45 protein-coding genes (1 of these 45 cut by a window edge) are annotated in these 57671 nt (G+C 61.8%); 27 read left to right on the forward strand and 18 right to left on the reverse strand.

Features of this window, described 5'->3' with window-relative positions:
- The first annotated feature begins 302 nt into the window (after positions 1–302).
- Both CCR96_RS15875 and CCR96_RS15880 read left to right on the forward strand, forming a co-directional pair.
- Positions 303–1016 carry a hypothetical protein gene (locus tag CCR96_RS15875; protein ID WP_201221098.1) on the forward strand — a complete coding sequence of 238 codons (714 nt, stop codon included), beginning with the start codon at positions 303–305 and terminating at the stop codon, positions 1014–1016.
- Positions 1017–1860: 844 nt separating this feature from the next.
- Entirely contained in the window at positions 1861–3408 is a 1548-nt protein-coding gene (locus CCR96_RS15880) for an ATP-binding protein (RefSeq protein WP_201221099.1), read from the forward strand.
- A 28-nt stretch (positions 3409–3436) separates the two neighbouring features.
- Here CCR96_RS15880 and CCR96_RS15885 read toward each other — a convergent pair whose 3' ends face one another.
- The 3 genes from CCR96_RS15885 to CCR96_RS15895 are packed head-to-tail and all read right to left on the reverse strand — an operon-like array spanning position 3437 to position 8257.
- Positions 3437–6568, reverse strand: coding sequence for a CusA/CzcA family heavy metal efflux RND transporter (locus CCR96_RS15885; protein ID WP_201221100.1), 3132 nt, complete (start codon positions 6566–6568; stop codon positions 3437–3439).
- Positions 6565–6888, reverse strand: coding sequence for a hypothetical protein (locus tag CCR96_RS15890; protein WP_201221101.1), 324 nt, complete (start codon positions 6886–6888; stop codon positions 6565–6567). The genes CCR96_RS15885 and CCR96_RS15890 overlap by 4 nt, the downstream gene beginning before the upstream one ends.
- On the reverse strand, positions 6875–8257 hold the full coding sequence (locus tag CCR96_RS15895) for an efflux RND transporter periplasmic adaptor subunit (protein ID WP_242519131.1): 1383 nt from the start codon (positions 8255–8257) through the stop codon (positions 6875–6877). Before CCR96_RS15895 ends, CCR96_RS15890 begins: the two co-directional genes overlap by 14 nt.
- 163 nt (positions 8258–8420) lie before the next feature.
- On the opposite strand from CCR96_RS15895, the gene CCR96_RS15900 reads away from it, so the two are divergent.
- Positions 8421–8843, forward strand: coding sequence for a c-type cytochrome (locus CCR96_RS15900; protein WP_201221102.1), 423 nt, complete (start codon positions 8421–8423; stop codon positions 8841–8843).
- A gap of 238 nt (positions 8844–9081) precedes the next feature.
- On the opposite strand, the gene CCR96_RS15905 is transcribed toward CCR96_RS15900, so the two are convergent.
- Positions 9082–9330: a hypothetical protein gene (locus CCR96_RS15905; RefSeq protein WP_201221103.1), complete on the reverse strand. Its 249-nt coding sequence runs from the start codon at positions 9328–9330 to the stop codon at positions 9082–9084.
- A gap of 100 nt (positions 9331–9430) precedes the next feature.
- Between CCR96_RS15905 and CCR96_RS15910 the strand changes: the two genes are divergently transcribed.
- A complete protein-coding gene (locus tag CCR96_RS15910; protein ID WP_201221104.1) occupies positions 9431–10228 on the forward strand; it encodes an NF038132 family protein in 798 nt (265 codons plus the stop codon).
- Positions 10229–10560: 332 nt separating this feature from the next.
- Here CCR96_RS15910 and CCR96_RS15915 read toward each other — a convergent pair whose 3' ends face one another.
- The 3 genes from CCR96_RS15915 to CCR96_RS15925 all read right to left on the reverse strand — a co-directional run bounded on the left by CCR96_RS15915 (position 10561) and on the right by CCR96_RS15925 (position 13952).
- Positions 10561–11244, reverse strand: a complete 684-nt coding sequence (locus CCR96_RS15915) for a 3'-5' exonuclease (RefSeq protein WP_201221105.1) — start codon at positions 11242–11244, stop codon at positions 10561–10563.
- Between the two features lie 29 nt (positions 11245–11273).
- Positions 11274–13211 (reverse strand): DUF294 nucleotidyltransferase-like domain-containing protein, encoded by a 1938-nt coding sequence (locus CCR96_RS15920; RefSeq protein ID WP_201221106.1) that lies wholly within the window; start codon positions 13209–13211, stop codon positions 11274–11276.
- Between the two features lie 189 nt (positions 13212–13400).
- Positions 13401–13952 (reverse strand): MarR family winged helix-turn-helix transcriptional regulator, encoded by a 552-nt coding sequence (locus CCR96_RS15925; protein ID WP_201221107.1) that lies wholly within the window; start codon positions 13950–13952, stop codon positions 13401–13403.
- Positions 13953–14279: 327 nt separating this feature from the next.
- On the opposite strand from CCR96_RS15925, the gene CCR96_RS15930 reads away from it, so the two are divergent.
- Positions 14280–15092, forward strand: coding sequence for a glycine/sarcosine N-methyltransferase (locus CCR96_RS15930; RefSeq protein ID WP_201221108.1), 813 nt, complete (start codon positions 14280–14282; stop codon positions 15090–15092).
- The gene (locus CCR96_RS15935; protein ID WP_201221109.1) at positions 15089–15934 is read left to right on the forward strand and encodes an SAM-dependent methyltransferase; all 846 of its coding nucleotides are present in this window, start codon (positions 15089–15091) and stop codon (positions 15932–15934) included. The genes CCR96_RS15930 and CCR96_RS15935 overlap by 4 nt, the downstream gene beginning before the upstream one ends.
- 136 nt (positions 15935–16070) lie before the next feature.
- On the opposite strand, the gene adk is transcribed toward CCR96_RS15935, so the two are convergent.
- The 4 genes from adk to CCR96_RS15955 all read right to left on the reverse strand — a co-directional run bounded on the left by adk (position 16071) and on the right by CCR96_RS15955 (position 20261).
- Positions 16071–16736 carry an adenylate kinase gene (gene adk / locus CCR96_RS15940; protein ID WP_201221110.1) on the reverse strand — a complete coding sequence of 222 codons (666 nt, stop codon included), beginning with the start codon at positions 16734–16736 and terminating at the stop codon, positions 16071–16073.
- A 104-nt stretch (positions 16737–16840) separates the two neighbouring features.
- Positions 16841–17785: an alpha-E domain-containing protein gene (locus tag CCR96_RS15945; RefSeq protein ID WP_201221111.1), complete on the reverse strand. Its 945-nt coding sequence runs from the start codon at positions 17783–17785 to the stop codon at positions 16841–16843.
- Between the two features lie 106 nt (positions 17786–17891).
- Positions 17892–19409, reverse strand: a complete 1518-nt coding sequence (locus CCR96_RS15950) for a circularly permuted type 2 ATP-grasp protein (protein WP_201221112.1) — start codon at positions 19407–19409, stop codon at positions 17892–17894.
- A 303-nt stretch (positions 19410–19712) separates the two neighbouring features.
- On the reverse strand, positions 19713–20261 hold the full coding sequence (locus CCR96_RS15955; RefSeq protein WP_201221113.1) for a cytochrome b: 549 nt from the start codon (positions 20259–20261) through the stop codon (positions 19713–19715).
- Between the two features lie 272 nt (positions 20262–20533).
- Here CCR96_RS15955 and CCR96_RS15960 point away from each other — a divergent pair, with 272 nt between their 5' ends.
- The 8 genes from CCR96_RS15960 (at position 20534) to CCR96_RS15995 (ending at position 30587) form a co-directional block, all read left to right on the forward strand.
- A complete protein-coding gene (locus CCR96_RS15960) occupies positions 20534–21457 on the forward strand; it encodes a class I SAM-dependent methyltransferase (protein WP_201221114.1) in 924 nt (307 codons plus the stop codon).
- Positions 21458–21989: 532 nt separating this feature from the next.
- A complete protein-coding gene (locus CCR96_RS15965) occupies positions 21990–22946 on the forward strand; it encodes an AAA family ATPase (protein ID WP_201221115.1) in 957 nt (318 codons plus the stop codon).
- 124 nt (positions 22947–23070) lie between these two features.
- Positions 23071–23988 carry a DUF58 domain-containing protein gene (locus CCR96_RS15970; RefSeq protein WP_201221116.1) on the forward strand — a complete coding sequence of 306 codons (918 nt, stop codon included), beginning with the start codon at positions 23071–23073 and terminating at the stop codon, positions 23986–23988.
- 55 nt (positions 23989–24043) lie between these two features.
- Complete coding sequence (locus CCR96_RS15975; RefSeq protein WP_201221117.1) at positions 24044–24796, forward strand: DUF4381 domain-containing protein; 753 nt, start codon at positions 24044–24046, stop codon at positions 24794–24796.
- Positions 24793–25860, forward strand: coding sequence for a VWA domain-containing protein (locus CCR96_RS15980; RefSeq protein WP_201221118.1), 1068 nt, complete (start codon positions 24793–24795; stop codon positions 25858–25860). Before CCR96_RS15975 ends, CCR96_RS15980 begins: the two co-directional genes overlap by 4 nt.
- Positions 25853–26917: a vWA domain-containing protein gene (locus tag CCR96_RS15985; protein ID WP_201221119.1), complete on the forward strand. Its 1065-nt coding sequence runs from the start codon at positions 25853–25855 to the stop codon at positions 26915–26917. The genes CCR96_RS15980 and CCR96_RS15985 overlap by 8 nt, the downstream gene beginning before the upstream one ends.
- Positions 26917–28602: a tetratricopeptide repeat protein gene (locus tag CCR96_RS15990; RefSeq protein ID WP_201221120.1), complete on the forward strand. Its 1686-nt coding sequence runs from the start codon at positions 26917–26919 to the stop codon at positions 28600–28602. The genes CCR96_RS15985 and CCR96_RS15990 overlap by 1 nt, the downstream gene beginning before the upstream one ends.
- Positions 28596–30587: a BatD family protein gene (locus CCR96_RS15995; RefSeq protein ID WP_201221121.1), complete on the forward strand. Its 1992-nt coding sequence runs from the start codon at positions 28596–28598 to the stop codon at positions 30585–30587. Before CCR96_RS15990 ends, CCR96_RS15995 begins: the two co-directional genes overlap by 7 nt.
- Here CCR96_RS15995 and CCR96_RS16000 read toward each other — a convergent pair.
- Entirely contained in the window at positions 30584–31003 is a 420-nt protein-coding gene (locus CCR96_RS16000) for a DUF2384 domain-containing protein (RefSeq protein WP_201221122.1), read from the reverse strand. The genes CCR96_RS15995 and CCR96_RS16000 overlap by 4 nt on opposite strands.
- Before the next feature lie 328 nt (positions 31004–31331).
- Here CCR96_RS16000 and CCR96_RS24680 point away from each other — a divergent pair, with 328 nt between their 5' ends.
- The 3 genes from CCR96_RS24680 (at position 31332) to CCR96_RS16020 (ending at position 35943) form a co-directional block, all read left to right on the forward strand.
- Complete coding sequence (locus CCR96_RS24680; protein ID WP_242519132.1) at positions 31332–35246, forward strand: hydantoinase B/oxoprolinase family protein; 3915 nt, start codon at positions 31332–31334, stop codon at positions 35244–35246.
- A complete protein-coding gene (locus tag CCR96_RS16015; protein ID WP_201221123.1) occupies positions 35233–35376 on the forward strand; it encodes a hypothetical protein in 144 nt (47 codons plus the stop codon). The genes CCR96_RS24680 and CCR96_RS16015 overlap by 14 nt, the downstream gene beginning before the upstream one ends.
- Positions 35377–35457: 81 nt before the next feature.
- Positions 35458–35943, forward strand: a complete 486-nt coding sequence (locus CCR96_RS16020; RefSeq protein WP_207191989.1) for a hypothetical protein — start codon at positions 35458–35460, stop codon at positions 35941–35943.
- Between the two features lie 54 nt (positions 35944–35997).
- Here CCR96_RS16020 and CCR96_RS16025 read toward each other — a convergent pair whose 3' ends face one another.
- Positions 35998–37833, reverse strand: coding sequence for a SufS family cysteine desulfurase (locus CCR96_RS16025; RefSeq protein WP_201221124.1), 1836 nt, complete (start codon positions 37831–37833; stop codon positions 35998–36000).
- A 136-nt stretch (positions 37834–37969) separates the two neighbouring features.
- Positions 37970–39796: a diguanylate cyclase domain-containing protein gene (locus CCR96_RS16030; protein WP_201221125.1), complete on the reverse strand. Its 1827-nt coding sequence runs from the start codon at positions 39794–39796 to the stop codon at positions 37970–37972.
- A 414-nt stretch (positions 39797–40210) separates the two neighbouring features.
- Between CCR96_RS16030 and CCR96_RS16035 the strand changes: the two genes are divergently transcribed.
- Complete coding sequence (locus tag CCR96_RS16035) at positions 40211–41806, forward strand: HAD family hydrolase (RefSeq protein ID WP_201221126.1); 1596 nt, start codon at positions 40211–40213, stop codon at positions 41804–41806.
- Between the two features lie 35 nt (positions 41807–41841).
- Here the strand turns inward: CCR96_RS16035 and CCR96_RS16040 are convergent, their stop codons facing one another.
- The 4 genes from CCR96_RS16040 to CCR96_RS16055 form a co-directional block, all read right to left on the reverse strand.
- On the reverse strand, positions 41842–42747 hold the full coding sequence (locus CCR96_RS16040; RefSeq protein ID WP_201221127.1) for a GGDEF domain-containing protein: 906 nt from the start codon (positions 42745–42747) through the stop codon (positions 41842–41844).
- Positions 42748–42897: 150 nt separating this feature from the next.
- Positions 42898–43782 (reverse strand): carbohydrate deacetylase, encoded by an 885-nt coding sequence (locus CCR96_RS16045; RefSeq protein WP_201221128.1) that lies wholly within the window; start codon positions 43780–43782, stop codon positions 42898–42900.
- On the reverse strand, positions 43769–44263 hold the full coding sequence (locus CCR96_RS16050) for a GtrA family protein (RefSeq protein ID WP_201221129.1): 495 nt from the start codon (positions 44261–44263) through the stop codon (positions 43769–43771). The genes CCR96_RS16045 and CCR96_RS16050 overlap by 14 nt, the downstream gene beginning before the upstream one ends.
- A complete protein-coding gene (locus CCR96_RS16055; protein WP_201221130.1) occupies positions 44260–45303 on the reverse strand; it encodes a glycosyltransferase family 2 protein in 1044 nt (347 codons plus the stop codon). Before CCR96_RS16055 ends, CCR96_RS16050 begins: the two co-directional genes overlap by 4 nt.
- Positions 45304–45729: 426 nt before the next feature.
- On the opposite strand from CCR96_RS16055, the gene CCR96_RS16060 reads away from it, so the two are divergent.
- The 9 genes from CCR96_RS16060 to CCR96_RS16100 all read left to right on the forward strand — a co-directional run.
- Positions 45730–45996, forward strand: a complete 267-nt coding sequence (locus CCR96_RS16060; RefSeq protein WP_201221131.1) for a DUF2934 domain-containing protein — start codon at positions 45730–45732, stop codon at positions 45994–45996.
- 897 nt (positions 45997–46893) lie between these two features.
- Entirely contained in the window at positions 46894–48846 is a 1953-nt protein-coding gene (locus tag CCR96_RS16065) for a PKD domain-containing protein (protein ID WP_201221132.1), read from the forward strand.
- A gap of 682 nt (positions 48847–49528) precedes the next feature.
- Complete coding sequence (locus CCR96_RS16070; RefSeq protein ID WP_201221133.1) at positions 49529–50761, forward strand: sugar transferase; 1233 nt, start codon at positions 49529–49531, stop codon at positions 50759–50761.
- 10 nt (positions 50762–50771) lie between these two features.
- The gene (locus CCR96_RS16075) at positions 50772–51803 is read left to right on the forward strand and encodes a Gfo/Idh/MocA family protein (protein ID WP_201221134.1); all 1032 of its coding nucleotides are present in this window, start codon (positions 50772–50774) and stop codon (positions 51801–51803) included.
- Positions 51800–52351, forward strand: a complete 552-nt coding sequence (locus tag CCR96_RS16080; protein WP_201221135.1) for an acyltransferase — start codon at positions 51800–51802, stop codon at positions 52349–52351. The genes CCR96_RS16075 and CCR96_RS16080 overlap by 4 nt, the downstream gene beginning before the upstream one ends.
- 18 nt (positions 52352–52369) lie before the next feature.
- Entirely contained in the window at positions 52370–53575 is a 1206-nt protein-coding gene (locus CCR96_RS16085) for a DegT/DnrJ/EryC1/StrS family aminotransferase (protein ID WP_201221136.1), read from the forward strand.
- Complete coding sequence (locus CCR96_RS16090; protein WP_201221137.1) at positions 53568–55745, forward strand: Wzz/FepE/Etk N-terminal domain-containing protein; 2178 nt, start codon at positions 53568–53570, stop codon at positions 55743–55745. The genes CCR96_RS16085 and CCR96_RS16090 overlap by 8 nt, the downstream gene beginning before the upstream one ends.
- Before the next feature lie 15 nt (positions 55746–55760).
- A complete protein-coding gene (locus CCR96_RS16095) occupies positions 55761–57434 on the forward strand; it encodes an O-antigen ligase family protein (RefSeq protein WP_201221138.1) in 1674 nt (557 codons plus the stop codon).
- An 8-nt stretch (positions 57435–57442) separates the two neighbouring features.
- On the forward strand, positions 57443–57671 hold the 5' end (the start) of the coding sequence (locus CCR96_RS16100) for a lipopolysaccharide biosynthesis protein (RefSeq protein ID WP_201221139.1). Its footprint extends 1274 nt past the window's final position; only the first 229 of its 1503 coding nucleotides appear in the window; the start codon lies at positions 57443–57445; its stop codon lies off the right edge, out of view.

Consider the following 57671-nt stretch of genomic DNA (forward strand, 5'->3'; position numbering starts at 1 on the left):
AACTCATTGAATCAAATAACCAAAAAATTGACTAAAATCGTAGACATTAGCCCGCAGTAAGTCACGGAAGCGAATTTACGCCAAGAAAACAGTCGAAAAATTTTTACACTTTCAACCTGCCGTGCGATGGCACTATTTCTATAAGTGCTATTTTTAAGACATAAATAAAAGTGGCTCGGTTTTTGCTTGAGCCACCGTGCGACCAGGGAAGCTGTCGGCTGACAGGAACCAAGGTTTCCTCTTTTTCTCTGAAGTTCGCGTTCAGTTCCAACATTCATCGATATGTGCAAAGGAGATTCCCTATGAACTCGAAGGCAGTACGTCGTTTGGCAACATCCACCGCCGCCGCCATGGCGCTCATTGTCGGGGGGGGGGCGCAAGCCACGCTGATCAACTTTTACCTCGAATCAACCACGACGGTGACGGTCGAATATGTCACTGTTAACCCTTTCGAATCGTATTTTTCTTTTAATTTAGATGGTAGCGACGTGATAGGGAATGCTGGTTATGCCACAGGAACAGGAAGTGATCCTGCATTAGTGTTTGTCGCTCCGGCAGATCAAACATTTGTAAACTCTCAATCGATTATTTTGCCGATTTCTATTACTGATTTGGATAACAGTCAAACAATTACTCAGAACGTGGAATTCTCCGTAATGAATCAGGTCCAGCAGTTTCCCAACGGCAATTGGTTAAAACAAGGTACTTTAAATATTGTTAATACCCCACAAAGTTTGTTTTCCTTCAATGCAGGAGATTTAAAAATATCTCTCCTGAGTGGCCGGGCAAGTGCATGGCTCCAACCTGAAGGATTCGTGGCAAGCGACAATTCACTTACCACTGGGGCTCGCTCCCCTCAACCCAGCGCGCCCCCACCCACGAGTGTCCCCGTGCCAGCCTCAATCTTCCTGCTGGGAGCAGGACTGCTCGCGCTGGTGGGAGGGCGCTTGTTAACAGGACAGCGGCCCCCGAAACTCCGTCGAGGCACCCAATCTCCGCTAACATCCGCCGCTTGAGCCGACATGACCGCCCCGGTGATACCCTGCCGCAGCCGGGGCGGTTCATGGCTTATGGCGCCGAGAGCGAATTCTTTGGCTGCATCACGGTGCCCTGTTCCTTTGTATTGAAAACGCAATCTAAGGAAATTCGCCTATGACTCGATTCATTGGTCTTGCGCTCATTGTTCTGCTGCCGTTAAGCGCCACATCAGCTATCGCAGCTTAGCTTCCTGCGCCCGTTAAGGCGCAAATCTCGGAATTGAAATCCTCGTGTCGCGGGGTCGATGGTAAACTTGTCAATCCGAAACAGGCCATCCTAAGCGCGGATCTCAACGGGGATGACCAACCAGATTATGCGATCGATCAGTCGGCCCTCAACTGCGACGGTGCCGCCTCAGCGTTCTCTGGCTCGGGTGGCTCTCAAGTCGATGTCTTCGTTTCGACGCCAAGCGGATATATCAACGCTTGGTCCGGTGGGACGTTCGGCGCGAAAGTCGAGCAACAAAGGCTGTGGCTGGCACTTGGAGGCCGTTACTGCGGCCAACAGAAGCCCTCAAGCCGGGCCGCAGCGCAAGGATGCTACCGCGCGTTATCCTGGAACCCCAACAAACGCAAGATGGTCATCGACCCCAAGATCAAGCCGCGTCCGGTCGGGCCTTAACTCACCCTGTCGGCGCCTTTGCAAGCCTTACTCTTGCTGCCTTCTAGCCCCCAACCCAGCATCTTTCGCGCCTGCGGGCGGGGTGTCTTGTCAGACCGACGGATCGCCGAGCCCCGTTTGCTCCCTCGGGAACAGGGTCGACTTTATCGCGCTGTTGTTCGATGATCGCAGCCCATCACCAGCATCCCCATGGCCGCGATCATGCCCCGCCGCAAACTGCCCATTGGCATACAGACCTTCGCCAAGATGCGCGAGGAGGACTACTACTATGTCGATAAGACCGGCTTCATCGCCCGGTTGATCGACGAGGGCAGCTTTTACTTTCTCTCCCGTCCGCGCCGCTTCGGCAAATCTCTGCTGATCGACACCATCGGCGAGCTGTTCGCAGGCAATGAGCCGCTGTTTCGCGGGCTGGCGATTCATCCCGACTGGGATTGGTCGGTGCGTTACCCGGTTATCCGCCTGAGCTTCGGTGGCGGGGTGGTGCGCTCTCGCGCGCGGCTCGATACCAAGATTGGCGAGCAGTTGCGTCTGAACATCGCCGAGCTGGATGTCGAATGCACCGAGCCAGAGCCGGAAGCCTGTCTCGCCGAACTGATTGGCCTTGCCCGTCAAATGAGCGGCCAGCGCGCCGTGGTGCTGGTGGACGAATACGATAAGCCCATCCTCGACAACCTGACCCGTCCGGAACTGGCGCGCGAGTTGCGCGACGGGTTGCGCAATCTCTACTCCGTGATCAAGGATCGCGAGGGCGATGTGCGCTTTGTCCTCATCACCGGAGTGAGCAAGTTCAGCCGGGTAAGCCTGTTCTCCGGACTGAATAATTTAAACGACATCACTGTCGATGCGCCTTACTCGGCGTTGTGCGGCTATACCGAGACTGATCTGGACACCGTCTTTGCGCCTGAGCTGCACGATTTGGATCGCACCGAGATTCGCCAGTGGTACAACGGCTACAACTGGCTGGGCGATGCAGTCTACAACCCCTTCGACCTGCTGCTGCTGTTCCAGAAACGCGAGCTGCGTTCGTTCTGGTTCGAGACCGGCTCACCCACCGGGCTGATTGACCTGCTGATGCAGCGCGGAATTTTCACCCCCGATCTATCCCAGACCATCGCCGACGACGAGCTGCTGTCAAGCTTCGATGTCGATCATATCGCCACCGAAGCCCTGTTATGGCAGACCGGTTATCTCACCTTCGCCAAAGTGCAACGTATCGGCGCCCGCGCGCGCTACCGCCTGACCTATCCCAACCTGGAAGTGCAGAGCGCCCTCAATGACGTGCTGGCCAAGGCATTGATGGGCAACGCCAGCCAGGCCAGCCGACTGTCCGGGCAGCTCTACGATATCCTCCAGGCTGGCGACCCCGAACCGCTGCGTGAGCACCTGCACAGCCTGTTCGCCGCCATCCCGCATCATTGGCACGACAACACGCCGATTGCTCACTACGAAGGCTACTGGGCCAGCGTCTTCTACAGCCATCTGGCCGCGCTTGGCCTGGAGCTGATCGCCGAAGACATCACCCACCACGGGCACATCGACCTGACGCTCAAGTTCAACCACCAGATTTGGCTATTCGAGTTCAAGGTTGCCGAACGCTCGCCTGCAGGCAGCGCCTTGCAGCAGATCAAAGACAAAGGCTATGCCGACAAATACCGCGCGCTCGGGCAGCCGGTTTTTCTGATTGGCATCGCCTTCAGCGAACAGCAGCGGCAGCTGGTGGGCTTCGATGTCGAACGGATCGGCTGACGCCGGCTGGGTGCTTTTTAAAGCATAGCTACTCTCCTCGCCGCAACCCCCGCTGCCGCCACAACAGATAGATCGCCGGGATCACGAACAGGCTCAGCAGCGGCGCGGTGATCATGCCGCCAACCATCGGCGCGGCAATGCGGCGCATGACCTCGGAGCCAATGCCGCCGATCAGCATGATCGGCAGCAGCCCGGCGAAGATGGTTGCTACCGTCATCGCCTTGGGCCGGATGCGCAGCACCGCGCCCTCCTCGATCGCACCCTTGAGCTCCTCGACACTGGTCAGCCGGCCCTCCTTGCGCCACTGCTTCAGCGCATTGTCGAGATACACCAACATCACCACGCCGAACTCAGCGGCAACCCCGGCCAGCGCGATGAAGCCCACAGCGACCGCCACCGAGAGGTTGTAGCCGAGCAGATCGATCAGCCAGAAGCCACCGACCAATGAGAACGGCAACGACAACATCACCAGCAACGCCTCGCCACTGCTGCGGAAGGCGAGATAGAGCAGCAGGAAGATGATCGCCAAGGTGACTGGCACGACCTGGGTCAGCCGCTCTCGCGCGCGCTCCATGTACTCATACTGACCGGACCAAGCGAGCGAATAGCCAGGCGGCAGCTCGACCTCGGCGCTCACTACCTGCTTGGCCTCCTCGATCCAACTGCCGAGATCGCGCCCACGGATATCGACGAAGGTCCAGCCGTTCAGCCGCGCGTTCTCGCTCTTGAGCATCGGTGCACCGTCGGCGATCACCACCTCGGCGACCTGCGCCAGCGGGATCTGCGCGCCGGTTGGAGTCACGATCGGCAGCTCGCGCAATTCCTGCACGCTGTCACGCTGCTCGCGTGGGAAGCGCAGGTTGACCGGATAGCGCTCCAAGCCCTCGACGGTCTGCGTCAGGTTGATACCACCGATCGCGGCAGCGACGACCCGGTTGATGTCGTCGACATTGAGCCCGACCCGCGCCGCCGCCAATCGATCCGGCCGAATCTCGACATAACGACCACCGGCGACCCGCTCCGAGAACGCCGAGCTGGTGCCCTCGACCTGCAGCACCGCGCGCTCCACTGCCTGCCCAATGCGCTCGATCTCGGCCAGATCGGGCCCGGCAATCTTGACCCCAACCGGGGTCTTGATGCCGGTGGCGAGCATGTCGATGCGGGTCTTGATCGGCATCACCCAGGCATTGGTCAGACCCGGCAGATCAACGGTCGCATCCAGCTCCTCGATCAGCTTGTCGACCGTCATCCCCTCGCGCCACTCGGACTCCGGCTTGAGCTGGATCAGGGTCTCGATCATGGTCAGCGGCGCCGGGTCGGTCGCGGTGTCGGCGCGACCGATCTTGCCGAACACCCGCTCGACCTCGGGCAGCGTCGCGATCAGCCGATCGGTCTGCTGCAACAACTCCTGCGCCTTGCCGATCGACAGCCCCGGCAGCGTCGTCGGCATGTACATCAGATCGCCTTCGTAGAGATCGGGCATGAACTCGGAGCCCAGCCGCGACAGCGGGATCAGGGTGCTGACCAGCACCAGCAAAGCCGCCAGCAGGGTCGTGTAGGGCCAGCGCAGCACCGCACGCAGCAGCGGCCGATACAGCCAAATGAGCACCCGGTTGAGCGGATTGCGCATCTCATTCGGGATGCGTCCGCGCACCAGATAGCCCATCAGCACCGGCACCAGGGTCACCGCCAGCCCGGCCGCCGCCGCCATCGCATAGGTCTTGGTAAAGGCCAGCGGTGCAAACAGCCTGCCCTCCTGCGCCTGCAGCGTAAACACCGGCAGAAAGCTCAGCGTGATGATCAGCAGCGAGAAGAACAGCGCCGGACCGACCTCGCCCGCCGCCTCGCCGATCACCTGCCAATGTTGCTCACCGCGCGGACGCTCGCCATGCTCGGCCTCGTAGCGCTCCAGATGCTTGTGCGCGTTCTCGATCATCACGATGGCCGCATCCACCATGGCGCCAATCGCGATCGCGATGCCACCGAGCGACATGATGTTGGCGTTAATGCCCTGCAGTTGCATGATGATGAACGCGACCAAGATGCCAAGCGGCAGGCTGATGATCACCACCAGCGATGAACGCAGATGCAGCAAGAAGGCCATACAAACCAGCGCAACGACGATCAGTTCCTCGATCAGCTTGGTCTGCAGATTGTCGACCGCCCCCAGAATCAGCTCCGAGCGATCATAGGTCTCGACGATCTCGACCCCCTTGGGCAGCCCCGCGCGCAACTCATCCAACCGCGCCTTCACCGCCTCGATCGTCGCCAGCGCGTTCTCGCCCGAGCGCATCACGATGATGCCGCCGGTGATCTCGCCCTCGCCGTCCAGATCTGCCACCACTCGGCGCATCTCCGGGCCGATCTGCACCCGCGCGATATCGCGCAGTAGCACCGGCGTGCCCTCCGGTGTGGACTGCACGGCGATCAGCTCGATATCCTCGAGCGAGGTCAGATAGCCGCGCGTGCGCACCATATACTCGGCCTCGGCCAACTCCAGCACCGAGCCGCCGACCTCGCGATTCGCGCCCTGCACCGCCGCCATCACCCGCTGCAGCGGAATGCCATAGGCACGCAGCTTCGAAGGATCAACGACGATCTGATACTGGCGCACCATGCCACCGACCGTCGCCACCTCCGAGACACCCGGCACCGACTGCAGCTCGAACTTCAAGAACCAATTCTGCAGACTGGTCAGCTCGGCCAGGTCATGCTGCCCGGTGCGATCCACCAGCGCATAGCTATAGACCCAGCCAACCCCGGTCGCATCCGGCCCAATCCGCGGCTCGACCCCCTCCGGCAAGGCCGCCGCCGCCTGATTCAGATACTCCAGCACCCGCGCCCGCGCCCAATACAGATCCGTGCCATCCTCGAAGATCACATAGACGAAGGAATCACCAAAGAAGCTGAAGCCGCGCACCACCTTCGCACCCGGCACCGACAGCATCGTCGTCGTGATCGGATAGGTCACCTGCTCCTCGACCACCCGCGGCGCCTGCCCCGGAAAGCGGGTCTTGATAATCACCTGCACATCGGAGAGGTCCGGAATCGCATCCAGCGGCGTCTGCTTCACCGCCAGGATGCCCCAACCGGTCAGCATCACCGCTACCAGCAGCACCAGAAAACGATTGCGAATCGACCAAAGGATGACGGACTTCACAGCACAGCCTCCAGGGCCTGAAATGACCGCTTAAGCCGAATGCCAGCGCCACCATCGAGCACAACGCCGCCCAGCGCCAAACCAGCACCAACGCCGACAAGGGGCGGCCGGGTAGCGCCCGGCGGGGGTGTGCGCAGCAAGGATGCTGCGCTCAAGCCTCCAAGGACGGATTCACGGCGTCCCCCGCCGGGCGCTACCCGGCCGCCCAGACCGCCAAGATCAAGGCCCTGCTCCCCCTGCATTGACAGCAACGCCAGTGCTAAACGGAAACCAAAGCGTCCAGAAACAACACCCGTCTCAACAGCATCAATGGTGCGCATGCGACCCTCCCTCGGCCATTCCGCCACCCGTATTGCTAGCACCGTCCTCGTCACTTGCCCCAGATCCACCGACACCCGACATCCGCTGAAAGCTCGCCTGCAGGTTCGACTCCGAATCGATCAAGAACTGTCCAGAAAGGACGATCTCATCGCCCTCCTCCAGCCCCGACAGGATCTCGACCTCCCCAGCCCGCTGCATCCCAGTGACCACATCCACCGGCTGAAAACGCCCATCCCCGAGCACCCTGACCACCGCCTCCCGCTCCCCGGTCACGATCAGCGCCTCGGCCGGGATCTTCAGCACCTCGCGCTTCGGTCCGCCATAGATCACCACATTGGCAAACATGTTCGGCTTCAGCGCCAGATCCGGATTCTCAAACACCAGCCGCACACGCAGCGTTCGCGACACCGAGTCCAGCTCCGGATAGAGATAATCGACCTCACCCTCCCAGGTCCGCCCAGGTCGCGCCGGCACCTTCATCTCGGCCGTGAGTCCTTCCTCAAGCCAATCGATCTGAGATTCATAGATATCGACCATCACCCAGACCTGGCTTAGATCCGCGATGGTGAACATCTCGCTCGACTCGGTCACATACATCCCATCGCGAGCCATCATCTGGGTGACAATGCCATCGATCGGCGCCCGGATCGGCACCCGATTGCGCGCCTCGCCATCGCGCTGGATCGCCGTGATCACATCATCCGGCACATCCAACAGCCGCAAGATATTGCGCGCCTTGTCCTCACTGACCCGGCGCCGATCCGCGGCATTACGATCCTGCGCCAGCAAGAAATCCACCTGCGCGTTCAGGATCGCCGGTGCATAGAGCTCAGCAAGCTCCTGCCCCGCCCGCACCGGCTCACCCTCCGCACGCAGGCTCAGCGACTCGATCCAGCCCGGCGCACGCGGATGCACATGCGCCAGCCGCGTCTCGTCGTAGGCAATGCGACCCAGCGTCTCGATGTACTTCCAGAGCGTGCCACGCTCGACCGCTGCGGTGCGAACCCCCAGCGTCTGCACCACCGCCGGCGTCAAGGCCACCTCCGGATACTTACCGGTCATCGGGTCCATCATCTTCTTGACCAGATCCATGCCGCAGATCGGGCAGCTGCCCTCCTCATCGCGGATGATCCGCGGATGCATCGGGCAGACATATTTCGGGTCGAGGTGTTTCGCCGCATGTTCCATCGGCGAATCAGCGGCCGCTTCCGCGACCGACTCACTCGGGGTCTCGGTTTCAGCGCCAAGCTCGGCGCCACAGGCAACAAGGCCCATCGACAGCACGAGGGCTAACCAAACTCGAGCTAGGGACAGGGATGGCACTAAAGGACTGTCGTCATGCGGACGACGCGCACGGATGGTCGGCATCAGGTATCTCCGGTCAGGCTGGATGGACGACGTCGACTTGACGTTACCCCCAGTGATACCCCTTGTGGCATCCTAGCCGTCATAGATCAACCGACCAGCCTGCCGCCTGCCGCAAGTCTTGCACGCGACGCGGCGCGCCTGCATTGCCCAGAGCCAGCACTGAATGACCACTGCGAGCCCGATGCGACTGACCCTTTCCGTTCTCCTCATCCTGACAGCTGCCTTCGCTCAAGGCTGTGGTCCTGGCTCTACTGAGCCCGCCGCCGGCTTCGAGATGCCTCGTTTTGCCGACCCGGTGTTGGCTGAAGGCCGCTCAGTGTGGATGGGCACCTGCCGCGCCTGCCATCTGATGGGCGCTGCTGGCGCCCCGGCCGTGACCGATTATCCGAACTGGGAGCCGCGCATCGCCAAGGGCGTGCAGACCCTTTTCAAGAGCCCGATCCACGGCATCAAGGGCGAGGATGGCAACTATAAGATGCCACCGCGAGGCGGCAATGAACGCCTGACCGACCGGCAAATCGAGGCTGCGGTCGAATATATGGTCAACTCGGTCAGATACCTGGAACAACAGCGCCAAACGCGATGACTCTTTGTAGGTTGAAAGCGGCTCCATTTCACAGATACCGCCAAGTCTTACCCCGACTGCTCTCGTTTTCATCATGCTCCAAGCTACTCAAACTGTCAGTTTTTTACACAAAAATCAATTCTGAAGATATACCTTTAAAAACAATAGCTTAAAACCCTGAAAGGAATCAGTCCCACTGATAACTTCAAGTTTTACCCCGTCTGCTCTTGTTTCCAACATCCTCCCAGCCCCCAACCTGTCAGTTTTTTTTACACGAAATCTCTTCTGAAGATAAATCTTTAAAATCAATAAGTTGTAAATTCTGAAACGGATCAGTTTCACTGATATCGCCAAGTTTCCCGCGGCTGCTCTTGTTTTCCTGATCTTCCAAGCTGCCCAATCTGTCAATTTTTTTTACACAAAAATTTCTTTTGGAACTAAAAACAAGATAAAACAATAAGTTAAATATTGGCATAAACAATGCTTTAGTACTCTTGTCGGGATACACGGTGACGCCCGCTCGATTTATTAGGTTGCAGCTTTCGGCGCAAACCTTTGTGTGTGGGCTCAACATCAACTGAATTTCCAAACCTCACGAGGATGACTCTATGTTTTCGAAACGCGTTTCTAGCCTTGCTTTGCTTGCGGCGATCGGCGGCCTAACGTTCGCAACCAACAGTAACGCCCTTGATATTACCGGTTGGACAGGAACCGGCGCCTTCGGCGTCTTGGGTGCGGATGGCGATGTGACGCTGTCGCCTACTGGCAACACCCAATATGGCTACGTCACAACCAACGGAGGGCTCACTGGCGTAGGTAACCTACCCGGTGTTGGCGGAGACGGAGATCCAGAAAACGGCTCCTCCATCATTTCGCCACTCTTCAGTGCCGATGCGGGCGATGCATTGGAGTTTTACTTCAACTACGTGACATCCGACGGCGCGGGCTTTGCAGATTACGCTTGGGCTCAGCTACTCGACGACCTCATGGACCCAGTGTCATTGCTCTTTACAGCTCGCACAACTACTGGTGGAAATACGGTACCTGGAATCAGCATGCCGACTCCAACTGCGACCCTGAACCCGACGAGTACGCCCATCGTAGGCGGTGCACCGACCTGGTCACCGCTTGGAGACCACTCCGATACTTGCTGGAGCACAGGATGCGGCTATACAGGCTGGATTCAGGCCACATACACCATTCCAACTGCCGGCGACTACTACCTCAACTTTGGCGTCACCAATTGGAATGATGCTGACTACGATTCGGGAATGGCCTTTGATGGCGCTACGATCGCCGGCGTCTCGATCGACAACCCTGTGCCGGAACCTTCAGTCCTGGCGCTATTCGGGCTCGGCCTAGCAGGTCTTGGGCTTGCCAAACGACGCAATAGTGCTAAGCGCTAGCTGACGATATCGGACTTGTGCGGCCAATCCTTTTGCTTGAACGAACGTCTGATCTACAGACTCAATGGCTCGCACAAGTCCCACACTCGAACAAGCCATCACATTGACAGCACGACCGTCGTGAGCATCCAGACCCCGTGATTCTGTTTTCGCTCATTAACCGACATTAGATACTGATTATCGATTCTTGTTGTCAATTTTTTACGACGTTCCGCAACTCCTAAGTTCTGTATAACCTCGGCCCTACGGCCGAAGTATGCACATGTTCTATATATTTCACTCAAGTTGCGGCAATCAACCATTGGCCGTTTTCGAAAGTATGCAAGCACTGGCTAACAATTTGATGCTGGCTGACGCAACAGTTCTGCGAGGGTTTCTCGCCCACTGCGCGCAGCCACCCGCAGCAACCTGAGCAAGACCAACGCGGTGAGGAAGGCATCACCGGGCGCCGTATGGCGGTCGTGCGGTACGATCCCGAAGAATCGGCAGAGTCCGTCGAGCGAGAGATCATCGAGCCCCGGCTCAGCGCCAAAGGCCCCATCGTCCAGCAAGGCCAACATCAGCTGGCCCGTATCCAGGTGCCGATTCAGCAGTCGGTCATCGCTATGGCGCGCCAGCGCAGCTTCGATCATGGCCAGATCATGGTTGATGTGATGGCCAACAATGACCCCATCACCGAGATAGCCCAACAGGGCTGAGAGCGCATCGGATTCCTCCAGTGCATGCTCTGTCTCGGCGCGCGTAATGCCATGCACCAAGGTCGCCGCGGTGTTGAAACGCACCCGCAACAAGATCTCGAGGCGATCGCTGAGATCCACCTCCCCCTCGGTGATCGCGATCGCGCCAATGCTGACAATCCGATGCCGCCTCGGATCAAGCCCAGTCGTCTCGCAGTCAAGCACGCAGAAGCGCACCTGCTCGAGTCGGTCAGTGTCGCTCCAGGTCGGCGCGAAGGCAGCCCGATAGTCGGCGAGCGCGCGGTCGAGCGGCGTCTGATCGCTCCTCTGATCGCTCATCTGTCGCTGATCGCTCATCAAAGGCCCGTTCATCGGCGTCGCGTGGCGCCATAACGCTTGCCCATGTACTCCATTAACTGCAACACGGTTCGAAAGCCGGATTTGAGCAGATTCTGCTCGAGTCGCGTCAAGGTTGAAGGCTCGACCTGACTGCCATCACAATGCCCAGCGAGGCCCGCGCGGGTGCGATAAAACAGCGCATTGCGGAAGGCAGCGATGGTCTCGTTGACCAATAGGACGGCATCGTTATCATCTGGCGTCAACGCCTGCAAGCGTTCAAGCGTACCGACCGGATGATCGATCCCGGCATCAAGCGCCAGGGCACGCGCAAGATCAACCACCGGCTGCAAGGTAGCCCGCTGGAGATCCAGGGTTTCGGTATAGCGGCCATTGTCGTCGATGACCAAGCCGCGGAAGAAGGTCAAGGGTGGCAAGTTGGCCATGGAATCCGCCACCAGCAGGGACACGAACCCCGTGCTGTGGTCCTTTTCGCGATGAATGTGTTGCTGCAGACGGTTCACGAGGCTGCAATCGCCATGCACTGGGCGCAGATCAAAGAACGAGGTCGCCCGATAGACACAGCTCTCGATCGGATCCTGAATCCAGTGGCTGAAGCCGATCTCCCACTCGTTGATCGAACGGCAAGCGCTTGGATGGCCGGAGACGATGCCTTTAGCGGTGCTGACGAAGCCACAGGCGGCCAAGGCCGAGCTGACCCGGCGTCCAAGCTCGAGGAAATAGCTGCGTGCCGCGCGGCGCTGGTTGGGCTCGGGCTCGTCGTAGATGAGTCCGTGATCGAGGTCGTAGAGGGTCGTCAGCTCGCCGCGGCCGGCCGAGCCAAAGAACACCCAACAGTGTTTGAGATCGGGTATCGCATGACCCTCGGCGAGCAAGGCTCCCTCTACTAGCACCACCACCCGACGCAGTACCGCGGCATAGAGCGCGGTCGCCATCGGCGCAAGCCAGCGCAGGGACTCAGCGTCGGTCAGACCACCAGCGATAAAGGTCTGTCCCTGAACCAGCAGGCGAGACAGCTCGTAGATGCCACCCGCGCGCGCCATGTCCTCGACAATGGCGAGGGGTGCCGCGGCCTCGATCCGCGTCAGATCACGCCTGGCCAGCACTGAGCACACCTTGCCCTGCGGCGAGCCATCATCGGTCAGCACCAGATGCTCGACCTGAAGCTCGAGCATCCGTGTTAGATAGTCGCCGGCGGGCAAGCCGATGCGCAAGGTGTCGGCAACGGGGGCCATCAACTGCATCGCGGGGGCGTCGAGCGGCAACTCACCGCTCGCCACCCGGTCACTGAGTACACGTGTCGAGACCAGCCCCCGCGCCATGCCTTCGGCATCAATCACCACTGCCGCCGCTCCAGGCGGCTGATCCGCCAAGCTCGCGGCGACGGCACGCACTGGCGTCTCGAGTCCGCAGGTTACCGCGGAGGGCGGTTCATGGACGCGTTTCGCCATCCAGTCGACGGGTCGTCGGCCCAGACGAAGCTCATCGGAGCGGGTCGAATCGCCCTCGAGCCCCGGCGGCGCGATCGCGACCGTGAAATAGGCAGCCAGGTAATGGCTGGCGCGCGGATGCCGCTTGATCTGCTCCCAGAGCGGCGCCGCCGGCAAGGCATAGAGGATGACCTCAGTCTCAGTGCGCGCGGTGTAGGTATGCTCGACGATGCCGAGATAGCGACCAACGCCGAGCAGGTCGCCCTCACCGCGCACGTCGCGTAAGACCTCTTTGGCACCACTCTCGTCGTAGTCGACCAAGCGCACCACGCCCTGCTGGATCACATAGACGTAGGGCCGGCGCTTCTGGCCGCGCTCGAACACCAGCTCGCCATCCTCATGGAAGAGCACGCGGCCGCCCGCAACCAGCTCGAGCAGTTCCGACTCATCGAGATACTGAAACGGCGGATGGCGGCGCAAGAAATCGGCAACGCGGTAGGCAATGCTAGCGGTCTTCACGGGCTCGCAGTGATAAAGATTAGCGCGATCCAGACGACCGCGAGCGGCATACTAGCCCAAGTCGGCACGCAAGGGGCATTCATGCCGCGCGCGGGTGCTCTGCCGGCCGCTTTAAATAACATGACACAGGGCCGACTCAAGCCGATCTCGACTCCCTGGCTGCAAGTCTCTGGCCTCCACTGTCTGACTTCAAATGCCTGGCGGGTCAAGCATCGGCGCGATCCCATGAGCGTCGCTCGCGGCCGGCATCGGGTCATCGCCTGAGGCAACCGGCTCAGCAGCCAGCACCGGCGATGCATCGAGCTGCTCTACCCCCATCAGGGTCGTGATCCGCTGCAGCGACGAGATCAGCAGGCTTTGCTCCCACTCTTCGAGTGCCTGAAAGCGCTGCACAAAGGCCTCCTGCAGCAACGGCGGCGAGCGCGACATGATCGCAACCGCCTTGTCGGTCGCGCTGACCATGACCCGCCGCCGGTCCTCGCTGCTGCGCACCCGCGCCACCAGCTCCCGACTCTCCAACCGATTGAGAATATCGGTCACTGTGGCTTGGCTCAGGCTGACACGCTTGGCGACCGTACCAACTGAAGCGCCACCCAAATCGATGATGGCCTTTAACACCAGAGCCTGCGGCGCGGTCAGTCCATGGCTGCGCTCCAACTGCCGTGAGTGGAGGCCAACCGCACGAATGACCCGTCTCAGGGCCACCAACACGTCGTCACAGCGACTATCTAACGTCGTCATCGTCATCAATCCGCCAACATTCGGTCACAAAATAAATCTTAGAGGCTTTCACTGACTGATGGCCTCGAAGAACCAAAATAAAATCAGCAAAATACGGTTTCCCCAGGAACGCCCTCGCACAGAAAACCCTAGCAACAGCGTTCCAAAAGCTTTGGGTACGATGTACTATACCGCCCTCTTCGCCGTTCTTTCGCACATCCTCGATGCTGCACAGAACGGCTCACTCGCTCGCGAGCCACCGTATCGCCTAGCGCTGCCAAACGCCCTTGCGCCTTGGCTCGGGGTTTCGCGCAGCCCATCCGCAGCCCATCTCTAGGGAGCCAGACCATGCAGCAACCATCAACTCGACAAGATTACGGTTCTGATCCGCTTGCTGTCCGCGACAGCGAAAAGTATCAAGAAGAATACATCGAGGGCTTCGTTGACAAGTGGGACGAGCTCATCGATTGGGACGCACGCGCAAAGGCCGAAGGCCAGTTCTTCATCGAACAATTACGCGAGCGCGGCGCAAAGAAGGTGCTCGATGTCGCCGCCGGCACCGGTTTTCACTCGGTTCAGTTGCTCGAGGCCGGATTCGAGGTCACCACGGCAGACGGCAGCCCTGTCATGCTGGCCAAGGCGTTCGAGAACGCACGCCGCCGTGGCCACATCCTGCGCACCATCCATGCCGACTGGCGCTGGCTGAACCAGAGCGTCCACGACCTCTACGATGCCGTCATCTGCCTCGGAAACTCTTTTACTCACCTGCATGAAGAACTCGACCGCCGCAAGGCCTTGGCCGAATTCTATGCCACGCTGCGCCACGACGGCGTGCTGATCCTAGACCAGCGCAACTATGACGCCCTGCTCGACCATCAGGTCCAGCCGACCCACAACTACTACTACTGCGGCGACAACGTGCGCGCCGAGCCCGAGCATGTTGACGACTCGCTCGCTCGATTCAAATACAGCTTCAGCGACGGCTCTGCATACCACCTGAACATGTTTCCGCTGCGCAAGGCCTATGTGCAACGGCTGATGCGCGAGGTTGGTTTCCAGCGTGTCGACACCTACGGTGACTTCCAAGAGACCTACCGCGACACTGAGCCCGATTTCTTTATCCATTGCGCCGAGAAGGCTTACCTAGGAGGCAACGGATGAGTCAACCGTATTCAGAGGCTGTCGAGACCGCTCGCGGTTATTACAACAGCGAAGACGCCGACAACTTCTATTTCCACATCTGGGGCGGCGAAGATATCCACATCGGACTCTACGAGCACGCCGATGAGCCCATCGCAACAGCCTCGGCCAGGACGGTCGAGCGCATCGCCGACCGCATTGCCGCACCGCTGTCGCAGCCTGACGCACGCGTGATCGACCTCGGCTCCGGCTATGGCGGTGCCGCACGCCATCTCGCTAAACGCTTCGGCTGCCAGGTTCTGGCACTGAATCTCAGCGAGGCGGAGAACCAACGTAGCCGGCAGATGAATCAGGCCGCGGGCCTCGACCACCTCATCGAGGTCGTCGATGCGAGCTTCGAGGAGATTCCTGCGCCCGATGCGAGATTCGACATCGCCTGGTCGCAGGATGCCATCCTCCACTCAGGCCATCGCGATCAGGTCATGTCGGAGGTCGATCGGGTCTTGAAGCCCGGCGGCGAGTTGATCTTCACCGACCCGATGCAGGCCGACGACTGCCCCGCGGGCGTGCTGCAGCCGATCTTCGACCGCATTCATCTGTCTAGCCTCGGCTCGTTCGCGTTCTATCGCGAGCAGGCGAGACGCTTGGGCTGGGAAGAGATCGAGGTCGTCGATCTCACCGAGAATCTCATCACCCACTATGCGCGGGTGGCCGATACCCTGCGCGAGCAGCGCGATCACCTCAAGGGCAAGGTCTCGGAAGACTACATCGAGCGCATGCTCACCGGACTCGGCCATTGGGTCGAGGGCGGCCGCAATGGCTACCTGAGCTGGGGCATCATGCACTTCCGCAAGCCTGCCTGAAACCCTTCGGAGCGCCGTCTGCAGACCTCGTCATGAGCGGCTGAACGAGCACAGCCGCACCGTCGCGGCTCCGCTTGGCCAGGGATGGGCCAGCAACAGCGGGCCGGTAGCATGCCGACCCGCTGCCTAACTCGCTCTAGCTCGCGTTCGCCTCCAGCCCGGCGATGATCTTGTCACGAATCGCCTCAACGCCGCCGACACCTTCAACACGAAGATAGCGTGGCGCACCCTCACCGCCCTTATCAGCCCAGGCCGAGTAGTAGGAGATCAACGGTTCGGTCTGATCGTGATAGACCTTCAGCCGCGCGCGCACCGTCTCTTCCTTATCGTCGTCGCGCTGCACCAGCGGCTCGCCGGTCTCGTCGTCCTTGCCCTCCTCCTTCGGTGGGTTGTACTCGATGTGGTAGGTTCGCCCGGAGGCTGGATGCACGCGGCGCCCAGACATGCGCTTGATGATCTCTTCATCAGGGACGTCGATCTCGACGACCGCGTCGATCGGCACCCCCACCTCCTTCAAGGCATCCGCCTGCGCCAAGGTCCGCGGGAAACCATCGAACAGGAAGCCATTCTCGCAGTCGGGCTCGGTGATCCGCTCCTTGACCATCCCCATGATGATCTCGTCGGAGACCAGCCCTCCCTCATCCATGATCTTCTTCGCCGCCAGCCCAAGCTCAGTACCCGCATTGACGTGAGAGCGCAGCATGTCCCCGGTCGAGATCTGCGGGATGTTGAACTGTTTCTTGATATAGCCCGCCTGAGTGCCTTTTCCAGCACCCGGTCCGCCAAGCAGGATGACGCGCATGAACTCTTGCCTCCAGTGGTGTTAAGTCGACAAGATAGGCTGCCACAGTGGCCCCGCCACGGCAATTACAAAGCGAAGTCCCAATGCGCCAGCGCTTGCTGTTCTTAGGCAGCTCCGGCTGAAACCAGCGGCGGAAACCAGGTCTGCACGATCTCTTGGTGGAGATCACCGATACCGAGCTGAAGCTCATCGACAAACTCATGCAGATCCTTTTGGCTGAAACGCTCGGGCTCGGCCGCATCCAGCGCACGCGACAGACGCCCGTTGACGCGCAGACAGGCCTCGTTACGCGGCAGACGCTCGAGACAGATGCGGCTGTGGTCGATACACCAGCGCAGCGAACGCGGAAACCGAGCACTCTTGAAGATGAAACCCAGCACCGGACCGCGTTGGACCCGAATCTGGGTGCTGCGCCGATACATCTGATAAGCGGTCAGCGATTTCAGCACACTGACCCACTGAATGTTGTCGTAGGGGCGCACCTCGTCGGCATCTGGCAGCAGCGCGGCCGAGTGCACATCAGCGATCCTTGTGGTCATATCGGCACGCTCGATGTAGCGCCCGAGGCTCAAGAACTCGAAGCCCTGATCGTGCAGCATGGTGCCATCGAGCAAACCATTGATCAGCTGACTGCTGGTGATCAGCCCACGCAGATAGGGGTGACGGCCGTTCTTGGTCAGCCCCTTCTGCAACCCCTCACGCGCATAGAGGGTCAGGCCGTTGATCTGTTCCCAGGCCTCGCGCGGAACGAAATCACGGATGGTGCGGCAATTCTCGCGCGCCGCCTCGAGGGCCGAGAGGATCGAGCCCGGGTGGCGCTCATCGCCGAGCAGGAAACGCATCACCTGGCGCTCGCCGTAGTCTTTGTAATGCTCCTCGAAGAGCTCGTGCGCGCCGGTAATATCGACCAGGGGCTTCCAGCCGGGCGCGATGCCCTTGGGCAGATCTAGCAACAGATTGGCGTTGACGTTGACGATGCGGGCGGTGTTCTCGGCGCGCTCGATATAGCGAGCGAGCCAGTAGAGGTTCTCAGCGACGCGGGAGAGCATGGCGAATCTAGATCTCGCTAACGGAGGGATACTCTGGACTCAGGGACGAACGAGCGTGTTTTCGGGGCCTGCTTTCGGGGCCTGCTTTCGGGGCCTATTTTCCGGATCAGCCTGAAGCCGTTTGTGACTGGCGTTGACTGGTCTCGCCCTGGGCCTGCTCGTAGGTCTCGCTGGCGACGTCCTGCGGCAAGATCCAGGTATCCTTGCTGCCGCCGCCCTGCGATGAATTGACCACCAACGAGCCCTTGCGCAACGCGACGCGGGTCAGCCCGCCCATGGTCACCTGCTGGCGATCAGAAGACAGGATGAAGGGGCGCAAGTCGACATGGCGCGGTTCGAGACGATCCTTGATCACGGTCGGCACCGTCGAGAGCTTGAGGGTCGGCTGGGCGATATAATTGCGCGGGTCTTTCTTGATCGCAGCCGCCATCCGGTCGCGCTCGGCCTGGGTCGAGGCCGGTCCGACCAACATGCCATAACCGCCGGACTCGTTGGCTGGCTTCACCACCAGCTCCGCCATGTGCTCGAGCACATATTGCAGCGCATCCGGCTCCATGCAGCGATAGGTCGGCACGTTCGGCACGATCGGCGCTTGGTCGAGATAGTATTTGATGATCTCAGGCACAAAGGCGTAGACGACCTTATCATCAGCAACGCCAGCACCGGGCGCATTGGCGAGCGCGACATTGCCCGCCTTCCAGGCGCGCATCAGGCCGGCAACACCCAATGCCGAGTCCTCGCGAAAAGACTCGGGATCAAGAAACAGATCATCGACGCGCCGATAGATCACATCCACCCGCGCTGGCCCATCGACCGTGCGCATGTAGCAGCAATCGTCATCATCGACAAACAGATCGCGGCCTTCGACCAGTTCCGCGCCCATCTGCTGCGCCAGATAGGCATGCTCGAAGTAGGCCGAGTTGTAGATGCCGGGTGTCAGCACGACGACCTCTGGGTACTCGGCCGGCCGCGGCGAGAGCGAGGCAAGGGTGTCGAACAATTGCGATGGATAGTCATCCACCGGCAATGGCGCATAGTGCTCGAATAGCTCGGGGAAGACGCGCTTGGTCACCAGTCGATTCTCGAGCATGTAAGAGACGCCCGAGGGCACTCGCAGATTGTCCTCCAGCACATAGAGCGTGCCATCGGCATCGCGCACCAGGTCAGAGCCACAGATATGCGCCCAGATGCCGAAAGGCGGGTCGATGCCCACGCATTGCGGCCGGAAGTTGACCGATTTTGCCAGCACATCCTTAGGAAACACTTTGTCCTTGACGATGCGCTGGTCATGATAGAGGTCGTCGATGAACAGGTTCAGCGCCTGCACGCGCTGCTTCAGCCCAAGCTCGACTTGGCGCCACTCCCGCTCCGGGATCACCCGCGGAATCACATCAAAGGGCCAGGCGCGGTCAATCGCCCCGCCCTCCTCCGAGTACACCGTGAAGGTGATCCCCATCTCCTTGATCGAGACCTCGGCGGCCAATTGGCGCGCCATCAGCTCGTCACCGCCGAGCGCCTGAATATCCGCCGCCAAGGCATCGACCTCGGGGCGTGGCTCGCCGCGTGCCGCGAGCAGTTCATCGTAGAAACCATCGCAATCGTAGTCGGTCCAGTCGATCTCCATGGGCGCCGTCGTCAACCTCGATACTGTTGTGGCGGGTACAAAACCGCGGCCGGGTGCCTGATTGTTACCGCTTCAGGCGGCAGCGTCCAATCTTGTATCGGCCTAGCGCCATGTTCGCAAACCTAAGGCTCATGGCGTGGTGCCACTCCGGACAAATGAATCACATAAGATTCAAGTCAAGCCTAGCAAGCCTTTCTTAGGAAACGCCGCAAACGCGTCGAGATCAGCTCTCCAATCTCCGCCGCGAGCCTATGACGGCTCGCGGCGACTCCAGGCCGAACTCGATGACAGCCTGAGCCAGGCTCAGGGCAGACTGATGCGCTTCATGATCCCGTCTTTCAACTTCCAATGCTTGAGACCGGCACCGATATGCAGCAGTAAGACGGCCAGCAGGACCGCACCGCCAATGCCGTGCATCAGGAACAGCTGTTCACCAAGCTCTTTATTGGCCGGATCGAGGCCCGGCTGCGACCAACCGAAGAACTGAATCGGAAACCCGCTGATCGCCGTCGCCAGCCAGCCGCCAACCGGAATGCCGATCAACAGCAGATACATCAGCACATGGGTGGTTGTACTCACAACGCGCTCCGCACCTGTAAGCGGGGTCTGATACTCAGGCGCCGGTGAGAATCGAAACAGCAACAAGCGCAACACCACCAGAAAGAACAGCAGAATCCCAAAGCTCTTGTGGGCCATGTAGAAGGTGTTGGTCAGCTCATCTCCGAATAGACCGTTGACGCCTTCGTAGCCAAGGCCCCAGAAGGTGAAGCCCATCGCCAGCAGCCCGAAGATCAACAGAGCGATCAACCAGTGCAGCAGCCGCTGCACGAACGAGTAGCGTGTTTTTGCCATCAGAAGTCTCTCCTTCGTTCATCAAAGTGTCAGCGCATTTACCACGAAATACGACCGGCAACGCAAGGGGGCAACGCAATCCTCGCCAGAATCTTTAGTCCCATCTGGCTTCCGTCTGGCTTCCGTCTGGCTTCCGATCGGTTACCGCGAAACCCACCCGTTCGGCGCCCGCAGTCGGCAGTCCGGCGACTCACCGCTGCCACTTCTCAGCGATTGCCCCAATCATCGACGCCTGTCGACGTCCCTTAAACACCAAGCGACAAAGGCCGCTCATGCCGCACCTCGATCAAGCCCAACAAGCCAATGCTCCTGCTACTCGCTCTCGAGCCGGGGAAACCTTCCGCTACATCAACTGGCTGTTCAATCCCTACCAGCGGCTCGATGTGCCTGCCATCTACGACCTGCTCTCGACACGCGCGGCGACCGAGCGCGCGCTCTATCTCAATCTGGGCTATTGGCGAGATGCGACGGATCTCGACTCTGCCAGCAATGCGCTCGCGGATCTGCTCGCTGACGCGGCGCAGCTCTCGCCTGGCGACCAACTGCTCGATGTCGGCTATGGTTTCGCCGACCAAGACATGCGCTGGTCCGAACGCTATCAGCCGGCACAGATCATCGGCCTCAATCTGACCCAGTCACAGGTCGAGATCGCGCGCCAACGCGTCGCCGAGCGCGGACTGAGCGAGCAGATCGATCTCCGCCAAGGCTCAGCGACCGCGATGGACCTGCCCGATGCGTCAGTCGACAAGGTGATCGCTTTGGAATGCGCGTTCCACTTTCGCTCCCGTGAGCAGTTCCTGCGCGAGGCCTTCCGTGTGCTCCGCCCAGGCGGGCGCATCGCCATCGCCGATATCTTGCCGCGACCCGCACAAGGCAGCGCCTGGCAACGCTTCAAGCGCAAGACATCCTGGGCCTTGGTCGCAGGCAAGTTCTCGATCCCTTGGGACAATGCCTATCCCATCCCGACCTATCACGCCAAGCTGAAGCTGCGGGGTTATGAGCAGATTCGCGTCGAGTCGATCAGAGATCAGGTCTATGCACCGCTTCACCACTGGCTGCGCGCGCACCGCGACAGCCTCCAACGGCTGCATCCGGTCGCACGCTTTGCCGCCAAGCTTGCGCTGCGCCGCGCCCCGGAAACGCTGTACGCCGGCTTGGACTACGTTGTCGCGACCGCGGTCAAGCCGGTGCGCTGACCCTCATCGCGTCATTCTTCGAACTCGTGACACGCGATGGCGAGCACCCGTTGACCAGCCGGCGTATCAACCACTTAGCATTTTTTCAACAGACCTGTGGATAAGTCTGTGGGAAAGATAAGTACAAACGTGCCAAACGCCCGTCTTCTCTGCCCCGACGACAGATTGACGCATTTTTGACCAGATGCATAACCCATTGTTTTTACGTTGGTGAATTCGAAACCCTGAGCACACTGAGGTATGCTGAACGTGCGGCAAGCAACCCCATTGACTCAATGTGGACAACTAACCAGGCTAGAACCGCGAGCGGCTGACTTGTCCACTGTCTTCGGCATCACGCGACCAGGACGATCAGCCTTCACACTCGGTTCAAGGGGTTGCCGGTCAGGCCGATGCAAGCTTGCGCGACCCGACTAAACCGCTCAGGATAGCGCCGCTCGGCGGCGGAGCCTGGGACACCCCCGGCGCTCGCTATTCACCATCCTGTCGCCCTATGCCTCGTCCCTATCCGCAGGAAGTCAAACAAACCGGCATGACACCAGACGCGCTTCAACCCGTTCGCGATCACATCGCCTCGCGCATCATTGGCCAGCAGCGCTTCGTCGATAGCATGCTGGTTTGCCTGCTCAGCGACGGCCATCTGTTGGTCGAAGGCATGCCCGGCCTGGCCAAGACCACCGCTGTGAAGGCCCTCGCCGATGCCATCGAAGGCGACTTCCATCGCATCCAGTTCACGCCCGACCTGCTGCCCTCGGACCTGATCGGCACCGACATCTACCGCCACGAGAAGGGCGAGTTCGAGTTCCGCGAAGGGCCGCTGTTCCACAATGTCTTGCTCGCCGATGAGGTCAACCGCGCCCCGGCCAAGGTGCAGTCGGCGCTGCTCGAGGCGATGGCCGAGCAGCAGATTACGGTCGGCCAGCGCACCTACCCGCTGCCCGATCTGTTCATGGTCTTGGCGACCCAGAATCCGGTCGAGCAAGAAGGCACCTATCACCTGCCCGAGGCCCAGCTCGACCGCTTTCTGATGCAGGCCGTGGTCACCTACCCGACCCGCGACGAGGAGCTACTGATCCTCGAACTCGATGCCAACGAGCAGCAGCGCACTGAGGTCATTCCGCCGAAGCGGCTCAGCCAGCAGGAACTGTTCGCCATGCGGCGCGCGGTCTCGGCGATCTATCTCGATCCGAAGCTGCTCAGTTACATCGTCGATCTGGTCCAGGCCACGCGCCAGCCAAAGCTTTACGATGACTCACTCGCGCGCTGGTGCCGCTTTGGTGGCTCGCCGCGTGCCAGCATCGCCTTGGCCCGCTGCGCCCGCGCCCGCGCCTGGCTCGATGGCGATGACTTCGTCGCCCCGCACCATATCCAGCTGATCGCCCCCGAGGTGTTGCGCCATCGCCTGCTGCTCACCTTCGAGGCCGAGGCCGAGGGCATCACCACCGATGAGTTCATCAACCGACTGCTGAACCTGGTCGCCATCCCCTGATGAGGCCTGTCACGGCAGGCATCATGATCGGCGTCCTAGCCGACGTCCTAGCCGACGTCCTAGCCGACGTCATGGTGGCAGGAGTCACCGTCATCGGTCCGATTAAGCCAGGCTTGCTCAACAGATGAGTCTCTATCCTCGCCTCGACGACCTGCTCGAGCTCAGACACCAAGCCCACACCCTCGGTGTCTCCTCGCATCATCTGGTCAACTCGACCTTTGCCGGGCTCTATGCGTCGGTGTTCCGCGGTGCGGGCGTCAACTTCGAGGAGGTGCGGGAATACCGCGAAGGCGACGACATCCGCTATATGGACTGGAAGGTCACCGCGCGGATCAATGAGCCGCACCTGAAGGTCTTCCGCGAGGAGCGTGAGCGCAGCGTGGTGCTCTGCGTCGATCGCGGCCCGCACATGGCCTTCGGCACCCGCGGCACCTTCAAGGGCGTACAGGCAGCGCGAGCGGCGGCGCTGATCGGCTGGGCCGCGAGCCGGCTGCAAGACCGAGTCGGTGGCATGGCCTTCGGTGATCCACAGCAAGGCCTGCAGCACTTCCGCCCGGCACGCGGTCGGCGCGCGCTCTGGCAGCTGCTGCGTACCTTGACCCTGCCCGGCTCAGCCGAAAGCGCCTCGATCGACTGCCTCGCCGAGGCGCTGAAGCGCGCCTCCCGTGGCTTGCCGACGGGATCGTTGATCTTCGTCATCGCCGACCTCAACCGCGAGGCACGCAATCTTGAATCGGTACTCGGCAACCTCCGGCAACGCAGCTCGGTGGTATTGATCCCGGTTGATGATCCGGCCGATCGCGAGATCCCAGCGATGGGCAAGGTCAGCTTCCGCGGCACCGATGGCCGTCTGATCGAGATCGATACCGATGACAGCCAGGCACAAACCGCCTACCGCGAGGCCTGGAGACAGCGCCGCGCCACCCTATCCGCCCTTGCCAACCGCTTGAATATCATCCTGATGCCGATCCACACCGAGCAAGACATCCACGCCAGCCTGATCAGCGGCCTCGAGCAACGCGCGCGCTCACGCGCCATCTGATTGCCTGACCATTTGACGCACCATCTGACGCACCATCTAACCAAGAGCCCAAAGTTTGAATACTGACCTGCGAACACTGCGCGACATCCACGATGCCCTCGGCAACCCCTGGTGGCCGCTGGCGCCGGGCTGGTGGCTGCTGTTTGCAATGGTTGTCGGCGTCGTGGCGTTTGTCTGGCACTTCAGACAAGTGCGTTGGGTTCTACCCGTGATCCCACTACTCTATCTCGGCGACTGGCGCTGGGATGCGCGTCGCGCGTTGAAACGCCTGCGCTGCGCCCCGCCTCAGACATCACTGAAGACACAACTCGCCGAACTCTCCGAACTGCTCAAGCGCGTCGCGATGGCGCGGCACGGACGTAGCGCCTGCGCCGGCCTGCATGGCCAGGCTTGGCTCGACTGGCTCAGCGCGCATGATCCGGACGGCTTCAACTGGCGCCAACATGGCCAGCTCATCGTCAGCGCGCCCTATGCGCCGGATAGCGCGGACCCGGCCAAGAAGACCCCAGGATCTAGCCGCGATCGCGACCCGCGCTCAGAACCGCCGCCGATTGCAGACCGACAGCATGCAGAGCGACAACTCGAGCAGCTGATCGCAGCCACCGAGCGCTGGATCACCGCCCCCCTCAAGGCGCCCAAGCGCGGAGCCGAGTCCACTCAAGGCACGTCAGCAGAGCGCGCAGACAACAAGAGCGATACCGCGCTTAGCCTGTTCAGCAGGGCGCCAGGTTGGCTCACTTCGCGCTATCACAAAGTCGCCAAGGCCTTTCGTCAGCACAAACCACCCGCCGCTGAGACGACCAGATGAACGCCTTTGCATTCGCCTGGCCCTGGTTTGGTCTGCTGCTGCCGCTACCTTTCCTACTACCGTTTCTACTCAACCGTTTCTGGTCACGCCAATCGGGCAGCGACGCTGAGACCGAGCCGCGCAGCCAAGACCAGCGCATCACGCTGCTGCATCCGCAGCTTGCAGCCCTCGAAAGCGTCTATCGGGCACGGCGCCCAGACCACGACCTCATGAGCGGGATCAACCGCCTGCTGCTCTATCTGCTCTGGGCAGCCCTGGTGCTGGCCCTCATGCGCCCGCAATGGCTGGTTCCCCATACCGAGGTCAGTACCCCGGGCTATGACCTGATGCTCGCGGTGGATGCCTCGCATTCGATGGACGCGCTCGACTTCAGCGATCGCGGCCAGCAGCTGAACCGCATGCAGGTGGTCAAAGGCGTGATGGGGCGCTTCATCGACGAGCGCGCTGGCGATCGCATCGGGCTGATCATCTTCGGCACCGAGGCCTTCGTCCTTTCGCCGCTCACCATCGACCGCTACGCCGTCCACCAGTTGCTCGACGGCATCGTGCCGAGCATCGCCGGCGGCAGCACCGCGCTCGGCGATGCCATCGCCCTCGGCGTCAAGAAGCTGCGCCAGCGCCCCGAGGGCTCGCGCGTGATGATCCTGATCGCCGATGGCGACAACACCGCCGGTAGCTTCCAGCCGCTCGAAGCCGCCAGCCTGGCCCGCCTCGACGGGATTCGCATCTACGTCATCGGCGTCGGCAGCAAGCAGGCGCGCATCCCGATCTTGCACCAAGGCAAGATCGAGTACTGGGATGACCTGACCATGAACGAAGAGACCCTACAGCAGATCGCCGAGGTGACCGGCGGCGCCTATTTCCGCGCCACCAACACGCGCGCCCTCGAGGAGATCTCGCAGCGCATCGGCGTGCTCGAAAAGACCGAGTCCGAGACCCGCACCGTATTCCTGCCCGAACCGCTGTACCGCTGGCCGCTTGCGCTCGCGCTGCTCGCCCTGCTCCTGCTCGGCCTCTTCCCCGAGGGCCGGCGTCGTACCATGCGGAGATCGAGCCATGCCTGAGACCGGTTTCCACTTCAGCCAGCCACAGTGGTTCTTGGGTCTGTTCGCTTTGCCACTGGTCGCGCTCTGGCTCTGGCGCAGCACCGCTAAAGCAGCGCGCGGCCCGATCCATCGCTACGCGGATGCGCATCTATTGCCGCATCTGTCTGGGGTCCGCGAACTCAAGCGCACTGAGCGCTGGGGCCAATTCCTCAGCTGGTCCCTGCTCTGGCTGTTATTGCTCACGGCGATGGCCGGACCACGCTGGGACTCGGCCTCGGTTCAGCTCTTTCACCCGGGCGACAATCTACTGATCCTGTTGGACATCTCGCGCTCGATGGATGCCACCGACACGGCGCCGAGCCGGCTCGGCCGCGCACGCCAAGAGGTTCAAGACCTGATATTGCAGAACCGGGAGCTGCGGCTCGGGCTGATCGCCTTCGCCTCGGTACCGCATGTGATCTCCCCGGTCACTGAGGACAGCCGCGCCCTGCTGTTGACGCTGCCGGCCCTGTCCACCGGACTCACGCAACTGCCAGGCAGTCGACTGCAGGGCGCGCTCGACCGCGCCGAGCAACTGCTTAATGCCCTGCCCAAGGATAGCGCCAAGGCCATGCTCTTGATCTCAGACGGCGACTTCGACGAGCCCGGACTCGAAGACCGCGTCAGAACGCTCGCCGAGCGCGGCCTGCCGCTGCATGTGCTCGGCGTCGGCACCGTTGAGGGCGCCGATGTTCCCGGCGATCGTGGGCCGCTGCTGGCCGCAAACGGCAAGCCGGTGCGCACCCGCCTCGACGAGGATCAGCTAGAGGCGCTAGCGGCCGCCGGCAGCGGCCTCTATCGACTTGCCGACTATCGAGATGAAGACACCCGCGCCATCCTCGAGGTCGCCGCGCAGAGCCGACTCCCGGCCGAGATCAGCAATGACCGCACCCGGGTCTGGCACGAGCGCTTCTACATCCCGGTCGCCCTCCTGCTGTTGCTCCTGCTGCCGCGGTTTCGGGATTGGCTCGGCCCTAAACGACCGGCCAGCCAGGACAACGCTGGCTCCAGCCAAGGCGGCGAGAGGTCAGCCTGATGGACCAAGGTCAGCACCACAAACCGAGTGCTCTAGCCACCACGCTGGGCCTGGCGCTGGACGCGACAGTGCTGATCGCCGCAACGATGATCACGGCGACCGTTCCCAGCACAGCCCAAGCAGGCTGGCTCAAGAACAGCGAGCAAGAGGCGATTGCCGATTACGAGAACGGCGCCTACGCCGCCGCTGCAGCGACCTTCAGCGACCCATTCCGACGCGGCGTCGCACTCTATCGCGCCGGCCGCTACGCTGAAGCCGAAGCTGCCTTCGCCGAACCGCAGCGCAATGCAGTGCGCACCGAGGCCCTTTACAACCTTGGAAACAGCCGATTTTCGCAGGGCGACTATGCCGGCGCCATCAACGCCTACGAAAAGGTGCTGAGCGCTGAACCCACGCACGACGATGCACTGTACAACCTCGCTCTTGCGCGCTCGCGGCTCGCGCGCTTCGAGCAAGCGGCCTTTGCCGAAGCGCAGCAACCTGAGCCGGACGAAGACCAAGACACCGAGCAGACCGCAGACAGCCCGGATGCTGGCGATGATGCCGCCGACCAAGAACAGCCTGAAGAGCAGGACGGGGAGCAGGACGGGGAGCAACAGCAACAAGGCGAGCCCAAAGACGATGGAGAACAGCAGCAAGGCGAACAAGAGCAGGGTGATCAGGAGCAAGGCGAGCAACAGCAGGACGAACAGCAGCAAGGCGAGCAGCAAGGGCAACAATCCGGTGGCGGCGACCAGCAAGGCGATGCCCAGGATCAGGCGTCAGACGCCGCAGCCGATGCGCAGACCGCAGACGATCAACAGCGCGGCAAGAGCGGCGGTGATGAGCAGCAGAAGCCGCAAGATGCCGAGGCCGGCGACAGCGCTGACGCGAAGGATGGCCGCGGCGAGGATGCATCAGCGTCAGACCAAGCCAGTGGCGATCTCGACGACACCGAGACAGCCCATGAGACCGGCGAGAATGACGACCGCGAGCGGAAACCTGAGTCTGAGTCAGATTCAGAGCAAGCCAAGGGCGAGCAGCCACACAGCCAAGACGCGAAAGAGGAAATCGGTAGCGACGAACAGCACAGCGACGATCAAACCGGCGAGCATGGCGATGAATCCAATGCGGACCAGCGCGCCGGCGGCGAGACTCCAGAAGATCAGGCAGGGGCCGCTGAATCGACTGATCAGGATCACGAGCAATCGGGCGCCGGCGCTGACCAAGCGTCCAGAGCAGGCCAGGAGTCTGACGACGAGCAGGCCGCCGGTGAGCGCGCTGGCAACGATGCGGCAAGCGACCAGGCGCCCGACGCTCAGGAGATCGATGCCGACGCGGATCAGCAGCGCCCAGAGCCTGAATCGAGCGCGCGCCTTGACCGACCTGATGCCAAGGGTGATCGCGCCGCGAAGGCCAGCACCGAGCCCGACCTCAGCGCCGCCGATCGAGCAGCCGAGTCGGTCGACCGCTTCGATCAGCAGGGCGCCTTGCCTTGGCAGGCACTGGACCCTGAGCAAGGGATCAGCGATCGACCCGCGCTCGATGGCGAAGCCGCGCTCGGCCCGGGAATGGCGGTGATCGAGCAGCGGCTGCAGCAGGTCGAGGGCGATCCGACGCACCTGATGCGCAACCAATTCCGGCTCGAGGAGGCACGTCGTCTGCGCGAGAGCAGTGGACAATTGCAGGAGGCTCGGCCATGGTAGCGAAGCTTGCAGCAGGACACCCACAGCGCCCAACAACCTCTCGGCATCCGGATCAAGACCCTAGCATCCAACGGACGTGGATCAGGCTACGCACGCTCGCCATCGCACTCCTAGCCTCGGTCTTAGGCCTCACCCCGGTAGGCATCACGGCCTCAGGTCTCAACACGGCAACCAGCGCTCAGGACGCGCAAAACCCGTCGCAGGCGTCCTGGGGGCAAGCGCGGCTCGCCCAGCAGGGTTATCCGCAGCAGCCTGGTAACCCTTGGACCTTCCGACCCCAGCCCCCGACCAATGCACGCGGCGTTCCACCCGGATCACCCCCTGGCCAACAACCGCCGGCTGGCTACCCGCAGGCTGGGCCCTGGCAACAGCTGCCACCGGTGTACTGGGGAGCGGGCGCACCCAGCCCCTACCCAGGCGCCTATCCCAATCAGCAGCCTGGCGGCTACCCAAGCGGCCCCGGCTACAACCCGTATCAGCAGGGCACACGACCAAGCGCTCAGCCGTCTCTGGAGGTCAGCCTGCTCAACAGCCAGCCTTACGTACAGCAGCCCGTGCTGGTGCGGCTCGATGTGCTCAGCTCTGGCAATCTCGCCACCGCCTCTCCGGAGCTTGCCGGCTTTGATGCGGTGCTGTTGGAAGAACTCTCGGGCCCTATCACCAGCGTTCGTGGCAGCGGCCGCGAGCGACAGATCGTTAACAGCTACATGCTGACGCTGATCCCACTGCGCGAAGGATCACTTCAGCTCGGTCCGTTCGAGGTCTCCGGCACCCTCGCCGGTGGCGTCCCGTTTTCGGCAGTGGCAGCTGCGCCCAACCGTCTCGAGGTGCGGCCGGTGGTCGCCTCGGTCCGACCCTGGCTCCCGCTGCAAGCCCTGCAGCTGACGCGCGAGCTTGACCAGAGCACACCGCTCGCCGAAGGCCGGCCCACCACCCTCAGCTTGCGCCTGCGGGCAACCGGCGGCACGGGCGCTCAGCTGCCCGATCTCGAGCCGATGCTGAGGTCGAACGACTTCCGCGCCTACCGCGAGCAGACGATCATCGATACCCGCCTAAACAACGATGGACGCACGCTCGAAGGCATTCGCACCGAGATCTACACCCTGGTGCCCTATTCGGGCGGCCGTCTCCAGCTGCCAGAGCTTCGTATCAATTGGTGGAATGTAGAAGCCGCCCGGCGCGAGACCTCGAGTGTTCCGATCCGTAACCTCTCCGTTGCTGGCGAGTCTGGCCCGTTCGGATTTGGGCGCGGCTCCGGGTGGTCGGGATGGCTCGGCAACGGCACCGATAGAGACGAAGGCCGTCGGAGCGGCCGCGGCAGCGAGGGTTGGCGCTGGTTCTGGATACCACTGGGCAGCATCATGCTGCTACTGATCGGCTACTGGGCTGGCGTCTGGTACCGCGTCAAGAAACCGGCGTCCAGTGCCAAGGCGAAGAGGGCGAGCGCGACCTCTCAGCTAGATAGGGGGCACAGGCTCCGCGGCACCAGCGGTGAACTGAGATTCAGACTGAGCGCCGGCTTTAGCAATGGCCTGCGCCGACTCGACCCAGGCGCGCTAGTCGCCGCGCTCTGGCTCGCGCTGCGCGGCCGCCTGCACCGGCTGATGCCCGCTAGCCTGCGGGTCTATCGCTGCGCTCTCGCCGCCGAGCGCGCGGACAGCCCGAGCGAGTGGGCGCTGAGATTTCAGAGTAGCGCCTGCCAGAGCCTGCGCACGCCCAGTCGAGAGCCACTTCCGCGCATGGCGGATCGGATCTTGCGTCTCCGCCCAGGGGCCGATGCGGTGCGTGTTCGCGGTCTTATCCAGGAACTCGATCATGCCCTCTACAATGGAGGCAAGCTGGATATGAAACGCTGGAAGCGGGAGCTACGCCTTGCCCTTCGTCCGGGTTTGGGGGCATTTCGCGGACTGCTCGGCGGGCGGCTGCAGCCCGCGCGGCTGCCCGCGCTCAACCCCATCTCAAGCGAACACGGGATCAAACGCTAGCCGGCAACCTCATAAGTGGTCTTGGAGCCGGTCAGGTCCCAAGCGAAGGTGCAATCCAGATGCGAGAGCACCGAGATCAAACCGCTTTCGCCATCCTCGACCATCACGGCAACCGGCGCGCGTTTACCGAACTGCTTATTACCGCGCTTCACCCACATGTCGCGCATCTCCGGATTGCGCGGGAAGTAGGTCTGTAGGGCCTCCTCAATGCGCAGCAGGTAGGATACGCGGCGGTTGACCTCGGCGTTATCAGGAAACGGCTCCTCCTCACGAAAGCGCGAGATGTTGCGCACCTTGACGCTCTCGGGGAGTTGCAGCAGCACCATCATGTCGCTTGCCGAGAGGTTCCAGCTCTCGAGTAGGCTCATGGTGCGCTGGGTCAGCGACAGACGTTCGTCGTGGGTCAGATCAGACATGGGGATGGACCACCTTAGGTATCAGCAGGTATCAGCAGGTATTAGCCGCGACCACCCGGCAGAGGCATCACGGCAACGAGGAACAAGAGGATTGCGGACTGTCGTTGACAGTGAAGGCGAATAACCCAGGTTGCAACCCGGAAAAGGGATTATCCGATCCCGAGCGCGGCCAGTGAGACGCCACCTACAGGCAAGCTGGCTGACCAACTGGGCACCATCGCCAAAGAACAGATCGCGTCATTCGAGCAGCGGTCATGCTGGCGCAAGGGTTAGTATGTCGCGCTCAGCTGTCAGCTCGCCACCATAACCACCGCTAACGGATGTCGCAATGCGTGCAGATGCTTCGGCCCAAGATCGCTCAGCCGAGCCGCCTCTTCGCGGCTGGGAATTCTGGATCGATCGCGGCGGCACCTTTACCGACATCGTCGCCCGGCGACCCGATGGCGCGCTGCTGACCACCAAGCTGCTCTCGGAGAACCCCGAGGCCTATGTCGATGCCGCCATCGAGGGCATCCGCCGGCTGCTCGCGCTGGCGCCCGACGCGCCGCTACCCAGCGCGGCGATCGAGGCGGTGAAGATGGGCACCACGGTCGCCACCAATGCCCTGCTCGAGCGCAAGGGCGATCGGGTGCTGCTCTTGGTCACGCGCGGTTTTGGTGACGCCCTACGCATCGGCTACCAGGCCCGCCCGCAGCTCTTTGCACGTCAGATCATCCTGCCGGAGATGCTCTACGAGCGGGTTGAGGAGGTCAGGGAGCGCGTCGGCGCCGATGGTCGCCTGATCACCCCACTCGATCTTGAGGATCTGCGCCCGCGCCTCGAGCGGGCCTATCGCGACGGCATCCGCGCCACCGCCATCCTCTGCATGCACGGCTATCGCTATCCCGAGCATGAACAACGCATCAAGGCGCTCGCTAAGGCGATCGGCTTTCGCCAGATCTCGACCAGCCATGAGATCAGCCCGCTGATCAAGCTGATCGGTCGTGGCGACACCACGGTGGTCGACGCTTACCTCTCACCACTGCTGCGGCGTTATGTCGAGCAGTTCGAAGGCCTACTCGGTACTGATACTGGGACTGCCGCGAGGCCTAGCGATCAGCGCAACCAGCATCCTGCTGCCTCCGACCAGGCTGAGCAAAACAGGCATGACCAAGGGACAGGAGCCGCGAAGAAAACGAAGCGGTCAGCCTGCGCAAACGTCAAGCCACGTCTGCAATTCATGCAATCACACGGCGGATTGACCGACGCCCATCTGTTCCAGGGCAAGGACGCGATCCTATCCGGTCCAGCAGGCGGCATCATCGGCGCGGTCGAGACCGCACGCCAGGCCGGCTTCGACAAGCTGATCACCTTCGACATGGGCGGCACCTCAACCGATGTCGCCCACTATGCCGGCACCCTCGAGCGCAGCCTCGAGACCCCGGTCGCTGGCGTGCGCATGCGCGCGCCGATGATGCAGATCCACACCGTTGCCGCTGGCGGCGGCTCGCTGTGCCAGTTCGATGGCGCCCGCTATCGGGTCGGCCCGGAGAGCGCCGGCGCTGATCCGGGTCCGGCCTGCTATCGGCGCGGCGGGCCGCTGGCGGTAACCGATTGCAACCTGATGCTCGGTAAGCTGCAGCCAGGCTTCTTTCCGGCAGTTTTCGGGCCGAGCCAGGATCAGCCGCTCGACTTGGATGCGGTGCGGAACGGGTTCAGCACCTTGGCCGATGAGATTGCCGCGGCAACGGGCGAGCGGCCGCTCCCAGAGCAGGTCGCCGAGGGCTTCCTGCATATCGCCATAGAGAATATGGCCAATGCGATCAAGACCATCTCGGTGCAGCGCGGCTACGATGTGACCGACTACACCCTAGTCAGCTTTGGTGGCGCCGGCGGCCAGCATGCTTGCGCGGTGGCCGATGCACTCGGCATGTCGCGGGTGCTGTTGCACCCGCTCGCCGGCGTGCTCTCGGCCTACGGCATGGGGCTGGCAAGCGTGCGCGCACTGCGCGAGCGCTCGCTCGAGCAGCCGCTGGAGGACGCACTCGACAGCGGCGAGTTCGCGACAGCACTCGCGGCCATCACGGACGAGGCCGAGCAGGAACTGCGCGCCCAATCGATCCCGGCCGCGCGCATCGAGCTGTGCCGTTCGCTCCACCTGCGCTATCAGGGCTCCGATAGCGCGATTGAGGTCAAACTGGGTGGTCTGGGTCATCACAGCAGCGGCGACGCTAGCGAGAACGTCAATGCCAGCGGGAACGGCAACCTCGGCGGTGGTCTCGACCCTGCCGACCCGAGCGCACGGCAGCCCCCTGGCTTGATGACCGACCAGACCGCCACAGGCGCCGCCGAGATCAGGCGCGCCTTCGAGGCCGCCTACCGCACCCGCTTCGGCTTCCTGATGCCCGACACCCCTCTGATTGCGGCCAGCGTCGCCGTCGAGGCCATCGGTCAGGCCGAAGGCGTCACGGCAATGCCGGACGCATTACAGGGGCCAACTCCGCCCGCGAACGCAACTGTGTCGATCTTCAGCGGCGGAGACTGGCATCCCGCGCCGCTGTTCGAACGCGGTGCCTTGCATCCAGGCAACCGCATCACCGGCCCCGCGATCATCGTCGAGCAGACCGGCACCACCATCGTCGAGCCGGGCTGGCAGGCCGCAGTGACCGCCCTCGGCAACCTCCTGTTGCAACGGGTCGAGGCCCGCGCCGAGGGCCGCGCCATCGGCACCGACTGCGATCCGGTGATGCTTGAGGTGTTCAATAATCTCTTCATGTCGATCGCCGAACAGATGGGCTACCGGCTGCAGAACACCGCCTTCTCGGTCAACATCAAGGAGCGGCTGGATTTCTCCTGCGCCCTGTTCGATCCGGATGGCGCCCTGGTCGCCAATGCCCCGCACATCCCGGTGCATCTCGGCTCGATGGGCGAGAGCGTGCGCGCGGTGATTCGGCAGAATGCTGGCTCCATGGCGCCGGGCGATGTCTATGCGCTGAACGCGCCCTACAACGGCGGCACCCATCTGCCGGATGTCACCGTCATCACGCCGGTGTTCGACGCCGCCGGCGAACAGATCCTGTTCTATGTTGGCAGCCGCGGTCATCATGCCGACATCGGCGGCATCAGCCCCGGCTCGATGCCGGCGCGCTCGCGGAGCGTCGACGAGGAAGGCGTGTTGATCGACAACCTCAAGCTGGTCGAGCACGGCGTCTTCCAGCGCGAGGCGGTGATGGCGCTGCTCAGCGCCGGTCCCTATCCGGCGCGTAATCCCGAGCAGAATCTCGCCGACCTGCAAGCGCAGATCGCAGCCAACGCCAAGGGTGTCGAGGAGCTGCTGAAGATGGTCGATCACTTCGGCCTCGCCACCGTGCGGGCCTACATGGGCCATGTCCAAGCCAATGCGGAAGCATCGGTGCGCCGCGTCATCGAGGTGCTGAAGCCGGGTCGCTTTAGCGTCGAGATGGACGACGGCGCGGTGATCGCGGTCGCGATCTCGATCGATCGGCAGCGGCGTCGGGCGTGCGTCGACTTCACCGGCACCAGCCCGCAACAGCCAAGCAACTTCAATGCCCCGGCGGCGATCTGTCGCGCCGCCGTGCTCTATGTCTTTCGCACCCTGGTCGAAGACGCGATCCCGCTCAATGAGGGCTGCCTAAAGCCAATTGATCTCATCATCCCAGAGGGCTCGATGCTCAACCCCTGTTATCCGGCGGCGGTGGTCGCCGGCAACGTCGAGACCAGCCAGGCGATTACCGACGCCCTCTATGGCGCCCTCGGCGTGCTCGCCGCCGCTCAGGGCAGCATGAACAACACCAGCTTCGGCAACGCAGGCCACCAATACTACGAGACCGTCTGCGGCGGCTCCGGTGCCGGCCCCGACTTCGACGGCACCAGCGCGGTGCAGACGCACATGACCAACTCCCGCCTGACCGACCCCGAGGTTCTGGAGTGGCGCTTACCCGTGCGCTTGGACGCCTTCTCCATCCGCCGCGGATCAGGAGGCAATGGACGTCACCGCGGCGGCGATGGGGTCGAGCGGCGCATCCGTTTCTTGGAACCGATGGACGTCAGCATCCTCGCCAATCGCCGTCGGGTGCCGCCCTTCGGGCTTGCCGGCGGCGAACCGGGCGCCTGTGGTCGCAACTGGATCGAGCGCGCCAACGGTAACATCGAGCCACTCGCCGGCACCGACACTTGCTCAGTTAAACCCAATGACGTCTTTGTGCTGCAAACGCCTGGCGGCGGTGGATTTGGCCAAGCATGAAGCGCAGATTGGCTTGATTCGCAGCCCGATGACCAAAGCTGGAGGGCAGGTCGGCTTTTTGAATTCTCGCATGGCGACATCGAAGACATCGACGAAAGCATCCGAAAAACCGATTGAGCAGGTGGTTTGAGGACGGATGCAACCACCTCAACCCAACCACCTCAACCTTGGTTCTAACACCTTGAACACTCATTCCGGTCAAACACTGATGATGAAACCGATCATTCTCTTCGCCCTGCTCCTGTTGCCAACGGTCCTCTCTGCTGCGCCACTGTCAGTCGGTGACCCGCTTCCCGCGCTCAGCCTGGTGGATCAGCATGACAAGCCGCAGACCGTCAGTCCCGAAACACGCCTGATCTTCTTCTCAGCCAGCCGCGATGCAGCCAGCCTGATCGAGGATGCACTCGCCGGCCAAACCGGCGACAGCCTCGCTGCGGCCGGCATCGTCTACGTTGCCGATATCGACGGCATGCCGCCGGTGGTCTCCAAGCTGGTTGCATTGCCACAGATGCGCAAGCTGCCCTACCCGATGCTGCTCGGTCATGATGCCGAAGACACGGCCATGATTCCCCGCGAGCGTGGGAAGGTGACGCTGATCGAGGCCGAGGACGGGACCGTTACCGCGATTCGAGAGATCGATGATCTCGCGATTCTGAAACAGGCCCTCACCGCGGCCGGCGATGAAAGCCGGCGATGAAGAATAGATCGACCCGTCGAGATCACCCTCGTCAGCGCCTGCGCAATCCTATGCTCAGGTGTCCCGCGCCAAGGCCTTCAAGCGTTGCACCATCGCCTCGAGGCCGTTGCGCCGCGACAGGCTGAGATTCGCATCAAGGCCGATGCGGCTGAAGAAGCCATCCACATCGAACGCTAGAACCGATTCCGCGGACTGTCCAGAGCAGATCCGCTGCAGCAGCGCGATCAAGCCTCGCACGATCGCCGCATCGCTGTCGGCGAGACATTCGATCACCGCCTTCGAGCCCGGCTTGCGACGAGCCGCCAAATAAACGGTGCTCTGACAGCCGCGGACGAGGTTTGCGTCGGTCTTGAGCGCGAGCGGCATCGGCGGCAGCCGTTCGCCGAGTTCGATCAGATAGTCATGCCGCGTGGGCCAGTCCGGCAGCAATGCAAAATCCTCGGCGATGGCGTCGGCGGCGGCCTGCGGGGAATCCGCAGCAGCGGCTGGGTAGGCCGGTTCGGCGCCCGCGACCTGGTTCAGGTGCATGCCTGCGCCCAGGTTCATGTCTTGGCCTGGAGCAGCGCTCATAGTGGCATCGGGCACCTGCAACCTCGGCGCGAGATCATCCTGATCAGCCTGCAACCTGCCTGCACGCGCTGCCGCCCGATGACGGTTCTGCTCGAGGATCTCAGCGAGCGCATCGGCGAGTCGATCGACATCGTCGCGCGAATTGTAGAGCGCCAGCGACGCCCGAGCGGTCGAGGAAACACCGAGCCGCTCCATCAATGGCTGGCAGCAGTGGTGCCCGGTGCGAACGCTGATCCCGCGCAGGTCGAGCTGGGTGCCGACATCGAGCGAGGCCATTGGCGGATCGTTCACGACAAACGAGATCACACCGCTCTTGTGCGCCGCCCTGCCCTTGATCTCGACACCGGGGATCGGCGCGATCCGATCGGTCGCGTAGGCAAGCAACGCCTGCTCATAGACACCGACCTGCTCAAGGTCGAGCGCAGACAGCCAGTCGATCGCGGCACCGAGCCCAATGGCGCCAGAGATGTTAGGCGTGCCGGCCTCGAAGCGGCTCGGCAGGCCCGCATAGGTTGTACCAGCAAAGCTGACCCGCTCGATCATGTCACCACCGCCCTGATACGGAGGCATCGACTCGAGCAGGGCGCGCTTGCCATAGAGCACGCCGATGCCGGTCGGAGCATAGAGCTTGTGGCCCGAGAAGGCGTAGAAATCGGCATCCAGCGCCTGCACGTCGGTGCGCCCATGGGCGACCCACTGGGCACCGTCAATCAGGGCGAGCGCGCCTGCGGCGTGTGCCTCGGCGATGATCTCCTGCACCGGGTTGATGGTACCGAGCGCGTTCGAGACATGATTGACGGCAACCATCCGCGTCCGCGGCGAGAGCAAACGCCGATAGGCGTCTAGGTCTAGCTCACCGGCGTCATTGATCGGAATCACCTTGATCTGCGCGCCGCTGGCCTCTGCGGCCAACTGCCAGGGGACGATATTGGAATGGTGCTCCAGGATCGACAGGATGATCTCGTCGCCAGGCTGGAGATTGGCGCGTCCCCAAGCCGCTGCGACCAGGTTGATCGACCCGGTGGTGCCGCTGGTGAACAGGCACTCAGCAGGCTCTGCAGCGTTGATGAAGCGGGCGACGGTGGCGCGCGCCTCCTCGTAGCGCCGGGTCGCGCCCTGCGAGAGTTGATAGACGGCGCGATGGATATTCGCATGCTGGTGGCGCTGATACTCGGCAACCGTCTCGATCACCCTACTCGGCTGCTGGGTACTTGCGGCACTGTCGAGAAACACCAGCGACCGGCCGCCAGCCCGGACCTCAAAGAGCGGAAATTCTGCGCGAATCGCGGTGTGATCGATCGGCATCGGTAGTGTCGGCATGCAATGGTCTCGGGCGTGATGGACAAGCGGTTCGAGCGTGGCGCAGACGGCGCTGATCAAGGCTGGCGCCGGAATGGCTCGAACGGTGCGGGTCGAGCCTGGCTAAGGCACGACTCAGGCACGGCTCAGGCGCGGCTCAGGCGACCTCGGCGGCCGAAGTGTTGTCGTGGATGACGACACGATTCCGCCCGAGCTGCTTCGCTGTGTAGAGTGAGGCATCGGCGCGCGCCAAGATCGACTCGGGGCTATCGCCCTCCCTAATGCAAGTGACACCAATGCTGACCGTGAGTGCGATCCGATGAGACTCAAAGGTCCTTGGCTCCGCAGCAACGCAGGCACGGATACGCTCTGCGGTTTGCAGTGCACCCTCGGCGTTGGTTTCGTATAAGAGCGCGGCGAATTCCTCGCCGCCAAGGCGCGCAAGGAGATCACCGCGTCGCAAACAGCCCTGCGCCAGCGTCGCAAACTGGCACAGCATCGCGTCGCCGGCCGCATGGCCATAGGTGTCGTTCACGGCCTTGAAGTGGTCGAGATCGAACGCCAACACCGCAACGATCATTCCGTGGCGGCCAAAGTGCGCAATCGCAGCGTCTAAACGTTCAAGGAACAAACGCCGGTTTGCGATCTCGGTCAGCCCATCGTAAAAGGCATAATGCTGCAGCAGATCCCGCTGTTGCCGGCGTTCGTCGACATCGATATCGATGCCGCGAAAACCAACGATCTCCCCGGATGGGTCCCGCATGGGCATGCCGCTGGTGGAGACCCAAAGCCGGCGTCCATTGCAGTCGACGACCTGATTCTCGAACCCAGCGAGGTAACGGCCTTCGCGGATCATCGCTTGACTCAAGTCGCGCATCTGGTCGCGCCCTTCGGCCGGCATGATGTCCCAAAACGCGCGTCCAATCAGTTCCTCAGGCCGGTACCCCAGTACTGTCTCGACCGAATCCGAGAGATCGGTGTAATAGCCCTCGTAGTCAATATCCCAGGCATAGCTTCGGCTCTGTTTTGCGAGCTCCGCGTAGCGCGCCTCAGAGCGCTCGGCACGATCGCGCGCTTCCATCAGCGCCGCATTCAGTTGTTCGAGTAGCGCTGCTTGCTTGCTCGACTGTCGGTGTCGCCAGCTGAAAAAACCGGCCAGTAGCGCCGACAAAGCCAATACCACCAATGAGGCCCACAACCAGCGCAAATCGGGCGGAGATTCAATCCAAGCCGCCAGCCAGCGATTCTCGATCTCGCGACGGTCTTCCGCGGTCAGCGTTTGCGTCATGGCCTCGAAGAACGGCAACCACTCTGGGCGATCGTTACGCACAGCGATCGCTAAGTTCCAGCGATCGGCAAACCGACCGGCCACCTTCAGCTCGTGAAGTTGGGCCTGCTGAATCGCATAGGCCACGGTAGCCAGTGAGTCGATCAGCCCGTAGGCCTCACCGCGGCGGACTCGCTGCAGACCCTCGGTGATATTCTCGACCTCGATGAAGCGAATCTGTGGATAGCGCTCTCGAACCAGCTCGGTGTAAGCGTAGCCCTGCACCGCTGCCAGGGTCTTATCCACAACCTCTTCCAAGCGGTTGACCGAGGGCGCTTCGCTGCGTGTGACCAAGACGAATGGGTAGCTGACGTAAGACTCGGTGAACAGCCAATGCTCGCTGCGCTCTGGGGTCTTCATGGCCAGGGTCAGCACATCGCACTCGCGCCGCCTGGCCTTCTCGAGGGACTCCTCCCAAGACCTCGTCGGCACGATCTCAGTCCGCAGCCCGACACGCTCGGTCATGCGCTGCCAATAGTCGGCCGCCATCCCTTGGTGCTGGCCTCGCTTGTCGAGGTACTCGAAGGGTGCCCAGGCTGGATCGACACAGAGCCGCACCGGACGCTCAGCATCCGGCACGGCGCTTGACCCCATTAGCGGCAGCGCGACCAGGACCGAGAGGGCCAACAGCAGTAAAGACAAGGCAGATCGATGCACGGAGCGCTCAACTTAAGTGTTCAACAATCAAACCTAAGGTTGACTGAAATGCTGAGGAAACAATGCAAAGTTTCTCGCTGCGTCTCCTCACCAAACCGCACGGGTGCGGCGGCTGGTCATCATGACGGCTACGAGGTCGTTGGAGCATGCTCGAAGCATAACAGATATTGAGCCTTGGCCCCCTTTACTGGCCAGACCGCACTGCCCCCCCTTTACGAAAAGGGCTGCGGCATTGCACTCGCACGAAGCAGGCGGCGACCGATGATGAGATCAGGTTTTCTCGGACGAATCCGTCACCTGGCTGTGAATAATGGACCCACGGCCATGGCATAGCCCCTGAGAGAGGCGTCGCGATACAGCGCAGGGGGTTTTCATGATGCCTTGGCAATACCCAACCATCATGAGTCAAGTTCAATGAATAGCCGATTGCGAGCGAGCGAGAGACAAGAGGCAGAAGGCGCGCTGAATGCTCAATTGCGCAGCGTCGCGAGCGATACTCCGGTGATCCTGGATTTTGACGAGACGCTCTGGCTGCGCAATTCAACCGAGGTCTATCTCCAGAGCCTGTGGCCAAGACTTCCCGCGGTGCTGATTCTGTTCATGCTGGAATGGCTGCGTCCCTGGTGTTGGCTCACCTCCAACGACGCGGTCAGCCGCTATCGCGACTGGCTCCGGGTGCTCACGACCACGCTACTGATGCCTTGGAATCTGCTGTTATGGCGGCGCAAGGCCAGACAGCTCGGCCCGCGCTATGCCAACCGCCGATTGCTGGAAATGCTGGACCAGGGACCCGCCGTGCCCTTGGTCGCGCCCTTGGTCGCGACCTTCGGCCTGCGGCCCATCGTTGATCCGCTTCTGCGGGCCATCGATCCACGGCTGCGCCTCTGCGTCGCCGGCGGTTTCTGGTCAGCGTTCAGGTTGCGCCGGCAAGGAAAATGGGCGGCGCTCCAGCAGGTACTCGGCGAGCAGACTGCTCGGCGTGCACTGTACGTCACCGATAGCGCAGAGGATCAGGATGTACTGAACGCTGTCCGCCACCCGGTACTCGCACGCTGGCCGGATGCCCGCTATGAGGACGCCTTAGCGCGGGGCTACATTCCTTTTCTTTACAGCAGTCGTGGCAAACGCACCGGCAAGCAATACATCAGCCAGGTGGTGCTCAAACGCGACGTCATGGTGCTCATTCTTGCGTTCGCCTGGACCCAGCCGAACCCGCTCCTCGCCGCCGCCGCCTTGCTGCTCATGCATCTGTCATTCTGGCTGGTGTATGAGATCGGCTATCAGGAGAACGACGTCATTGGTGAACAGCACGAACAAGCGCCGACGCTGGCCAGCGGCTATTCCGAGATGCGCGATCGCATGGACCCTACAGCGGCTTGGACCGCCTCTTTATTGATCGCGGCGCCAGGCCTCTTGCTGCTGCTCTACGCCACTGATGCACCGACCTCTAGCAGCCAGACGCCGCAGGCTCTGATAGCACTGGCGTTCGGCTGGGTCTGCTATTTGATCGCCGCTCGCCAAGCCTTCAGGCTCTACAATCAACGCCAACCTGAGTCACGCGGTCTGCTGTACTTGCTGTTACAGCTATTCCGATCGATCGGCTATGCCCTCTTCATACCAGCGACCACCGTCGGTGCGGCTCTCTGTATCGCGCACGTTCTGGTCAGTTGGCTGCCCTATCTCGCCTATCGTTACAGCGGGCTGCGACTGGAAACGCCAGATCGGCTGCTGTACATCGTCCATTTCCTATTCATTGCATTGACCTTGGGGCTGATGTCAAGAGACCTGACCACCTTTCTCACGTCCCAAAGCGCCGCAATCCTGCTCTACTTCGGCTGGCGTGCCCGCCTGGAAGCGGGGATCTGGCTGCAGCGTGCCGGAAGGATTGATGCTGTGCCAAGAGATGCTGTGCCAAGAGGGGGCGAGCCAGAGCAGTCTCGGGATCGTTACCAGGAGGCCAATCGCCTGCTTGGGCCCCGGGCAGCCAAGGTCAACGCGACGATCGACTGACCACCCTGCCGCGGTGGCAGTTCGGTCAATGCCTTCTAGCCCATCTGACAGACTGAGGCTGGGCAGACTCGATCACGACCCAGATGCTTGGCCGCATAGAGCGCCGTATCGGCGCGCTTGATGACCTCATCACCAGCCCGATCATCCATATTGCTCTCGGCAATCCCGGCGCTGACGGTGACCCTGATCGGTGGCTCGACCATGCCGAAGCGTGCCGTCGCAAGCGTCTTGCGCAGACGCTCCATTGAGCGTTGTGCCTGATCCGCCTCGGTGTTAGGCATCAAGACGATGAACTCCTCGCCGCCCCAACGCGCCGCCCAGTCGGCCTCGCGCAACGATCGACGCAACAGCTTTGCGAAATTGGAGAGCACGCGATCGCCGACCAAATGCCCGTAGGTGTCATTGACCTGCTTGAAGAGGTCTAAGTCTAGCATTGCGATGCAATAAGGCCGCTGAGTGCGCTGGCTCTCGGCGTGGACGCGCTTGAGCGAATAGAGGAAACTGTGACGGTTGAGTAGATGCGTGAGCTGATCGTGCTCGGCCTGATAAGCGAGCTTTTGCTCGGCACGCTTACGCTGTGAAATATCGATGTGAACGCCAATGATCAGCAGTGGTTGTCCATGCTTATCACGCTCGGCAATACGGGCACGATCCTCGACCCAGATCCAGCGTCCGTCGCGATGACGCATACGGTACTCACTCCGGAACCGCTCACCATTGCCAGTGATGAGCTCACCAAGCGACGCGTTCACTTCATCAACCTCATGCGGATGTAATGCGCCGCGCCACCAGTCCAATGTTGGGTGGATTTCTCTCAGCGAATAACCAAGCATCGCGAGATACCGACCATCAGCGCAGATCGTTCCGGTTCGCAGATCGATATGGTAAACCCCAATCCCGCTCGCATCGAGCGCCAGGTCCAATCGTCGCTTCGCATCCATTAGTCGCTACTCCGGTCAAGGTGCAGCACGCGCCACGTCATGCCAAGAGGCATTCTGGTTCGATGTGCGTGCACCAGATTCATACGAAGAACAGACCTGCAGCCGCTCACCCAGAGGTACATGCCGCACTGATGGGCCATCTTGATGCTGCTATGCTGTCGTTGTCAGCCAAGGTCGATCCAGCATGGACTGGACCAGATCTGCATAGGAGGTCAGCGCGATGCCGTAATCATCCAATAGACGGCGCGCCAGTGGATATTTCAATGCCGCAAGCTCCTTCTCCCACTGATAGCCCCAATGGCTGTATTCGCCGGACAAATCTCTCTGTCCTGGATGGCACATCAGCTCGCAGACGCCGCTCGCCGGAAGCCGCTGCAACAAACCCACCAGCCGACTGGCCGTGAGCCGTCCGCCGAAAAAGAAGCCACGAAAATGCTTGGCTAAAACCATGGGATCATCGCGGTGGCGGACGGCGAAGCGGTTGAGCACCACCAACTGAGCAGCGCGCGACAACAACCGTGGCCGCGAGAACATCGACAACTTGAGTGGCTCGAGCGGACAACGGATCGCAGGGATGTGATAGCGGCGCGCGAGCCCAGCCGCAATCTCCCAGACCTGAGGTAGTAGATGCAGGTGCTGATGGCTATCGAGATGGCTCACCGGCAAGCCTGTGTCCAAAACCCGACGCACCTGCGCATCGAGTTCGGCCGCCACCTCGGCCGACGCGATGCGGCCGCTCAAATAACGACGGGTAAAGTCGACCGCGTGCCGATGCAGGCGGCCGTCGTCGTCAACCAGACTGGGGATATCCGCGGGGTCGCACAGCGGCCGTTCCTCGGTGAGCGTGAGATGGATTCCAAGGTCCAACGACGGCGTCGCCCGACAGCAGCGAACGGCATCATCGAAGGCCGTTCCATTGGCCATGATAGAGCTCGCAGTGACCAGCCCATCTTGATGAGCCTCGAGGATGCCGGCATTTACCGACTCGCTGAGGCCAAGGTCGTCGGCGTGAACAATGAGTCTAAGCGCGTTCATGGCTCATGACCGGTCGCTGCGCTCGGAAGGTCCAGAGCTTGTTGCCATAGAAGTTGAGCAAGACGACAGCTAGGGTCGTGATGCCCCAAATGGCCAGATGCGGACCCTGGAGCAGATCGACGAACAGCAACAAGCTCAGGCTGCTCAGCGCCAGTCCGACTAGGTTAAGGAAAAGGAACCGCTGCAGTTGGCGCCCGAGCGGCCCACTCGCGCGGAAGGTCCAACGCTTATTGAGCAGAAAGCTCGAAACCATCCCCGCCGAATAGCCCAGGGCGTTAGACAGCGCGCCGTTGATCGACTCCAGGTCCAATCGCAAGGCTATGCCATCGACCCATAGGTCGAGGCCGGCACCGAGCTGCACAGCGCTATAGCAGACCTGGAAGACCAGCAGACTGACCAAGACGTTGATACAGCCAACAACAGCAAAACGGATGACCTGCCGCTTGGTTTCGCCTTGATCCTGATGCGCGCGCATGCTCATGCGCGCGCCGCGATCCGAACCGGTTCTCGCGCCCCGATTGACGGAGCAGCCTCAATGGCCTGGCTCACCACAGGTTGCAGTGGCGCGTCGACACGCTCACTGACAATGAAGCGCGGGCGCGAACGAACCTCGTCTAAGAGGCGCCCAAGGTACTCGCTGAGCACCGCCAGACAAACAAATAGAATGCCGAACAGCATCGAGACAATCGCCACCGATGAGGTCCAGCCAGGCGCCGTGTTGCCAGCCATCCAATGACTGATGATGGCATACGCGAAGCCCATAAACGCGGCAAGCGAGGCCATCAGCCCCAGCAACGTCACGATGCGCAGCGGGACCACCGAGAACGAGCTGACACCGTTCCAAGCGAGCTGAACCATCTTGCGCAGCGTATACCGGCTCTTCCCCTCAACCCGCCTGCCACAGCTGAACGGAACCTCGGCCCTCGGGTAGCCAATCCATTGCACGAGCCCACGCAGGAACAACCCACTTTCTCGGAACTGCAGAAGGTCATCCAACACTTGCCGATCGAGCAGCCGATAATCCGCCATGCCACTCTTGATCTCGACGCCGCTCAGCGCCGAGAACAGGCGGTAATAGAGCCGCGAGCTCAATCGCTTCCCGCTCGGAATCTCATCGCTATCTTTGCGCAGGGTGCAGACCACCTTCTTGCCCTGACGCCAAGCCGCGACCAGCTCCGGGACCAACGCCGGCGGATGTTGCATGTCGGCATCCATCGAGATCACCGCATCGCCCCGCGCATCAGCAAGACCAGCGATGAGCGCGTGCTGATGGCCGAAGTTGCGTGAGAACCGTAGACCACGAATCCGAGGCTCTTGCTGATGAAGCGCTCGGATCAGGTCCCAGGTGCCGTCGCCGCTTCCGTCGTCGACGATCAAGATCTCCCAAGACAGGTCCAAATCGCCAAGGACGGGACCGAGTTCCGCGATCAATCGTGGCAGATTGTGCTCTTCGTTAAAGGCCGGAATGACGACCGAAAGGGTCGGAGCCGCAGTGGCCCCTTTGACGGCAGATGGGCTCATGGTGCGTTAGTCCTAAGCGCGAGTTGGGCCAACCGGGAGCCGTGTGCTGCTTGAGTCGCTATTCGCTGCAAACACGCCTAATCCTCGGTACCTGATTGCCAGGCTAACGTCCGTGCCACTCCGACGGGATCAGGGCGTGCCCCCGAACACCGCTAAGGGATTTTTGGTCGCGAGAGGCTCAGACCCGGGTGCATCGAGCCAGTATTGATGCCTTGTTCGCGATCTTCCCCGAGCGACTGATCCGGCAATGCCCGATCGCGACCCTCCAAGGTCTTACTTAGTATTGGGATAGGGCCCTTGGCTAGGGCTCGCATCGAGATCAGGCACAGACGCACAGCTAACATCGAGGCTTGAGGCTTGGCTTGAGGCTTGAGGCTTGAGGCTCGGGGTGCCGATCGACCACCATTGACCTTCAGGAGCATGATGATGAATGATCAAGCAAGCACGACGCCGCATAAGCGGGGCCACAGTAAGGGCAAGCAAGCCCAGCCATCACCAGACATCATGGAAGAAAACATGAGCGATCCAAAAGGCGACTGCCCACGCGACGAGGCCATTAGCGAGATGGCCTATTACCTCGCCGAGGCTCGCGGCTTCGAGCCTGGACACGAGATCGAAGACTGGCTCGAGGCCGAGAAACGAGTCAGCTCGTCTGCGGCATCGCCCGAGAATAGAGTCGCCGTCACAAGCTGAGCTCAAGATCCCATCATAAGCTCAAGATCCCATCATAAGCTCAAGATCCCATCACTGGACTCCCGCCTAAGCCCCTCCGCGGCCCCGCGTCCGCGGTGGGCGTCCCGCCTCTAACCGGCGCAATTCGGTACTCGTCGTTCTGGCGAGCGCCTTCGCTTCCGCTAATGCCTTACCACAAGGCCTTCCACAAGGCCTTCCACAAGGCCCCCCACAAGCCCGTCACCTCTCGCGTGAGCATGCGTCTTGCGTGAAGACAGGGCGCTGTTCGCCCGCCCAGTCGCTCATGCAACCGACGATCGACCTGCGAAGCGCGCGCATGGCTTGACCAGGATGGTCAAGCATGTATACTTTGCCTCCCGCAAAACGAGACCCGAGTCTATCGGGCAATCCCTGAAGAAGAACCAAGAACAACCCTGTTCGGCGGCACGCAAGAGGCCGCGCTACGAGACCACTGTTTCCCGCTGCAGGCGCTCATCACTTCGAGTGTCCAGATTTGCCGGAGACACGCCTCGTTTGGTTCGATACCTGCAGTCGCGATTCAAGCGCGTGCCCGGCCAAACCGAGGCACCTGTCACCGATTGTCACCGCCCGCAGTTCGGACCGAACACGGCTGATGGTCGTTCTCGTCATCGACAACGAGAGCAACCTGAGGCAAACGCTGTTGGGTGTTCTGGGGGCCGTCCAACAGTCTTCCTGGTGCAGAAATAGGCCACAAGCTTCGGGCTGCCCCGAGCGGCCAACAGATGCAGGCCCAGAGTCATCGCTCGTGGGGTCAGATCCCTGACCATACCGCGCAGGGATGCTTGTGCCTTGTTTCTAGAGCCCCCGCCAACGGTCGCCAGGTGCATTTGCCGCGCTGGCGCTGACAGACGTAACCACAGTCATAACGGGTATTTCATGAAACAGATTGTTCAGGGGGGCCGGCTGCGAAGGACCGCAACACCGGCATATCGGCCTGGGCTCGTCGTACTGGCGATGCTCGCGCTGGCGATGCTCCAGCCGGCACTCGGCGCCGATGCCAGACTCACATGGAGCAGCATCACTGACCCACGCTCGATCACCTACGAGCTTCACTACGGGGAGGCGGGCCAGCCTCCGGATCAGCAAGTCGCGACCGAGGCCTCTAGCGCGTCCGTCTCCGATCTTGCGGAGGGCAGATCCTATGCGTTTGCGGTGCGCGCCTGTGTCACCGACTCGCTGCTCTGCAGCAGCTTCTCGCCGCAATTGATTGCAACGGTGCCCGCCTTGCCCGCTGCGCCGGAGGCTGCATTCAGCGCCAGCACTCGCAGCGGCGAGGCCCCGCTGAGCCTGGTCTTCACCGACACCTCTAGCGGCATGATCGACAGCCGCCAATGGACGCTGGGCGACGGCTCTACTGCCACCGGCGAACGGGTTGAACATCGCTATGTACAGCCCGGCACCTATAGTGTCGCCTTGACGGTCAGCGGACCAGGCGGAAGCGACACGCTGACACGTTCCAATTACATCGTCGTAAGCCCGCCAGAGCCAGGGCCAGGGCCAGGGCCAGGGCCAGGCCCCGAGGCTGGCTCGCTGGAAGCCGGTGAGGTGCAGCTGAACAGCGACTGGCAGTGGATCGCGTTTCAACAGGCCTGGACTGACCCAGTGGTCGTAGCGCGCCCGCTGAGCGCAGCCGATGAAGAGCCGGCCTTGGTGCGCATCGACGGCGTCACCAGCGACGGCTTTTGGGCACGCATCCAGGAATGGGACTACCTTGACGACAGCCATGGCGACGAGACCCTGGGCTGGATGGTGATGAACGCGGGCACCCTGCAAACCGATGATGGTCGCTGGATCGAGGCTGGACGCATCAGCACGGGCCGGCCACCCGGCTTCTTGCAGCAGTCTTTCAGCGCGCCATTCAGCGAGCCACCCATGGTCCTGAGTGCCGTTATGAGTAACCTCGACCCGGCGCCGGTGATCTCGCGCATCCGCAACGTCGACGCAACCGGATTCCAGATCGGCATGCGCGAAGAAGAGGCCGCGGACCAGACCCATGGCATAGAAACCCTTAGCTACATTGCCATCGAACCGGGCACCGGCACCATCGGCGACCTGTGGGCCGAGGTCGGCGTCACCCCCAACGCGGTGAGGCACACCAGTTATACAGTGGCCTATCAGAGCGCGTTGACTGAGCCGCCGATCCTGCTCGCACAGATGCAGACCACCAACGGCGGCGACACCGCCAACCTGCGCTGGACCTTCCGCACCAATACCGCGGTCGATCTTTGGGTGGCTGAAGAGCAATCCCGCGATGACGAGACCCGACACGTTAACGAGCGCGTCGGCTATCTGTTGCTCGCGTCGACCGGCAACGATGGACCCGACCAGCCCGAGCCAGGGGTCACTTACGAAGACGCCGAAGACGGCACCACGCTCGGATGGCGCGTTTACACAGGCTCGCGCGGCGAAACCATCAGCAACGAGACCGATGCCGATGTCGACGGCCGTGTCATCGTCTTGAACGGCACGGGTTGGAACAGTGGCTACCACCTCCAACGCGAGGACGGCAGCCCCTGGGCGGATGCCGAACATGTGATCCTGGAATGGGATCTCAAATACGCCGAAGCCTTCCATGTCTACGCGGATATCGAGACCAGCCGCGGCCAGATGTATCTCGAATACACGCCAGTGGACGAATCCTCGACCTGGGTCTGGCGAGAGTATGTCCATCATGGGCTCGGAACGACAGTCACCGACGGACGCTGGCATCACTTCGAGCGTGATCTGGCCGCTGACCTGGCGGACGGCTACCCTGACGCTCAGCTCGAACGTGTAAACGGGTTCTTGATCCGAGGCAGTGGTCGCGTCGACAACATCCGCATGCGTTAACAGGAGCTGGCGAGGCCATCCCGCTGCGGGATGACCTCGCCGAGAAGGATAGTCTTGCCAAGCCGCTAGCCGGTACCCGGTCGTACTCGCCCCATCAGCACCCTCATCGGCAGTTTTCTTCACCATCGTCTGCAGTCGCCCTAGCCCTTTTTCGGCGGTCGTCTCCTAAGGTTGCGACCTTTAGCGTGGCGCAATCATTACATTCTCTCGATAGCGGCCAAATCGGCAATTCACGGAGCCGCGTTCTCGGTGAATCTCCGCGAACTGCCATCCGGTAATCCCCTACCCGTCCGCACCTTCACTGCCTCTGCAGCAGCCAACCCAGCGCCAGTTGTAAGCCCGTCCGGGGAGACACCGCAGCCATTCGAGCTGCCTTCACCCCATGCCCCGCTAAGGAAGCTACCGATTCGCTCAGCGCGTCGGTATGGCCAGTATAGAGCCCGCTATCGGTGAACTGGCTTGTTGCTTCAACAATTCCTTGCCCGCCTTTTCACCGAGGCACCGTCATCGATCCTCATTCGACACACGTCAGCGTGTACGCAGGTTCGAAAATACGGTTCGAAAACGCATTGGACTGATGTCGTCAGACATCGCCGGGCCCGCATAGGTACAGTGAATGATCCGCTTCAGCTCTGCAGCTATTTTGCCCCGCTTGGTGAAGACTCATGATGCCAGTCTTGGCGTGATCGCCGAACATGATATGCGACTACTGATCGAATTCTCGCGAGAACGTTGTGATCGCGGCGAACACCCCTTCGCACTCATGGAATTCGACACCCTCGAAAACCCAACCCTGCAACGCGAGATCGAAAAGGATCTGATCGAACCTCTGCGCGAGCACATCACCGAGTCCGGCGTTGTTGGCCACATCAATGGACAGCTGGTCGTGTTGCTGCCGAATACCGATGCGGCAACGGCAAGAAGGATCGCTCAGTCTGTATTGGCACAGACCTCAATGCCAATAGACGCGCATTGTTTCATCTCGGTCTACCCAATGCCCATCACCGCCGATCGTGACCACGATCCTAGTTATGGTGATGGCGTCGAAACACTCAGCGAGCGGAATATTCGGCTCGCCCGCCCTGAATATGCTAACGATTCCAAGAAAGGTGCGCAGAGCCTAATCAATCCGGACCTGATACAGATCCACCCGCTATCAGATCTGCTGCGAAAGCCGATACCGGCCTGGAAAAGGGGCTTGGACCTGATTGGCGCATCCGCGCTCTTATTGGCGCTAGGTCCAGTGATCATCGCTTGTGGACTCTATCTGCAGACACGCGACCCAGGACCCATCATCTTTCGCCAGCGGCGCTTTGGCTATCTCGGCAAGCCGTTCTCATTACTCAAGCTGCGCACCATGCGCCAAGATGCCGACCAAACCCATCATCAGGCCCACCTGCGTCAACTCATCAAGAACGACGCCAACCTGACGAAGCTGGATAGCTCAGGTGATCAGCGCGTCATTCCCGGTGCCGACCTGATGCGCAAGCTCGGTATCGATGAACTGCCACAACTCATCAATGTGCTGCGGGGCGAGATGAGCCTGGTGGGACCCCGCCCCTGCCTCGGTTATGAACTCGAGGGCTTCCGGCGCTGGCATTTTGCCCGCTTCAACGTCCTCCCAGGGCTGACCGGTCTATGGCAGGTCAGCGGAAAAAACAAGACGACATTCAGCAAGATGCTCGAGCTCGATGTGCGCTACGCCATTCGCACGAGATTACGCGATGACCTATTCATCCTACTTCGAACCCCGGCCGCGGTCATAGCCCATGCAAGGCAGACCTCACCGAATTCACAGGCCAACACTGCATACCCGTCATCTCCTCCAGCAACCGACAATCGCTCATTTCACGCGTTGAACCTATCCTCAAGCGCCGACCCATCGTCTAGCAACCTAGCCAGAATCAACCAATAAGAGCCGCTCTATGAACATCCAGCGCGATAGTCAAATCAATGTTGCCGTCATCGGGTGCGGCTATTGGGGACCGAACCTGATCAGGAATTTCAATGCGATTCCCGATTGCCGCGTGAAATGGGCCTGTGATCGGGATGCTGCTCGACTCGCTCGCGTTACCAGTCTTTACCCCGAAGTCTGCTGCACGCCAGATATCGAGCGCGTCCTAGCCGACCCCGACGTCCATGCCGTCGCGATCGCAACGCCGGTTTCGACCCATTTTGAACTCGGCAGCAGGAGCCTCGCCGCTGGCAAGCACACCTTTATCGAAAAGCCACTTGCGCGCAGCAGCGAGGAATGCCAACAACTCATCGACATGGCTGATGCACGCGGGCTCTCGCTGATGGTCGGACACACCTTTGTCTACAACGCTGCCGTGCGCAAGATGAAGGAGATCATCGATAGCGGAGAGATCGGTCGCGTGCTCTATATCGGCTGCCAGCGCCTCAACCTCGGACTCTTCCAGCACGATATCAATGTCGCTTGGGACCTTGCGCCACATGACATTTCAATCATTCTCCACCTACTCGGCAATAGCCCCGATACCGTGAGCTGCCAAGGTAAGGCGCACCTCCGCGATGGCATCGAGGATGTCACCAATATGTCGTTGTCCTTCGACCAAGGGCCCTTCGTGACCATCCAGAGCAGCTGGCTCGATCCCAATAAGGTAAGGCGGATGACGGTGGTCGGTGAGAATAAGATGATCGTCTACGAAGACACCGAGCCGCTGGAGAAGCTCAAGATCTATGACAAACGGGTCGAGGTGCCGCGCACCTATGACACCTTCGCCGAGTTCTTCTACTCCTATCATTACGGCGGTGTCTATAGCCCGTTCATCGACCAAGATGAACCGCTTCGCGTCGAATGCATGCGCTTCCTCTATCGCATTCGCGACGGCGTGAGTATTGAATCTGAGGGTCGACATGGCCTTGAAGTGGTCCGCGTCCTAGAGGCTGCCTCGCGCTCATTGGCCAACGGTACCGCTGCGGTGAGCTTGGCATGAACGCGCCGCAGCCCCTCCACCTGAGCGCTGAGAACGTCGGCGCAAACGCCTCCGCGCTGCGCCGCATCGCGGCCGATGTCGTGCTCGGCAACGGCGTTGTCATCCGCGACTTCGTCAACCTCTACGGTTGCCGGATCGGCGATGAGACTCGGATCGGCACCTTCGTCGAGATCCAGCGCGGCGCCGTCATTGGCCGACGCTGCAAGATCTCAAGCCACAGCTTCATCTGTGCAGGCGTGCAGATCGAGGACGGCTGTTTTATCGGTCACAACGTCACGTTCATCAACGACAGCTACCCCAGCGCCGTGACCGAGCAGGGCGAGCTACAGCAAGACAGCGATTGGCAATGTATCCCGACGCTGGTCAAGCAAGGCGCCTCCATCGGTTCTGGCGCGACCATCCTGTGCGGCTTGAGCATCGGCGAGCGCGCCATCATCGGCGCTGGCGCCGTGGTCACCCACGATGTCCCCGCACACTGGATCGTCGCCGGCAATCCGGCACGCCCCCTTCGACAACGCGATGAATGCCTGATCCCAGACTGCAACTAACCCCGAGATCCAACGGTTATGACCACTCAGCACGAGAAGCACGAGCCCATTCCCTACCTTGACCTCAGCGCCCAATACGCACCGCTGCGCAGCGAGGTGCAAAGCGCCATCGAAGCCGTGTTCGCACGCAACGCCTTCTCCGGTGGCCCCTTCGTCGAACGCTTCGAGCAGGCCTTCGCGGAGTACTGCGGTTGCCGCCACGCAATCGGCGTCAGCAGTGGAACCGACGCCGTTTGGCTCGCGCTGCTCGCAGCAGGGGTCGGACCTGGCGATGAAGTCATCACGGTTCCGAACAGCTTCTTCGCGACCGCTGAAGCAATCAGCTTCTGCGGCGCGAAACCGGTGTTCATCGACGTCAATCAGGGCACCCTGACGATGGAGCCGAAGGCCCTAAAAGACGCTATCACCCCCCGCACCAAAGCCATCGTCCCGGTGCATCTATTCGGCCAGACCGCCGACATGGACCCAATCAACCGCATCGCCAAACGCCATGGCATCAGCGTCATCGAGGACGCCGCCCAGGCCCATGGTGCCCAGTACCGCGGCCGGCGCGCCGGCGGCCTTGCGCGGGCCGGCTGCTTCAGCTTCTACCCAGGGAAAAACCTAGGCGCACCCGGCGAGGCCGGCGCCATCACCACCAACGATGATGAATTGGCGAACCAGATTCGCATGCTGCGCGACCACGGCCAGGCGCGTAAACACGAGCATCGCGTGATCGGCTGGAACGCGCGCATGGACGGCATTCATGCCGCCGTTCTCGAGGTCAAGCTGCGGTATCTCGACTCCTGGAACATGGCGCGTCGGGAGCGTGCCTATGCCTACCACGAACTGCTGTCCCGGGTACCTGGCGTGCGCGCGCCAATCCAAGCCGCCTACGCTCGCCACGTCTACCACGTCTACGCCGTGCGCACCAAAGGCCGCGATGCCCTGATGCGTTTCCTAACCGACCAACAGATCAGCTGTGCCATCCATTACCCATATCCGATCCACCTGCAACCAGCCTACGCACAGCTCGGCTATCACAAGGGCGACCTCCCGATCGCCGAAGCAGCAGCGGATCAGCTGCTGTCACTGCCGCTGTATCCAGAGCTCAGCATGGCGGCCCTGCGCCGCGTCGGCGATTGCATCGCCGAGTGGACTGATAGCCGACTGGTGACGTCATTCCTCGAGCGCGATCTCGACGCTGCTGGCCCCAACCCTATCCCGGTAACCGCTCATGGCTGACCAGCGCTCAAATCAGGGTGCTCTTGACGCCGCCCTGCCAAGCCCGAACCGCCATTCAGGACATCCGCACTGGGCGTTTACACCGGACCTCTATCCGGATATCGCCAGCCCAGCCTATGGCCTGCGCGATCTCCTAAGGCCGCTGTTTCGACGCCGCTGGCTGGTGCTGCTGTTCGCCACGGGCGTGATGATCGCCGTGTTGCTCGGCGCACTCATGCAAACACCGAGCTATGAAGCCACCGCAAAGGTCTTGGTCAAGAAGGGCGTTGCTCGCGAGCCGCTGTCGCCACGCGAGACGCCAATGTGGGTCTCCGATAGCCTCTATGAAGAAGACATCAATACCGAGGTTGGCATCCTCACCAGCCGCATCTTGATTGAGCAAGCCGTCAAGGCCATCCGATCCGCTGCTGTCGAAGCACCAGCGTCTGAACCGGCCTTTGCTTGGTTCCATGCCACCGACCGGTGGCTTAAGCAGCTCATCGGGGCAAATGCCGCCGATGCCGATGCCAAAAGCAAAGACAACAGCAAAGGCGGACGCGGTTTGGACGGCTACAGCCTGCAAGAGCAGGTGGACGATATGCAGCAGTCTCTCGAGGTCAGTCCTGAGCCAAAGTCCAACATCATCTCGTTGCGTTTCGTTTGGCCCGACCCACGCGAGGCCAAGGCCTTTCTCGACGCCCTCGTCGACGCTTATCAGCGCCATCGTGCCGAGCTTTACGAGCCGGCAGGAACCGAAAGCTTCTTTCGCCGGCAAACGGAAACCGCGGCTGAAAAGCTGGTTACAGCTGAAAGCGCTTTGCAGGGCTACCTGCGCGACGCGGGCATCACGATCATCGACGTGCCAGAGGGGCACGATGTGCTCGAGGCAGAGAAGCGCTCGATACTCGATCGGCAGAAACGTATCGACGAAGACCTCAGCCAGACCCGAGCCCAAGCCAGCCAACTGACCCGTCTACTCGCGAAAACCAGCGAGCAGATCCTCTCCGAATCGGCACGGGTTCGCAGCGAGTCGCTCGAGCGCCAGCGCGCCGTGTTAAAGGGGCAATTGACCGAGGTCGAGCAACAACGCGGAGAGCAAGGACACCGGCTGCAGCGTCTGCGCGCAGAGCAGGCCGAAGTCTCAGACAAGCTCGCGCGCATCCGGGTGCTCGAAGACCAGCTACGCGGCCTCCTGCTGCGGACGCAGAACGATCGCAGCGGCAAGGCGCTCAAGAGCGAAGTCGATCGTCTTTATAGCGAGTTGGCACAGCTCGGACAGCTCAAACGCTACGACCTCAACGTTGGACAGGACACTAGCCTCTACGACCACCTGCAGACCCAGATCATCGACGCAGAGGTCACACTCAGCGGCCTGGATGAGCGTCAGCAGATGATTCAGCGGCGAATCGATGAACTGGCCAGCCAACCTGCTATCGAGCCGCCGACTGCAGCGCAGCACACTGATCGGCAACACGTAGCAGGGGTAGCCCCACAAGTCGGCGACAGCGGCCGACTCTGGACCGAGATTGAGCTGACCCGCGCAACCCTGGCCCGCGCTGGCGCCCTCCTCGACATCGAAGACCGCCGCTCGCTCGCACAGGGCTTCGAAGCCATGGTGACGCTGCTGATCGACACCGAGGCCGAACTTGAGGGCGCACGTGCCCGCATTGCCGAACTCGAGACCCAAGCCGCCCAGATCGAACAGACCTTATTGGCACTGAACACCAAAGGAATCCGGGCGAAAGAGCTGCGTCGCGAGCTGGCACGGGCCGAGGCCGCACACAGGCTCTATCGTGAGAAGACCGATACGGCGGCGATCTCGGCGGCCATGTCGCGCGAAGAGCTGGTCAATACCAGTATCGCCCAGCCACCCACGGTCGCCACCGATCCGGTCGGCCCTGGAAAGCGCACCCTGGTGCTACTCGGCCTGTTCGTCGCCACCTTCGGCGGTGTTGGCATCGCGCTCCTGCTCGACTACCTGGACCCTGGGATCACGACACCCATACAGCTCGAGCGGCGCTTGGGCATCATCCACCTCGGGTCGGTCTCCGAAGGCGAGATCAGCGGACCTCTCGACGTCGGCCTCGCCGCGCTGTTCCCGGCGCGCGCAGATGGACACGACAGCAGCCGTCGCGGACGTCCACCGACATCAGTGCCGGCGCTGGTCTATCCCGCGCCGACACCAGGCTGAGGCAAACGCATCGAGATGACCAACCTCGCCTACTCCGCCAGTCGCATCGGCACGAGATCCGCAACCGCTGCCGCAAACGCAACCGCAACCGCAACCGCTGCCGCAACCGCAACCGCTGCCGCGAGCGGCGCGCGCTGGCCCAGGGCGCTGCTCGGCTTGGCGCTGTTGCTCGCCGGGGCCTTGGTCGGCGTGGTCACGATCGATGCCGCACCGCTCGCCGTCCTGCTTGCGCCGGCCGCCGCACTCGGCCTCTGGTTGATCAGCCGCTGGCCTGAGTACGGCATCCTGGGAGTGCTGCTCTACACCTCAACTATCCTGAGCGAGGAACAACTCCCGCCGCTGAACCTCGGCGTCGGTAGCTTACACCTCTCCGACCTGATCATTCTCTGGTTATTCGCAGTCCTCGCCTTTCGCATCGTCGTCTCGCGCGCGCTCCGCTTTCGTCGCACCGACTTGGATATTCCCGTTGCCCTGTTCATCGGCGTCTGTGTGCTCGCCACCCTCAACGGCATCTCAGGCGGGGACACCCCCGCTGATAGCGGCATCCGCCATTTGCGCGCTGCCGGCTACCTGGTGATCTACTTCTTGATCACCAATCTGATCCGAGACCGGGCCCAGCTGAGACGGCTCTGGATTGGCGTCACGCTGCTGGCAGTGATCACCGCCGTTGCCGCGATCCTGCAAACCGCGCTAGGCCCAGGGGTGCCGATCTTGCCGGGACGTGTCGAGACGCTGAACACACAAGGACTGACGCATGACGAGATTGCACGGGTCATCCCACCCGGCGAATCGCTGATCTACCTGGCCCTCATCCTGGGCGTGCTCTCGCTCGCCGCGCGCAGGGCAATGGCATCGACCCTGCGCACCTGGATCAGCACGGGTCTGCTTGGCATTGGGTTGATTCTGACCTTTCGGCGGGCGCTCTGGGGTAGCGCGGCTCTGGCTCTGCTCGCCGCCCTGCCCCTACTGCCGAGGCCGCAGCGCTTACAGCTCCTGCGTGCCGGCGCAGCCGCGAGCGCGATCATCACGCTGACGGTCATCGGCGCCCTAACGCAGGCGCCGGACTCTGAGCTCAGCCGATCCCTGCAAGCAACCGGCGAGCGCATCGGCAGCATGTTCGATCCAGACAACTACCGCCGCGGCGACCGCGACACACAGACCTTAGAGCAGCGCGTGATCGAGCTCGAGTACGCCTTGCCCCAGGTGATGCCACCGTCGTTGCTTGGGCATGGACTGGCGGCCCCGTATCGGCCTTGCCTGCCCCTCGACAGCATGGACTGCAGGACACCGAGCTACATCCACAACGGCTATGTCGCGATCCTGTTCAATCTCGGCCTGATCGGATTCGCGGCCTTCATCTGGATACTGGTTGGCACCACCCTGGGCGGCCTCTCGGCGCGGCGCGTCCAGCTGGCACCGGCCGCGCATCCGCGACCACAGCGGGGTCAGCACATCGCCCTCTCATTCGACGCGGAAACGCAGCGGCTCGCGGTCGCCTGCAGCTTCGCCTTCGTTGGACTGGTGCCCGCCCTGATGCTGGAGCCCTACATGATGCTCTGGCCTTGGACGCCGGTGATCGCGCTAATGATCGCCACAGTCCAGCTGTGCAAACCGACCGCCCTGGCTCAGCCGCAGGCGCCCAGGCCGCAACGGCTCATGCCCATGATGCGGGCAAACACCGAGCACTAGGGCCCATCATGTCTGCAAGCCTCCTCCAACGCTTTCTCGCGGGCATGCTCGCGACCGGGCTCGGCAGTCTCTCGGTGGTGGTCTTGGGCATGCTTGGGCTGATGGTCAGCACCCGCATCCTGCCGGCCGCCGAGCTTGGGGCCTTCTTCCTGCTGCAGACGCTGGTCATCTTCCTAGCAGAAGGAAGCAGCTTTGGCATCCATTTGGCGCTCGCACGCTTCCTCTCCGGCATCGATG

This window comes from Halochromatium roseum, from assembly GCF_016653315.1.
Classification (GTDB): Bacteria; Pseudomonadota; Gammaproteobacteria; order Chromatiales; family Chromatiaceae; genus Lamprobacter; species Lamprobacter roseus.

What these genes read in the sequence shown, in the direction of transcription:
- CCR96_RS15875 (WP_201221098.1), top strand. Translation starts at nt 303, where the DNA reads ATGAACTCGAAGGCAGTACGTCGTTTGGCAACATCCACCGCCGCCGCC.
- CCR96_RS15880 (WP_201221099.1), top strand. Translation starts at nt 1,861, where the DNA reads ATGCCCCGCCGCAAACTGCCCATTGGCATACAGACCTTCGCCAAGATG.
- CCR96_RS15890 (WP_201221101.1), bottom strand. Translation starts at nt 6,888, where the DNA reads ATGCGCACCATTGATGCTGTTGAGACGGGTGTTGTTTCTGGACGCTTT.
- CCR96_RS15895 (WP_242519131.1), bottom strand. Translation starts at nt 8,257, where the DNA reads ATGCCGACCATCCGTGCGCGTCGTCCGCATGACGACAGTCCTTTAGTG.
- CCR96_RS15900 (WP_201221102.1), top strand. Translation starts at nt 8,421, where the DNA reads ATGACCACTGCGAGCCCGATGCGACTGACCCTTTCCGTTCTCCTCATC.
- CCR96_RS15910 (WP_201221104.1), top strand. Translation starts at nt 9,431, where the DNA reads ATGTTTTCGAAACGCGTTTCTAGCCTTGCTTTGCTTGCGGCGATCGGC.
- CCR96_RS15915 (WP_201221105.1), bottom strand. Translation starts at nt 11,244, where the DNA reads ATGAGCGATCAGAGGAGCGATCAGACGCCGCTCGACCGCGCGCTCGCC.
- CCR96_RS15925 (WP_201221107.1), bottom strand. Translation starts at nt 13,952, where the DNA reads ATGACGACGTTAGATAGTCGCTGTGACGACGTGTTGGTGGCCCTGAGA.
- CCR96_RS15930 (WP_201221108.1), top strand. Translation starts at nt 14,280, where the DNA reads ATGCAGCAACCATCAACTCGACAAGATTACGGTTCTGATCCGCTTGCT.
- CCR96_RS15935 (WP_201221109.1), top strand. Translation starts at nt 15,089, where the DNA reads ATGAGTCAACCGTATTCAGAGGCTGTCGAGACCGCTCGCGGTTATTAC.
- adk (WP_201221110.1), bottom strand. Translation starts at nt 16,736, where the DNA reads ATGCGCGTCATCCTGCTTGGCGGACCGGGTGCTGGAAAAGGCACTCAG.
- CCR96_RS15945 (WP_201221111.1), bottom strand. Translation starts at nt 17,785, where the DNA reads ATGCTCTCCCGCGTCGCTGAGAACCTCTACTGGCTCGCTCGCTATATC.
- CCR96_RS15950 (WP_201221112.1), bottom strand. Translation starts at nt 19,409, where the DNA reads ATGGAGATCGACTGGACCGACTACGATTGCGATGGTTTCTACGATGAA.
- CCR96_RS15955 (WP_201221113.1), bottom strand. Translation starts at nt 20,261, where the DNA reads ATGGCAAAAACACGCTACTCGTTCGTGCAGCGGCTGCTGCACTGGTTG.
- CCR96_RS15960 (WP_201221114.1), top strand. Translation starts at nt 20,534, where the DNA reads ATGCCGCACCTCGATCAAGCCCAACAAGCCAATGCTCCTGCTACTCGC.
- CCR96_RS15965 (WP_201221115.1), top strand. Translation starts at nt 21,990, where the DNA reads ATGACACCAGACGCGCTTCAACCCGTTCGCGATCACATCGCCTCGCGC.
- CCR96_RS15970 (WP_201221116.1), top strand. Translation starts at nt 23,071, where the DNA reads ATGAGTCTCTATCCTCGCCTCGACGACCTGCTCGAGCTCAGACACCAA.
- CCR96_RS15980 (WP_201221118.1), top strand. Translation starts at nt 24,793, where the DNA reads ATGAACGCCTTTGCATTCGCCTGGCCCTGGTTTGGTCTGCTGCTGCCG.
- CCR96_RS15985 (WP_201221119.1), top strand. Translation starts at nt 25,853, where the DNA reads ATGCCTGAGACCGGTTTCCACTTCAGCCAGCCACAGTGGTTCTTGGGT.
- CCR96_RS15990 (WP_201221120.1), top strand. Translation starts at nt 26,917, where the DNA reads ATGGACCAAGGTCAGCACCACAAACCGAGTGCTCTAGCCACCACGCTG.
- CCR96_RS15995 (WP_201221121.1), top strand. Translation starts at nt 28,596, where the DNA reads ATGGTAGCGAAGCTTGCAGCAGGACACCCACAGCGCCCAACAACCTCT.
- CCR96_RS16000 (WP_201221122.1), bottom strand. Translation starts at nt 31,003, where the DNA reads ATGTCTGATCTGACCCACGACGAACGTCTGTCGCTGACCCAGCGCACC.
- CCR96_RS24680 (WP_242519132.1), top strand. Translation starts at nt 31,332, where the DNA reads ATGCGTGCAGATGCTTCGGCCCAAGATCGCTCAGCCGAGCCGCCTCTT.
- CCR96_RS16020 (WP_207191989.1), top strand. Translation starts at nt 35,458, where the DNA reads ATGAAACCGATCATTCTCTTCGCCCTGCTCCTGTTGCCAACGGTCCTC.
- CCR96_RS16025 (WP_201221124.1), bottom strand. Translation starts at nt 37,833, where the DNA reads ATGCCGACACTACCGATGCCGATCGATCACACCGCGATTCGCGCAGAA.
- CCR96_RS16035 (WP_201221126.1), top strand. Translation starts at nt 40,211, where the DNA reads ATGAATAGCCGATTGCGAGCGAGCGAGAGACAAGAGGCAGAAGGCGCG.
- CCR96_RS16040 (WP_201221127.1), bottom strand. Translation starts at nt 42,747, where the DNA reads ATGGATGCGAAGCGACGATTGGACCTGGCGCTCGATGCGAGCGGGATT.
- CCR96_RS16045 (WP_201221128.1), bottom strand. Translation starts at nt 43,782, where the DNA reads ATGAACGCGCTTAGACTCATTGTTCACGCCGACGACCTTGGCCTCAGC.
- CCR96_RS16050 (WP_201221129.1), bottom strand. Translation starts at nt 44,263, where the DNA reads ATGAGCATGCGCGCGCATCAGGATCAAGGCGAAACCAAGCGGCAGGTC.
- CCR96_RS16055 (WP_201221130.1), bottom strand. Translation starts at nt 45,303, where the DNA reads ATGAGCCCATCTGCCGTCAAAGGGGCCACTGCGGCTCCGACCCTTTCG.
- CCR96_RS16060 (WP_201221131.1), top strand. Translation starts at nt 45,730, where the DNA reads ATGAATGATCAAGCAAGCACGACGCCGCATAAGCGGGGCCACAGTAAG.
- CCR96_RS16065 (WP_201221132.1), top strand. Translation starts at nt 46,894, where the DNA reads ATGAAACAGATTGTTCAGGGGGGCCGGCTGCGAAGGACCGCAACACCG.
- CCR96_RS16075 (WP_201221134.1), top strand. Translation starts at nt 50,772, where the DNA reads ATGAACATCCAGCGCGATAGTCAAATCAATGTTGCCGTCATCGGGTGC.
- CCR96_RS16080 (WP_201221135.1), top strand. Translation starts at nt 51,800, where the DNA reads ATGAACGCGCCGCAGCCCCTCCACCTGAGCGCTGAGAACGTCGGCGCA.
- CCR96_RS16085 (WP_201221136.1), top strand. Translation starts at nt 52,370, where the DNA reads ATGACCACTCAGCACGAGAAGCACGAGCCCATTCCCTACCTTGACCTC.
- CCR96_RS16090 (WP_201221137.1), top strand. Translation starts at nt 53,568, where the DNA reads ATGGCTGACCAGCGCTCAAATCAGGGTGCTCTTGACGCCGCCCTGCCA.
- CCR96_RS16095 (WP_201221138.1), top strand. Translation starts at nt 55,761, where the DNA reads ATGACCAACCTCGCCTACTCCGCCAGTCGCATCGGCACGAGATCCGCA.